Origin of the sequence: Steroidobacter sp. (assembly GCF_036402275.1) — a bacterium.
In the GTDB taxonomy this organism is placed as follows: domain Bacteria; phylum Pseudomonadota; class Gammaproteobacteria; order Steroidobacterales; family Steroidobacteraceae; genus Steroidobacter.
Genome location: NZ_DASWTF010000002.1, coordinates 230,086 through 287,756 on the forward strand (window position 1 = coordinate 230,086; position 57,671 = coordinate 287,756).

The 57,671-nt window shown below is 62.4% G+C and carries 47 protein-coding genes and 1 riboswitch (2 of these 48 only partly in view); of the genes, 20 read left to right on the plus strand and 27 right to left on the minus strand.

Annotated features, from left to right (window positions below; translation table 11 throughout):
- From VGD45_RS01115 to VGD45_RS01135, 5 genes are all read left to right on the plus strand, one after another.
- Window positions 1-778 carry the 3' portion of a S8 family peptidase gene (locus VGD45_RS01115; protein ID WP_331153419.1) on the plus strand. The gene continues 848 nt to the left of window position 1, outside the view, so only the last 778 of its 1,626 coding nucleotides appear in the window; its start codon lies beyond the left edge, outside the window; the stop codon is at window positions 776-778.
- Between the two features lie 14 nt (window positions 779-792).
- Window positions 793-4,938 (plus strand): hybrid sensor histidine kinase/response regulator, encoded by a 4,146-nt coding sequence (locus tag VGD45_RS01120; RefSeq protein ID WP_331153420.1) that lies wholly within the window; start codon window positions 793-795, stop codon window positions 4,936-4,938.
- 166 nt (window positions 4,939-5,104) lie between these two features.
- A complete protein-coding gene (locus tag VGD45_RS01125) occupies window positions 5,105-7,792 on the plus strand; it encodes an MHYT domain-containing protein (protein WP_331153421.1) in 2,688 nt (895 codons plus the stop codon).
- The gene (locus VGD45_RS01130) at window positions 7,789-8,241 is read left to right on the plus strand and encodes a response regulator (RefSeq protein ID WP_331153422.1); all 453 of its coding nucleotides are present in this window, start codon (window positions 7,789-7,791) and stop codon (window positions 8,239-8,241) included. The genes VGD45_RS01125 and VGD45_RS01130 overlap by 4 nt, the downstream gene beginning before the upstream one ends.
- Window positions 8,228-9,115 (plus strand): diguanylate cyclase domain-containing protein, encoded by an 888-nt coding sequence (locus VGD45_RS01135; protein ID WP_331153423.1) that lies wholly within the window; start codon window positions 8,228-8,230, stop codon window positions 9,113-9,115. The genes VGD45_RS01130 and VGD45_RS01135 overlap by 14 nt, the downstream gene beginning before the upstream one ends.
- 1 nt (window position 9,116) lies before the next feature.
- On the opposite strand, the gene VGD45_RS01140 is transcribed toward VGD45_RS01135, so the two are convergent.
- From VGD45_RS01140 to VGD45_RS01165, 6 genes are all read right to left on the minus strand, one after another.
- On the minus strand, window positions 9,117-12,218 hold the full coding sequence (locus tag VGD45_RS01140) for a response regulator (protein ID WP_331153424.1): 3,102 nt from the start codon (window positions 12,216-12,218) through the stop codon (window positions 9,117-9,119).
- Between the two features lie 11 nt (window positions 12,219-12,229).
- The gene (locus VGD45_RS01145; protein ID WP_331153425.1) at window positions 12,230-13,438 is read right to left on the minus strand and encodes a hypothetical protein; all 1,209 of its coding nucleotides are present in this window, start codon (window positions 13,436-13,438) and stop codon (window positions 12,230-12,232) included.
- Window positions 13,435-13,917 carry a hypothetical protein gene (locus VGD45_RS01150; RefSeq protein WP_331153426.1) on the minus strand — a complete coding sequence of 161 codons (483 nt, stop codon included), beginning with the start codon at window positions 13,915-13,917 and terminating at the stop codon, window positions 13,435-13,437. The genes VGD45_RS01145 and VGD45_RS01150 overlap by 4 nt, the downstream gene beginning before the upstream one ends.
- A gap of 8 nt (window positions 13,918-13,925) precedes the next feature.
- A complete protein-coding gene (locus VGD45_RS01155; protein WP_331153427.1) occupies window positions 13,926-14,300 on the minus strand; it encodes a response regulator in 375 nt (124 codons plus the stop codon).
- A gap of 15 nt (window positions 14,301-14,315) precedes the next feature.
- Window positions 14,316-15,500, minus strand: coding sequence for a sensor histidine kinase (locus VGD45_RS01160; RefSeq protein WP_331153428.1), 1,185 nt, complete (start codon window positions 15,498-15,500; stop codon window positions 14,316-14,318).
- 207 nt (window positions 15,501-15,707) lie between these two features.
- A complete protein-coding gene (locus VGD45_RS01165; protein WP_331153429.1) occupies window positions 15,708-16,115 on the minus strand; it encodes a nuclear transport factor 2 family protein in 408 nt (135 codons plus the stop codon).
- A gap of 158 nt (window positions 16,116-16,273) precedes the next feature.
- Here VGD45_RS01165 and VGD45_RS01170 point away from each other — a divergent pair, with 158 nt between their 5' ends.
- Window positions 16,274-16,912, plus strand: coding sequence for a glutathione S-transferase family protein (locus VGD45_RS01170; RefSeq protein WP_331153430.1), 639 nt, complete (start codon window positions 16,274-16,276; stop codon window positions 16,910-16,912).
- Here the strand turns inward: VGD45_RS01170 and VGD45_RS01175 are convergent.
- From VGD45_RS01175 to VGD45_RS01185, 3 genes are all read right to left on the minus strand, one after another.
- Window positions 16,909-18,027, minus strand: coding sequence for a hypothetical protein (locus VGD45_RS01175; RefSeq protein ID WP_331153431.1), 1,119 nt, complete (start codon window positions 18,025-18,027; stop codon window positions 16,909-16,911). The two genes, VGD45_RS01170 and VGD45_RS01175, sit on opposite strands and share 4 nt — an antisense overlap.
- A 98-nt stretch (window positions 18,028-18,125) precedes the next feature.
- Window positions 18,126-19,223: a hypothetical protein gene (locus VGD45_RS01180; RefSeq protein WP_331153432.1), complete on the minus strand. Its 1,098-nt coding sequence runs from the start codon at window positions 19,221-19,223 to the stop codon at window positions 18,126-18,128.
- Window positions 19,220-20,071: a hypothetical protein gene (locus VGD45_RS01185; RefSeq protein WP_331153433.1), complete on the minus strand. Its 852-nt coding sequence runs from the start codon at window positions 20,069-20,071 to the stop codon at window positions 19,220-19,222. Before VGD45_RS01185 ends, VGD45_RS01180 begins: the two co-directional genes overlap by 4 nt.
- Window positions 20,072-20,227: 156 nt before the next feature.
- On the opposite strand from VGD45_RS01185, the gene VGD45_RS01190 reads away from it, so the two are divergent.
- The 7 genes from VGD45_RS01190 to VGD45_RS01220 all read left to right on the plus strand — a co-directional run bounded on the left by VGD45_RS01190 (window position 20,228) and on the right by VGD45_RS01220 (window position 27,867).
- Complete coding sequence (locus VGD45_RS01190; RefSeq protein ID WP_331153434.1) at window positions 20,228-21,688, plus strand: CHRD domain-containing protein; 1,461 nt, start codon at window positions 20,228-20,230, stop codon at window positions 21,686-21,688.
- A gap of 95 nt (window positions 21,689-21,783) precedes the next feature.
- A complete protein-coding gene (locus VGD45_RS01195; protein WP_331153435.1) occupies window positions 21,784-22,557 on the plus strand; it encodes a TorF family putative porin in 774 nt (257 codons plus the stop codon).
- A gap of 67 nt (window positions 22,558-22,624) precedes the next feature.
- Window positions 22,625-23,191 carry an RNA polymerase sigma factor gene (locus VGD45_RS01200; RefSeq protein ID WP_331153436.1) on the plus strand — a complete coding sequence of 189 codons (567 nt, stop codon included), beginning with the start codon at window positions 22,625-22,627 and terminating at the stop codon, window positions 23,189-23,191.
- A 28-nt stretch (window positions 23,192-23,219) separates the two neighbouring features.
- Entirely contained in the window at window positions 23,220-23,846 is a 627-nt protein-coding gene (locus VGD45_RS01205) for a zf-HC2 domain-containing protein (protein ID WP_331153437.1), read from the plus strand.
- Window positions 23,843-25,093: a S8 family peptidase gene (locus VGD45_RS01210; RefSeq protein WP_331153438.1), complete on the plus strand. Its 1,251-nt coding sequence runs from the start codon at window positions 23,843-23,845 to the stop codon at window positions 25,091-25,093. Before VGD45_RS01205 ends, VGD45_RS01210 begins: the two co-directional genes overlap by 4 nt.
- Window positions 25,094-25,202: 109 nt before the next feature.
- Window positions 25,203-26,729: a hypothetical protein gene (locus tag VGD45_RS01215; protein WP_331153439.1), complete on the plus strand. Its 1,527-nt coding sequence runs from the start codon at window positions 25,203-25,205 to the stop codon at window positions 26,727-26,729.
- 58 nt (window positions 26,730-26,787) lie between these two features.
- Window positions 26,788-27,867 carry a retroviral-like aspartic protease family protein gene (locus tag VGD45_RS01220; protein WP_331153440.1) on the plus strand — a complete coding sequence of 360 codons (1,080 nt, stop codon included), beginning with the start codon at window positions 26,788-26,790 and terminating at the stop codon, window positions 27,865-27,867.
- 6 nt (window positions 27,868-27,873) lie between these two features.
- On the opposite strand, the gene VGD45_RS01225 is transcribed toward VGD45_RS01220, so the two are convergent.
- From VGD45_RS01225 to thiC, 7 genes are read right to left on the minus strand one after another with little or no spacing between them, the layout of a single operon-like run.
- Window positions 27,874-29,202 (minus strand): carboxylesterase family protein, encoded by a 1,329-nt coding sequence (locus VGD45_RS01225; RefSeq protein ID WP_331153441.1) that lies wholly within the window; start codon window positions 29,200-29,202, stop codon window positions 27,874-27,876.
- A 7-nt stretch (window positions 29,203-29,209) separates the two neighbouring features.
- The gene (locus VGD45_RS01230; protein WP_331153442.1) at window positions 29,210-29,953 is read right to left on the minus strand and encodes a hydroxymethylpyrimidine/phosphomethylpyrimidine kinase; all 744 of its coding nucleotides are present in this window, start codon (window positions 29,951-29,953) and stop codon (window positions 29,210-29,212) included.
- Complete coding sequence (locus tag VGD45_RS01235) at window positions 29,954-30,577, minus strand: thiamine phosphate synthase (protein WP_331153443.1); 624 nt, start codon at window positions 30,575-30,577, stop codon at window positions 29,954-29,956. It lies immediately after the preceding gene.
- A complete protein-coding gene (locus VGD45_RS01240) occupies window positions 30,574-31,344 on the minus strand; it encodes a thiazole synthase (protein ID WP_331153444.1) in 771 nt (256 codons plus the stop codon). Before VGD45_RS01240 ends, VGD45_RS01235 begins: the two co-directional genes overlap by 4 nt.
- A 1-nt stretch (window position 31,345) precedes the next feature.
- Window positions 31,346-31,543, minus strand: coding sequence for a sulfur carrier protein ThiS (gene thiS / locus VGD45_RS01245; RefSeq protein WP_331153445.1), 198 nt, complete (start codon window positions 31,541-31,543; stop codon window positions 31,346-31,348).
- Entirely contained in the window at window positions 31,527-32,522 is a 996-nt protein-coding gene (gene thiO, locus VGD45_RS01250; RefSeq protein ID WP_331153446.1) for a glycine oxidase ThiO, read from the minus strand. Before thiO ends, thiS begins: the two co-directional genes overlap by 17 nt.
- 5 nt (window positions 32,523-32,527) lie before the next feature.
- Window positions 32,528-34,285, minus strand: a complete 1,758-nt coding sequence (gene thiC / locus VGD45_RS01255) for a phosphomethylpyrimidine synthase ThiC (RefSeq protein ID WP_331153447.1) — start codon at window positions 34,283-34,285, stop codon at window positions 32,528-32,530.
- An 89-nt stretch (window positions 34,286-34,374) separates the two neighbouring features.
- Window positions 34,375-34,492, minus strand: a riboswitch (TPP riboswitch).
- Between the two features lie 238 nt (window positions 34,493-34,730).
- Between thiC and VGD45_RS01260 the strand changes: the two genes are divergently transcribed.
- Window positions 34,731-35,900 (plus strand): HD-GYP domain-containing protein, encoded by a 1,170-nt coding sequence (locus VGD45_RS01260; protein WP_349263176.1) that lies wholly within the window; start codon window positions 34,731-34,733, stop codon window positions 35,898-35,900.
- 7 nt (window positions 35,901-35,907) lie between these two features.
- On the opposite strand, the gene VGD45_RS01265 is transcribed toward VGD45_RS01260, so the two are convergent.
- The 3 genes from VGD45_RS01265 to VGD45_RS01275 all read right to left on the minus strand — a co-directional run bounded on the left by VGD45_RS01265 (window position 35,908) and on the right by VGD45_RS01275 (window position 38,333).
- Window positions 35,908-37,158: an MFS transporter gene (locus VGD45_RS01265; protein WP_414717544.1), complete on the minus strand. Its 1,251-nt coding sequence runs from the start codon at window positions 37,156-37,158 to the stop codon at window positions 35,908-35,910.
- A 105-nt stretch (window positions 37,159-37,263) separates the two neighbouring features.
- Complete coding sequence (locus VGD45_RS01270) at window positions 37,264-37,683, minus strand: secondary thiamine-phosphate synthase enzyme YjbQ (RefSeq protein ID WP_331153450.1); 420 nt, start codon at window positions 37,681-37,683, stop codon at window positions 37,264-37,266.
- A gap of 8 nt (window positions 37,684-37,691) precedes the next feature.
- A complete protein-coding gene (locus tag VGD45_RS01275) occupies window positions 37,692-38,333 on the minus strand; it encodes a TetR/AcrR family transcriptional regulator (protein WP_331153451.1) in 642 nt (213 codons plus the stop codon).
- A 149-nt stretch (window positions 38,334-38,482) separates the two neighbouring features.
- Here VGD45_RS01275 and VGD45_RS01280 point away from each other — a divergent pair, with 149 nt between their 5' ends.
- From VGD45_RS01280 to wrbA, 3 genes are all read left to right on the plus strand, one after another.
- On the plus strand, window positions 38,483-40,087 hold the full coding sequence (locus VGD45_RS01280; RefSeq protein WP_331153452.1) for a carboxyl transferase domain-containing protein: 1,605 nt from the start codon (window positions 38,483-38,485) through the stop codon (window positions 40,085-40,087).
- Between the two features lie 14 nt (window positions 40,088-40,101).
- Window positions 40,102-42,066 (plus strand): acetyl/propionyl/methylcrotonyl-CoA carboxylase subunit alpha, encoded by a 1,965-nt coding sequence (locus VGD45_RS01285; protein WP_331153453.1) that lies wholly within the window; start codon window positions 40,102-40,104, stop codon window positions 42,064-42,066.
- 150 nt (window positions 42,067-42,216) lie between these two features.
- Window positions 42,217-42,819: an NAD(P)H:quinone oxidoreductase gene (gene wrbA / locus VGD45_RS01290; RefSeq protein WP_331153454.1), complete on the plus strand. Its 603-nt coding sequence runs from the start codon at window positions 42,217-42,219 to the stop codon at window positions 42,817-42,819.
- On the opposite strand, the gene chrA is transcribed toward wrbA, so the two are convergent.
- From chrA to VGD45_RS01310, 4 genes are all read right to left on the minus strand, one after another.
- Window positions 42,816-44,222: a chromate efflux transporter gene (chrA, locus tag VGD45_RS01295; protein WP_331153455.1), complete on the minus strand. Its 1,407-nt coding sequence runs from the start codon at window positions 44,220-44,222 to the stop codon at window positions 42,816-42,818. The two genes, wrbA and chrA, sit on opposite strands and share 4 nt — an antisense overlap.
- A 94-nt stretch (window positions 44,223-44,316) precedes the next feature.
- Entirely contained in the window at window positions 44,317-45,690 is a 1,374-nt protein-coding gene (locus VGD45_RS01300) for an efflux transporter outer membrane subunit (RefSeq protein ID WP_331153456.1), read from the minus strand.
- A 5-nt stretch (window positions 45,691-45,695) separates the two neighbouring features.
- Window positions 45,696-47,636, minus strand: coding sequence for a MacB family efflux pump subunit (locus VGD45_RS01305; RefSeq protein WP_331153457.1), 1,941 nt, complete (start codon window positions 47,634-47,636; stop codon window positions 45,696-45,698).
- A 21-nt stretch (window positions 47,637-47,657) separates the two neighbouring features.
- Entirely contained in the window at window positions 47,658-48,842 is a 1,185-nt protein-coding gene (locus tag VGD45_RS01310) for an efflux RND transporter periplasmic adaptor subunit (protein ID WP_331153458.1), read from the minus strand.
- A 132-nt stretch (window positions 48,843-48,974) separates the two neighbouring features.
- On the opposite strand from VGD45_RS01310, the gene VGD45_RS01315 reads away from it, so the two are divergent.
- Window positions 48,975-50,363, plus strand: coding sequence for an ATP-binding protein (locus tag VGD45_RS01315; RefSeq protein ID WP_331153459.1), 1,389 nt, complete (start codon window positions 48,975-48,977; stop codon window positions 50,361-50,363).
- Between the two features lies 1 nt (window position 50,364).
- Window positions 50,365-51,051 carry a response regulator gene (locus VGD45_RS01320; RefSeq protein ID WP_331153460.1) on the plus strand — a complete coding sequence of 229 codons (687 nt, stop codon included), beginning with the start codon at window positions 50,365-50,367 and terminating at the stop codon, window positions 51,049-51,051.
- Here the strand turns inward: VGD45_RS01320 and VGD45_RS01325 are convergent, their stop codons facing one another.
- Both VGD45_RS01325 and VGD45_RS01330 read right to left on the minus strand, forming a co-directional pair.
- Window positions 51,052-51,441 carry an MbcA/ParS/Xre antitoxin family protein gene (locus tag VGD45_RS01325; RefSeq protein ID WP_331153461.1) on the minus strand — a complete coding sequence of 130 codons (390 nt, stop codon included), beginning with the start codon at window positions 51,439-51,441 and terminating at the stop codon, window positions 51,052-51,054. It lies immediately after the preceding gene.
- 37 nt (window positions 51,442-51,478) lie between these two features.
- Window positions 51,479-51,964 (minus strand): hypothetical protein, encoded by a 486-nt coding sequence (locus tag VGD45_RS01330; RefSeq protein ID WP_331153462.1) that lies wholly within the window; start codon window positions 51,962-51,964, stop codon window positions 51,479-51,481.
- A gap of 159 nt (window positions 51,965-52,123) precedes the next feature.
- Here VGD45_RS01330 and VGD45_RS01335 point away from each other — a divergent pair, with 159 nt between their 5' ends.
- Window positions 52,124-54,337, plus strand: coding sequence for a hypothetical protein (locus VGD45_RS01335; RefSeq protein ID WP_331153463.1), 2,214 nt, complete (start codon window positions 52,124-52,126; stop codon window positions 54,335-54,337).
- Window positions 54,338-54,356: 19 nt separating this feature from the next.
- Here the strand turns inward: VGD45_RS01335 and VGD45_RS01340 are convergent, their stop codons facing one another.
- Both VGD45_RS01340 and VGD45_RS01345 read right to left on the minus strand, forming a co-directional pair.
- Window positions 54,357-56,573, minus strand: a complete 2,217-nt coding sequence (locus VGD45_RS01340; protein WP_331153464.1) for a CHASE domain-containing protein — start codon at window positions 56,571-56,573, stop codon at window positions 54,357-54,359.
- Window positions 56,574-56,689: 116 nt separating this feature from the next.
- Window positions 56,690-57,671, minus strand: partial view of an MmgE/PrpD family protein gene (locus VGD45_RS01345; RefSeq protein ID WP_331153465.1) — the 3' portion only. 413 nt of this gene lie beyond the right edge of the window; 982 of the gene's 1,395 nt are visible here — the last part of the coding sequence; the start codon falls outside the window, past its right edge; the stop codon is at window positions 56,690-56,692.

Genomic DNA, 57,671 nt, shown 5'->3' on the forward strand with positions numbered 1-57,671 from the left:
ACCAGGAAAGTATCGGCTCGCAACGTTTTCGTCGGCGGGCCCCACGTACGAGGGCTTCGTGAAGCCGGAAGTCGTCGCCATGGGTGGTCACATCCGCGCATATGCGCCCGATGACGGCACGCTCGCGCAAAGGTTTCCGCAGTGGGTCGATACTCGCTATCCGGATATGACCATGTCGGGAACATCGCAGGCCGCCGCGGTCACGAGCGGTGTGGTCGCGCTGATCCTGCAAGCGAATCCCGGGCTGTCGCCGAACAACGTGAAATGCCGCCTGATGGACGGCGCGCGGCCCGCCGTGAAACGCGACGGCACACTCGCCTACACCGTATTCCAGCAAGGCGCCGGGCTCGTCAATGCGCAGGACGCGATCTACAGCACGGCTACGAATTGCGCCAACCAGGGTCTCAATGTCGTGGCCGATCTCTCGAACCTGCAACACTATGGCGGCCGCGCGAATCGCGACGAGAACGGCAACTACTACATCATGGAAGTGGAACAGCAGCCTGGAGTGTTGACGCAGTTGCTGAGCCCACTGGGCAGCCTGCCGTTGCTGGGTCAGTTGCTGGTGGGGCTGGCCTCGACGCTCGATGGTCTGTTGTGGGACGGTAGCCCGCCGAGCAGTGACGAAGTGACATGGAGCGAAGGATTTACCTGGAGCAATGGCTTCACGTGGAGTAACGGGTTCACCTGGAGCAACCAGTACGCGTGGAGCGAAGGCTTCACCTGGAGCAACAGCACGGCGACCAGTTCCGGTGTCGAGCCGGCTCCGCAGGAATAAACAGTAGCAAAGCCGTGCGTCATCGCGCGCACAGATGGATCGCTGCCCTGCTCGCATGCACGGTGTTCACCACCGCGCATGCGACGCCTCCCATTCCCGAAGTGCGACCGATGTACTTCGAGCATCTGACGATGCGCGACGGTCTGTCGCAGAGCACGGTGATGAGCATCCTGCAGGACTCGCAAGGGTTCCTGTGGCTTGCGACAGAGAGCGGGCTCGATCGCTACGACGGTTACTCGATACGCGAGTATCGCCGTGAGCGAGGGAATGATTACGGGCTCGCGAGCGACTACATCTGGAAGGTTGCCGAAGATGCGAACGGCGATCTGTGGCTCGCCACGCGTGGCGGCGGTGTGGCGCGTTGGGACCGGCGTAACGACCGCTTCCAACAGTTCCGACACAATCCCGGCAATCCCGACTCTCTCGCGGACGACGCCGTACGCACATTGCTCATCGACGCCGCGGGCATGGTCTGGGCCGGCCTCGAACGGCAGGGTCTCGATGTTATCGACCCTCGCACCGGTCGCGCGCGGCATTTCCGCCATGAGCCGGGCAATCCGCGCTCGCTCCCTTCGGACGGAGTGTTTGCTCTCTACTCGGATCGCGCCGGCCGCCTCTGGATCGGCACGGATCACGGACTGAGCCGCTACGAGCCAGCCACCAACGATTTCGTCAACGGCGTCGGGCAAGGTAGCGCGCTCGACGGTGCGCGGGTACGCGCCATCCTGGAGGATCACAAGGGCGCGTTGTGGGTCGGCACGTTCGAGCGCGGCCTGCATCGTCTCGATCCAACGACCGGTCAAGTCACCTCTTTCCGTCAGGATGCCAACAACCCGCGCTCGATCAACGATCGCGTGCGCGCGCTCTTGGAAGACGACGCGCAACGGCTATGGGTCGCGACTTCCGACGGACTCAATCTGTTCGATCGAGCATCAGAAACGTTCGTGCGCTACGGCCGCGACGCCGACAGTCAGCACAGTCTCCGCGACGACGATGTGATGTCGCTGTACCAGGATCGCGGCGGCGTGTTGTGGGTCGGAACGCGAGCCGGTGGCGCAAGTCATTGGAGCCCGAAGAGCTGGACATTGGGCCACTACCGCAGCAGCTTGTTCTCGAACACCGCGGTGAATGCCTTCGCAGACGACGGCGCGGGCACCGTGTGGGTCGGCACCGCCGACGGCCTCGTCGAAATCGACACGCTAAAGCGAACTGAGCGCCGTTATACGCGCGAGTCTCCCGGGCCGCTGCGCCTCGCCGATAACACTGTCATGGCGTTACTGCACGATCGTGGCGGCGCGCTGTGGATCGGCACCATGAGCGGTGGGCTCACGCGCTTCGATCCGAAGCGCCGCTCGCTGCGCTCCTATCGAAGCGTTCCCGACGATCCGACAACTCTGCCCATCGACGGCGTGATGTGCGTGTACGAAGCGCGCGACGGAAATGTATGGGTCGGCACGTACGGCGGCGGGCTCGCACGCATCGACGGCGAGACCGGCAACCTGACTCGCTATCCTCACCACGGCGAGGACGCAACGTCGCTCAGCAACCCGGGCGCGAGCGCCATCGTCGAGGACGCGCGCGGCAATCTTTGGATCGGCACCATCGGCGGCGGTCTCAACCTGCTCGACCCTCGCACCGGCCGCTTTCATCACTATCGCAACGACCGCGACCCGAGCAGCCTGAGCGACGACACGGTTTATGCGCTCCACATCGATCCGACCGGCACCCTGTGGGTGGGCACCGCGGGTGGCGGCCTCGATCGCGTGATCGGCGGCTCGGACCAACCTGACGCCGTGCGCTTTCGCAGAGACGAGCGCCTGTCCAACATGCCCAGTCAGGTCGTGTACGGCATCGAGTCGGATCGTCACGGTCATCTGTGGCTCAGCACGAATAATGGTCTCGTGCGCATCGATCCACGCAGCGGCTCGAACCGGTTGTTCCGCGAGGCGCACGGCCTGCAAGCAGACGAGTTCAACTTCAACGCTCACTATCGAGGCAGCGACGGCACGCTCTATTTCGGCGGCAACGGCGGATTCAACGCGTTTCTTCCGGATGCTGAACCGCCGCCTGCTCCGCCGCCGCGGCTGGCGCTCACGGGTGTGGCAATCCTCAACGAGCACCTGTCGTTCGCACAGTTCCCTCGATCAGGTCGGCCTCTCGCGCTGGAGCACGACGACAAGCTCGTGACCTTCGAGTTCGCGGCGCTGGACTTCATCTCGCCCGCGAACAATCGTTATCGCTTTCGCCTGGAAGGCTTCGATCCCGACTGGGTCGAAGCGGGTTCCGTGCACCGCGCGACTTACACGAACCTGGACGCGGGCGAGTACATCTTCCGAGTGCGCGCGAGCAATGCGGACGGCGTCTGGAGCGAACAGGATCTGACGATTCCCGTCCACGTCGCCGCAGCTCCGTGGAATACGTTGACCGCGCGCCTGATCTACGCGGCGATCGTGCTCCTGATCCTGGGGTATCTGTGGCGATTGCAACAGGTGCGTCGCAATCGCGAGTTGAAGTACAAGCGCAAGCTCGAAGAAGAAGTGCTGTCCCGCACGCGTGAGCTCGAAGAGCGTAATACTCAGCTACAGATCCTGAGCCGCGCCAAGAGTGACTTCGTGGCGCGCATGAATCACGAGCTGCGCACGCCGATGAACGGCGTACTCGGTTTGAGCGAGCTGCTGCTGGATACGCGACTCGATACCGTGCAACGCCGCTTCGCGGACGGCATTCACCGCTCCGCCGATTCGTTGCTCGCCATCGTCGACGACGTGCTCGATTTCTCGAAGCTCGAAGCCGGGCGCCTGCAGCTCGCGCCAGTCGATTGCGATTTAGTATTGCTGGTGGAGCAGACCGCGGAGATGCTCGCAGCTCGCGCGGCCGGAAAGAACATCGAGCTGCTGTGTGAGACTCCGCCGCGCCCATTGCCGCGAGTCCGTGTCGATGTGGTGCGCCTCCGCCAGGTCCTCGTCAATCTCGGCGGCAATGCCGTGAAGTTCACGGATCGCGGTGAAGTCACATTGCGCGTGGGCACACCGACCATCGAAGGCGACCAACTGAACGTGCGCCTCGACGTAGCCGATACCGGCATCGGCATCGCTGCAGAGAATCAAGCGCGGATCTTCGAGGAGTTCGTGCAGGAGGATGCGTCCACCACGCGCCGCTACGGCGGCACGGGCTTGGGCCTGGCGATCGCGCGTCAACTCGTGGATCTGATGGGCGGCAAACTCTCATTGGTGAGCACGCCCGGCACCGGCTCGATCTTCAGCGTCGACCTGTCGCTGCAACTCGCGGATGCGTCCGCGCAGACGCCAACTCCGTTCGCGGAGGTCGGCGGCCTGCGTGTTCTCGTCGCCGACGACAACGCATCCGTGCGGCGCTTCTTAGCGCACACGCTAGATGAGTGGGGTGCGCACGCTACGGATGTGGGTAGCTTCCCGGAGGTACTGCGCGAGCTACGCGCCACTGCTTACAACGCCATTGTCATCGACCATTCGCTGCTCGACGGCACGGCCGTCCAACAATTGCAGGCCGTACTGGCAGAGCGTGCGGTTCGACCGCGCATCATCCGCCTGGCGAGCTTCGTCAATCTCGCCCCCACGCCGCGTAGCGACCTGCTGTGGCTGGATGCGGAAGTCACGAAGCCGGTTCGTCTGCTGCAACTACAACGCACACTGATCGGCGACGCCGGCGCGGATACCACGCACACTGGCGCACATCCGATGCCGACGCAGCCGCTTGCGCCGGGCGTGCGCGTGCTGGTCGTGGAAGATCAGGCGCTCAATCGCGATGTGGCCGAAGGCATGCTGACTTCTCTCGGGGTCGAAGTAGACACAGCTCACGACGGGCAGCATGCCCTCGAGATGCTGGAACGAAGCGCCTACGACGTCGTGTTGATGGACTGCCGCATGCCCGTGATGGATGGCTTCACCGCCACCACCGAGTGGCGGCGGCGCGAAGGCGCAGGCCGCCACATCCCCGTGATCGCATTGACAGCCGACACCACAAGCGCCGCCCGCGAAGCTTGTCTGGTCGCCGGCATGGACGACTACCTCGGCAAGCCTTTCAGCCGTGCAACTTTGCGCGCCGCACTCGCGCGCTGGGTGCCGTCTAGAACACCAATACCTGATGCGGCTGTGCACAGCAGCGCGGAAAGTCGGCTCTGAAAGTTTGTTAAATTTTCAGCTGCTGTAGCGCATCAAATAACAAACATTGCGTCGCGGCGCTGCGGCCTTCCCTTTTGCGTTCTGCGGTTGGCGAATAGAGAATCGCCAGCCGGGGGGTACGGGCCATATCGATTCAGACAAGAACAAGATCAGACAAGGATCCATCATGTCGTCATCTGCTGCGGCGCTGAGCGGGTCATACGATGTATTGCTCGTCGGCCTCTCGGTCGTCATTGCCATATTGGCCGCGTATGCGGCGCTCGATTTCGCCGTCCGGATCAATGCCGCAAGCGGCTCGATGCGGATGGTACGACTGGCGGGCGGCGCCATCTGCATGGGCGTGGGCATCTGGTCGATGCACTACGTCGGCATGCTCGCGTTCCAACTGCCGATTCCGGTGCGCTACGACTGGCCGACGGTGGTGTTGTCGCTGCTCGCCGCAGTGTTTGCTTCGGCCGTCGCATTGTTCGTCGTCAGCCGCAGACAGATGGGGCTGATTCGCGCGACCCTGGGCAGCATCGTGATGGGCGGCGGCATCGCGACCATGCATTACGTCGGCATGGAGGCGATGCGGCTGGCGGCGATCTGCACCTACTCGACCCCGCTGGTGACGCTGTCGGTCATTCTGGCCATCGTCATCTCCTTCGTGGCGCTGTGGATCACATTTCATCTGCGCACCGACCCCAAGGCCTGGAGCCGGAAGAAACTGGTCGCCTCGGTGGTCATGGGCGCGGCCATACCAGTCATGCACTACACGGGCATGGCAGCGGCATCGTTCATTCCGTCCACCACGCACGTCCACGATGTCTCGCATGCCGTCAGTGTCTCGGCGCTGGGGACGGTAGCCATCATCGTCATCACGTTGCTACTGCTCGGCCTGGCGCCGATGGCGAACCTGAAAATCGACTCGCTGTCACACACGCGTCAACTCACCGTCCGTCACTTTTTGTTTCTTGCGGTGCTCGGGCTGGTGGCGATTCTGGGCATCGTGCTGATAGAACAGGAAGGCCGGCAGTTGGCGCAGGACGCACGCGTGGTCAACGAGGCGAATCGGCAGATCATGTTGAGCCGGGAGCTGTCCAAGGACCTGCTGCTGCTCGCACGCAGTCCTCACAGCGCCGAGGCACAGCACCTCGCGAAACGCGCCAGCGATACGGCGGCTCTCTGGAGGCGTTCGCATCAGTCGTTGCAACAGAATCACCCGCTTGCCGCAGCCCCCGGAGTCGGGCGTGGCGCCATCCCGACACGTGACGACGACGACGACGCTGCGCAGATGTTCTCCGCCGCCGATATGACGTACATCGAGATGAGTCGGACAGTGAACCGGGTCACGGAACAGTTGTCCGCGACCGAGTCACAGATCGACATCGCGCCCCTGCTGACCGAACTGCTGAGCGATGAACAGGCCTACATGCGCTCTCTGAGCGGCCTCGCGTCCCGATACGAACGCGACTCCGAAGCGCGCCAGACACGCCGGGATCATTTGTACGTCGCCATGATCCTGTCGCTGCTGGGTCTGTTGCTGTTGCAAGGCCTCCTGGTGCTGCGACCCGCGCTAGCGAAAATTCAACAAGGCATCGGCGAGCTCGAATTGACCACACAGGCCCTGCACCGCCAGGTCTCTTTCGTCGAGCTGCTGCAGTCGGTCGCAGTCGCAGCCAACGAGGCCACTTCGACGGACACAGCGATGCAATTCGCTCTCGACCGGATCTGCGCGCATACCGGTTGGCCCGTGGGGCACGTGTACTTCTGCGCGCCGGGCGGCAGCACGGACCTGATCTCCAGTTCGCTCTGGCATGTGGACGATCCCGAGCGATTCGCCGCCCTCTGCAACGCCACGCAGCGAACCCGCCTGCACGCAGGCATGGGGCTGCCAGGTCGCGTCGTCAAAACTGGCAAGCCCGCGTGGATCCGCGATGTTCGAGAAGACAGCAGTTTCTCCGCCGATGTCGAGGTCGCCACGCTCGATGTGCGGGGCGCGTTTGGTTTTCCAGTGATGGTCCAAGGCAAGGTGGTCGCGGTGCTGGAGTTTTTCTCGCACCGTGTGGAAGAGCCGGATGACGAGCTGCTCAACGTCATGGCGAATGTGGGCGCGCAACTCGGCCAGGTTGTGGAGCGCACTCGTGCTCAAGAAGAGATCGCGCGAAACGCCGAGGACCTGGCGCGTTCGAATGCCGAGCTGGAACAATTTGCGTACGTGGCTTCACACGATCTGCAGGAGCCGCTGCGCATGGTGGCGAGCTTCACGCAGCTGCTGGCGCGTCGTTATCGCGGTCAGCTCGATGCCGAGGCCGACGAATACATCGGTTATGCCGTCGACGGCGCTCAGCGCATGCAGACCCTCATTCTGGATCTCCTCTCGTACGCGCGCTTGTCCACCAAAGGCCAGTCGCCTCAGCCGATCAACACCGCGACGGTCTGCGACGCGGCGCTGGCTCAACTGCGACAGTCCATCAAGGAGCGCAATGCGGTCATCACCGTAGAGCCCCTGCCCACGGTGCTCGGCTACGGCACGCAACTCACTCAGCTGTTCCAGAACCTGATCGGCAACGCGCTCAAATATTGCAACCGTCAGCAGCCGGAAGTGCACGTCAGCGCGGCCGCCACCCCGGATCACTGGATATTCTCGGTGCGTGACAACGGCATCGGCATCGAGCCTCAATATTTCGAGCGCATTTTCCAGATGTTCAAGAGATTACACACGCGTGAGCAGTACTCGGGCACCGGCATCGGCCTCGCGCTCTGTAAAAAAATAGTGTCGCGCCATCGCGGACAGATCTGGGTGGAGTCACAACCGGGCAAAGGGTCCAACTTCCATTTCACCATTCCACGCACCGAGGGTCTGGCCACATGATGACGGGCGCGATCGAAATTCTGCTGGTCGAAGACAACCCGGGCGATGCCCGCCTCACCTTGGAAGCGTTCAAGGAAGGCAAGGTCATCAACAACGTGCACGTGGTGCGCGACGGCGTCGAGGCGCTGGCCTATCTGCGACGCCAGGGTCAATACAGCAATGCCCGACAGCCCGATCTCGTGCTGCTCGACTTGAATCTGCCGCGCAAGGACGGCCGCGAAGTGCTGGCTGAGATCAAAGCGGACGAACACCTGAGACAGATTCCCGTGGTGGTGCTCACGACCTCGACGGCGGAGGAAGACATCGCGAAGGCCTATAGCAGTCACGCCAATTGTTACATCAGCAAGCCGGTGGATCTGGAGCAATTCCTGCGCGTCGCGCATTCCATCGAAAGCTTTTGGCTCAACTTCGTCAAACTGCCCTCGCATGGAGCCGATGATGTTCGATAGGCGGATCCGGCTGCTGCTGGTCGAAGACAATCCGGGCGACGTGCGGCTGTTCGCCGAAACGATCAAGGAAGCTCGTGCATTTCAGTTCGAACTGGAGCACCGAGACACCATCGACAAAGCGCTCGCCTTTCTGTCCGCGAGCTGCCCGGACATGATCGTGCTCGATCTGGGACTGCCGGACGGCGGCGGCGTGGACGCAATTCAGCGAGTGCAGCGAGCCGCTCCCAGCGTGCCCCTCGTCGTGCTCACCGGCCTCGACGATGAAGCCGCGGCCATCGAGGCGCTGCACGCGGGCGCGCAGGACTACCTCATCAAGGGACAAATGAGCACCAGCCTGCTGATCCGCGCGCTGCGCTACGCGTTCGAGCGGCACGGCATGCAAATGGCGTTGCGCAAGGAATCGACGCTCGACGAGCTGACCGGCCTCGCCAATCGGCGCGGCTTTCTGATGCTCGCCGAACAGCACGCCATGCTGGCCAAGCGCACCGGCGAGCGTTTTGTCGTGGTGTTCATCGACATGGACCGTTTGAAGCCCATCAACGACACGCTCGGCCATCAGGCCGGCGACGCCGCCATCGCCGAGATCGCGGACGCCCTGCGAGTCTGCTTCCGGGAGTCGGACATCATCGGCCGTCTCGGTGGAGACGAGTTTGCGTTGCTGCTGCCCGCATCAGACGGTGAAGACTCAATTCGCGAGCGCTTGCACCAGGAGCTTCAACGGCGCAACTTGCAGCCCGACCGCCGTTATTTGCTGAGTGTCAGCGTGGGCATCGTGATATCCGACCCGCACCAGCCGCCGTCGGTGGAAGAAATGCTGGCGCAGGCGGACGCCCTGATGTACGAGGAAAAGCAGAAGGGCCGACCGGCTCGCTGAGTTATTGGCTGTAACGTTCGCGGACTTCTTTGATCGCCCCAATCAGGCTTCGATAGGCCTGCTGCGCCGATGCAGCCTGTTCGGTCGCCGCCTCCAGATTTCCCGCGGCGCCCAGATTCTCCAGTTCCTGAAACATCCGCGCCAGTGCTTCGGAGCCGACCGTCGCCGCGTTGGCCTTCAAGCTATGAGCACTGCGCCTGAAGGCGCTCGCGTCGCGTCCCGTCAGCGCGTTCTGCAAACTATCCAGCAGCTTGGGCGCGCTGTCGATCATGGCTCCGAGCACGACCCCCGCTCCCACCGGGCCGGCAGCCGAAACCAACTGATCGATGACTTCCTGCCGGAACTCGGCTGCGGGCGCGCCGGCTGGTGTTTCAATTGCAGCGGCGGCCGGAGTCGCACCGATATGTACTTGCTGTCGCTGCAAGACTCTCGCGAGCTCCTCCAGTTGCACGGGCTTGCTGATGTAGTCATCCATGCCAGCCGCCAGGCAACGCTCACGATCGCCCGTCAGAGCGTTTGCAGTCATCGCTACGATGCGGGGCTGCCGTTCCTTTGGCAGGGTCACGCGGATCTTGCGAGTCGCATCCAGACCGTCCATCTCTGGCATCAACACGTCCATCAGGATCAAGTCATAAGGCAGCCGAGTCGCCGCGTCCACGGCTTCCACGCCGTTCGAAACCATATCGGCCGTCTGAGACAACCGCTCCAGCAGCAGTTGCGCCAGCCGCTGGTTCACGACGTTGTCCTCCGCCACCAAGATTCGCAATGGCGCCTGCACCGGCGGGCGCGTGATGCTGTATGGAAACGAAAGCGTCTCCATGTGCGAGGCCAGCACTCCCACCAGTGCGTCGTAGAGGTGCGACTGATGCAGCGGCTTGGCCAGCACGCCTTGAACGTACGCGCCGGCGGCGCGTGAGAACTCTTCCACCGCCCCATGGACCGCCAGCAACAGAATCTTGGTGGGCCGGGAACCGCCGAGTGCGTGGATGTCGCTCGCCAGCTTCGCGCCATCCACGGTGAGCGACGAGCAGTCGATCAATGCGACGTCGACCTGTTCGCCGCTGCGAATCAGCTCCAATGCCTCCTTTGCAGAGGACGTATCGACGACGGTCATGCCCCACGAATCGCAGTACTGACGCAAGACCCGGCGCGCGGTCTCATTCTCTTCGACGATGAGAATGTGCCGCCCGGTCAGTCGCGCGGGATCCATGGTGCCCGAGCGCGACGGCGCCAGTTCGGGCGCGGCCGCCTCTATCGGCAGCGTGACGATGAAAGTCGAGCCGACGCCGACGGTGCTCTCCACTTCGATCTCGCCATGCATGGCTTCGGTCAGCCGCTTGCAGATCGCGAGGCCCAATCCGGTGCCGCCATACACGCGCGTGGTCGATGCGTCCACCTGACTGAAGACTTCGAACAGCCGATGGCGACGCTCGGCTGGAATGCCGATGCCGGTATCGCGCACTGCCAATCGAAGTTTGTAACGATCGCCCTGCTCGCGTGCGCCCGAGATTTCCGCGATGACTTCGCCGCGCGCCGTGAACTTCACCGCGTTCGACAACAAGTTGACCAGGATCTGGCGAATGCGCGCCGTGTCGCCGATGAAATAGGTGGGGAGCTCCGGATCGTAGCTGTACGCCAGCTCCAGTCCTTTTTCCTGCGCACGGTTGGCAACGAGATCCAGCGATTCCTCGACGCACACGCGCAGATTGAACGCCTGCCGCTCCAGCTCCAGACGGCCGGCTTCGATCTTGGAGAAGTCCAGAATGTCGTTGATGAGATCCAGCAACACGCCGCCGCTCATCCGCGCCATCTCGACGTATTCGCGCTGTCGCTCGTCGAGCCGAGTATCTTTCAGCAGACCGGTGGCGCCGATGATGGCGTTGAGCGGCGTGCGGATCTCGTGGCTCATGGTCGCCAGAAAGCTGGACTTGGCCGCGCTAGCGGACTCCGCCTGATTCAAGCGTTCGAGTTTCACCGCGAGCCGCACTGCCGCCTGGCGCAGCACGTCGATCTCATCGGAGAACCACGCGTTGGGCTGTTGCTCTCCGAGAAGCGTGCGCGCCTCCGCAAATCTCTGATCTGCCACCACGGGCAGCGCACGCGTCACACGCACTAAGCGTCGCAGTGCCGGTCCCGCGACGAGCACGAGCGCCAACGAGGACAAAATCAGACCGGTGGCGATGGCGACGCCCATCTTGTGCAAGTCTTCGCGGATTTGCGCCTGCGCCACGGTGTCATCGACGACGAACAGCGCGACCGGCCCGCCGCCCTCGCCCACCAGACGGGTGGCAAGCAAATGGATCTGCAGCAGATAACTGCGATCACCGGCGACCTTGGTCACCCGAGTATTGGGAGCGGGCGCCAGGCGCTCTTCCTGCAGTTCGCGGATCATTGGCGCGAGCGTCGGAGCATTGGTGAGCACGCGAACGTAACGGCCCCAAAGTTGCGGCAACCCGTCAGGGTCAGCGGTGGTGCTCGACTGCATCAACGCCACGTCCGCTCCGGCGACGCGTCGGAATGCCTGCAACTGGTCGGCCGCGAGTTGTCCCACGATCATGGTGATTTCCCGACCGTCGCGATCGAACGCAGGCACGAAAGCGTGGAGCACGCACTCCAGAGCGCAGGTCAGTCGCGTCAGGGGCCGATGATTTGCTCGCACGCCGCGAAGAATCACCTCGAACTCTGGAGGCAACGCCGTTCGTGAACCACTGCTAGCCCACCGCGCGATGGGCTTGCCGTCCGCGGTGTAGTACTCGATACGCGTCAACGCGGACAGCAGCCCCGCGGCCGGCGACAGATCGGCCAGGTCAGTCGATTGCAATTCGCGCGTGCTAGTCACTGCCGCCATGTTGGTGGCGAGACGAGTCAATTCATCGCCGGCGCGCTCCAGCAACGCATCGAGCGCCATGCCGAATCGTTCCATCTGCTCCTGGCGATTGCGCTCGTTCTGCCGCTGCAGACTCTGATAGCCGAGATAGCCCAAAACGGCATAGGTCGTGCCGAGCAGGATGATCAGCAGTAATAGCGCCTTCCAGATCAGCCCCACGCGCGGTCGTGCGCGGCTCGATGGTTCGCGGGTCGGCGCTGCCGCGGCAGTGACCATGTCGGCGTCGCTCAGAATTTATAGCCCGCCATGAGCATGAACATCCTCCAGCGTTGCTCACGCACGGGCGGTGGATTCTCCAGCGACTGCAGCGTGGCCGTGCCGTTGATCCAATGGTGTTCAGCCCACACGCCCCAGTGCTCGTCGGGACGCCAGTTGATGCCGACGGTGAAGTCATGGCTCACCTGCGATCTGCGATCGGCGCCCGGATTGGCCGCCGCGAACCGGCGACCGTTGCGGTCGTTGCGATCGCGATAGAAGCTGTCCATGCGCGCCATGACACTCCACCTGGGATCGACGCGATATTCCGCCTGCAAATAGCCGCTGTCGGCCCTGACATCGGTACGCACCACCGGGATCCCTCCGAAAGTGAGCAAGATCTCGTTGCCGATCACCACGTATTCGGCAGTGACGGTGAACCGCTCGGCGTTATAGCGCGCTGAGAACACATCCAGGTCGACATCGAAACGTCCGGCCAGGCTGATCTCTGGAGCCGTCTTCAGACGGAACTGACCCGAGAAATGACTGTAAGCCAGCTGCCAGCGTCCGCCATCGATCGAATCCATGAGCTGCACGTTCCAGGAATCGCCGATGCGCAGATCGAAGGGCGCGCTGAGCATGACCAGCAGGCGCTCGTCGGACTTGCGCACGTCGCGTTCGGCGTTGAGCGTGCCGGTGAACGACCACTCGTGCGCTCCGGTGACCAGACCGGCGTACATCTGCGCGCCAGGCGACGTGAAAATCAGGCTTCGTTGATTCTGATTGTCGCTGTAAACAGTAGGCAGCAGGATGCTCGGCCGCGTGAACACGACGTCACGAGTCTCGTTGTAGAAACCCAGCGCATTCTTCACCTTGCCCGCACGCAGGCCCGCCTGAATGGACTCGTCGGCAACGAGCCGGTAATCGGCCAGGGCGTAATCGATTCGCACGGTTCCGTCATCGCTGATGCCAGCATCACGCACGGCGCCTTGCGCCGAGAACAGCAGCTGCGGCCCTAGCTGGACCGCGGCGTTGATGCCCGCTTCGTAATAGTCGAAGCTGCCTTCGGTGCTGTCGCCAAAGAAATCATTATCGCTGCTCAGCACGAAGCCCTGCGCGGCATAACCATGCACCTGATACTCGATCGCGCCGGCAGCCGCGCTGAAACAGATCGCGGCGAGCGCGGCCGAGAGACGGACGCAGCGGCGAGGCGCTCCGGGCTTGTGCAATCGGTCAGTCATTGGCCTTTCGTCAACATCACAAGCAGGGTGCGCGGTCGCTCATAACGGGATTCGGAGGACTCGCGCTTGCGCACGAAACCGATCGCGCCAGGCGTGGAGCGCACGCGCTCGATCATTTCCTTTTCGGACCCGACCACCGTCGGCGCAAGCCCGGTCCCTGTGAACACCATTCGATCCCAGGCCCGACGCAGCACGTAGGAGTACATGCCCAATCTTTCGCGGTAGAACACATCGCTGAGCGGGTTGTCGTCCGGAAGCACGAACACGCGAACGGGTGTGCCGTCCGGCCACTCGCGCACTCGCATGGTGAAGACGGCGCGCAGCAGGCTGCGATCCAACGCGATCTCCGACAACGAGGGGCTGACGATGACATCGGCCGCGAACGTCTTGTCCTGCGGACTGGCGGCAACGGACACCGACAGCAGCAGCACCGCCAGCCAACGTCGCCACGAGAATGATGTTGTTAAGTTGAAGCGCACTGCCTGCTCTATCCGTGAGGTTGGAGGTGCTGCCCGACCGTCGTCGAAAACGACGCCGGGTTGATGGGCTTGACGATACAGCCGTCGAAATTGGCGGCCAGCGTTTGTCTCTGCTCGTCACTGAGCGAGGCGGCCGTGAATGCAAGGATCGGCACTCTGCGCCAGTCGGGCGTCGTTCGCAGCGTGTTCACCACCTGCGGGCCGTCGATCACGGGCAGATCCAGATCGCACAGGATGAGGTTCGCCTTGTTCTCCAGCGCCAGGCGCACGCCGCTGCCACCGTCGGTGGCGCTACTGGTCGTGTAACCCGACTGTCGCAGCAGATATTCCGCCAGGGCCAGACTCATTTCATTGTCTTCGATGATGAGGATGTGCGCCGACATGATCGTCCCGGTCCGTCATGCCGGCAGCGTGAAGCGCAGCTCCGCGCCACGATCCTTCTCGGCTTCCGCCCAGATCGTGCCGCCGTGGCGCTCGATCAATCGTTTGGCCAAAGCGAGCCCGGTGCCAAGCCCTTCGAACTCCGCTTCCGTGTGCATGCGTTGGAAAAAACCGAACAGCCGACCGGCATATCTCGAGTCAAAGCCCACGCCGTTGTCCTTGATGCAATACACGATGTGATGTCCCTGCCGCCGGCCACTTACTTCGATGCGCGCCTGCTCGACTTTGCGCGTGAATTTGAAGGCGTTCGACAACAGACTCTGCATCACCAGACGCAGCAACTCGTAGTCCGCTTCCACCGGCGGCAGCTCGCCGATTTCGATATCGATGTTCCGGCCCGGCGCGGCGCTGCGCAGCTCTTCGATGACTTTGGCCGTCATCGCGCTCACATCGACGCGCTGACGATGCAGCGGCAGATGCGTGAGCATATCGATGCGCGCGAGCACGTCCGCGCGATTCGCCAGCTTGGACGCCCCGGTGGAAACATGATTCAGCAGATTCATGGCCGGCGGCGGCAACTGCTCGGCGTGATTGCTCACGATCATGGTCGAGATCTGCTCCAGGGTGCGCAACGGCGCTCGAAAGTCATGCGATATCACATTCCCATATTGCTTCAGATCGGCTTTGGCCCGCGCCAGCTCCTCACGCAGCTTGGCCGAGCCCGCTTCGAGCAGCGTGACGAACACGCCGCCCACGTTTCCAGATTCGTCGCGTATCGGCGCGAACGAGAACGTCACGACTGCCTCTTCGGCGCCGCCCTCGCGATCGAACGACACTCGTTGATCCTCGAGCCGTGCGGCCTCGCCACGAGCTGCGCGCTCGAAGCAAGCGTGCATCGCCGGCCATGTTTGCGACCAGCTATATACGAAGTCCATTCCGAGCGCCGCCGAGTGTCCGATCATGGCGAGCTGCGAATAGGCGTCGTTATATATTTGTGTCCGCTCGCTTCCCCAAACCACGCACGCTGGCGCAGGAAGCGCGAGACAAATTCCGAGCGCGGCGCGCAGACTCGACGGCCATCGATCGAGCACCCCGAGCGTGCTGCCGGCCCAGTCCTTGGCGCTGATCAACTCACCCATGACGCCGCCGCCCGAGAGCCATTGCCTCGGGCTGATGTCAGCGCGATCTTCGTGCCGCTTCATAAGGGACCAACACTTTGCTATTGCTGCAGACGACGCAGCATCGATGACGCGGTGTCGGATGATCGGGGATTGGTTGCGGTGTGTCTAGATGCGATCCACCGCTGACGATGTAGCGTCAACGGCGCTAGCCGTGGTTAATACGTATGCTCGAGCGTGCACGAAGACGCGGTGCAGATGTTTTGTTGAATTGTCGACCGAGCGCGCGACTCAGTCGGCGCCCTTCATCGGTGTGATCGAGGTCGCGGCGATTTGCCACTGCCCGCCCTTGCGTGTCCACACATGCAAACTGTAGTGAGCATCGTCACCCTTGGTGCCGTGAGTCATGATCGCGACATCGGGATTGACGAACGTGACTTTGTAGTCGGTCGGCTCATACCGCGCGCCGGCGGGCGCAGGCTCGTTAGCCGCGATCTCCGCCTTCTTTCCTCTGACGCCTTCGGGCGTCACCGACACGACCTGCTCGGAAAGAAGTTTCTGAGTGAGCGACATGTCGCCTTTCATCGTCGACTCGCCCCACTTCTTGTCGAGCGCGATGAGATCTTCGGTGTCGCCGGCGTTGGCGTTTGTGACAAACGCGAGCAGGAGCGACGCGAGAACCAGTGAAGTGCGTTGCATATATTTCTCCCTGCGGCGCCGTCGGCGCCTTCTTATGGTTAAGTCGAAAGGACGCTATGCCCGCCACAGGATCGAGTCAAGCAAACGATGTGCTGCAGCTGCACGCCGGCAGCCAGCCTGTCATACTGTTTCAATCATTACCGCGGAAAGGGATCGCTGTGACCTACACGCTTTATTATTCGCCGGGCGCGGCCAGCATGGCCGTGCACTGGATGTTGATCGAAACGGGTATCCCATTCGAGGCCAGGCTGGTCAGTATCGACGCCGGCGAGCAGAAGTCTCCAGAGTATTTGCGCGTGAACCCGAGCGGCCGCATTCCCGCGCTCATGGTCGATGGAGCAGCGCGCACAGAATCGGCGGCATTGCTGATGCTGCTGGCCGAGCGGCATCCGGAAAAAGGCTTGGCGCCGGCGCCCGGCACTGCTGGCCGTGGCGAGTGGCTGGAGATGATGGTGTATCTGGCGAACACAGTGCTGCCTGCCATGCGTGACTGGTTCTACGCTGGCACGGACGGAGACCCTTCCGGTGCGGAAGCAGTCAAGGCGCTCGCACGACGCAGAATCGAAGGCGCATGGGATCGTTTGGACGCTCAGCTCGCGGATGACCGCAGTCATTTGCTCGGCAACCGGTTGAGCACCGCCGACCTGCTTGCAACCATGCTCTTGCGCTGGTCGCGAAACATGCCGCGCCCAGCGATCCAATGGCAGAACCTCGCGCCTTACATTCGCCGGATGCGAGCCATGCCGTCGTTCATCGAGCTCAACCGCCGTGAGGGACTGACGGATTGGTCGAACTAATCGGCGAGTCCGGGCGGTAACGACTCGTTCGGATAGAAGGTCGCGAAGTCTCGCAGCAGTTCGTGGGCCGTTGCTGTATCCGTGCTGTCCTTGGCGATACGCGCCAGGCGGATCAGCTCCGAGCTCGCGAGCGGGCGGAACTTCGCGTCCGCCTTTAGCTGCCCTCTGGTCACGACGAGCGCTTCACCTTCTCGATTCGCCGCCAGCAGTCGACTGACCAATTCCTGAGCAACCCGTTGAGTAAACTTCGGCGGCTGCCAGGTGAGTGTGCGCATGAATAGAAAACGCAGCTCCGCGAGCTGATCCTCACTCGCGTCCAGATGACGACACAGCGCGTGCCAGGCGTTGTTCATCGATCCTGATCGCCAGTGCGCGTAGATGGTATCGAGGGCTTCCTTTCGCCGCTCGGCTACCGGGTCTCTCTCGGGCAGCTCACGCTGCTCGCCCAAGAAATCCGTTTGCTGCTCGATTTGCGCACGCCGCTCAAAGAGCATGCCGCCGGTGAGCACGATGAGCGCTAGCCACGTATAGATCAGCAAGCCGAAGCGGAGAAAGGCCGGCGTCGGCGTGTTGAGCGCGATCAGGCAGGCCGCTGCAAGCACCGCCGTGACACCGACGATCCATGCGTAGCCGCCGCCCAGCGCCTGGGCCATCTTCACGCATATATATGGGTTCAGAGACTGGCGAGCGCCGCCCGTCCAGCCTTGCACAGCCAGCACGGCGGGCAGACCGATCAGCACGACGATGCCGAGCAAGCTGCCCAGCACCGGGCCGAAGAAGAATGAATTCGCGCCGGTCAGCACAAAGGCGATGACTACCAGGATGAGCGGCAGCAAGGTTCGCCACTCTCCCACCGAGTGCATCACCATCTCCACCGACAGCACGGGGGCCTCTTTCGCGCCCGACGCCAGCTCATCGAGCGTGGCGAACGAATACTTGAACAGCCAGGACAGCAGGATAAAAGCGAGCGGCCACCCGAACAGGCCCACCTTGCTGGCAATGGCAAGCGCGATGCTCAAGACCACGATCGTGATCGCCGCCGACGGCCCGTGCAGTATCTTCAGCAGACGCAACACCTGCTCCAACGAACTCTCCGACGTCCTGGATCCTTTCATCGTCCGGCCAACTCCCCTTTGCAAACCCGATTGTATCGGCTTTGCCGGCGACCGGATCGGCGCGTTTAACAGTCGGGCGCGCGGAGGGCTCCTGACGATCAGAAGAAGCCGTGCAATTGGGCGAAATAGATCCTGCGGTTCTGCAGGTCGTTCTGTGGAATGCCGTCGTAGATGCGCGCGCCGACCCGTAGCTGCACGAACTGAAATGGAAACAGCTCGTAAACCAGGCTGTAGCGGTTCTGCTCGTCCTCGTCCACGTCGGTGTCGGGCTCGAACACCTCGGCGGTGAGCTTCAGGTTCTGGCCTTGTGAGATGAGCCAATTGGCTTCGACGAGCCCGACCCACTGCTTGCGCTCCACGGGGCCGAGAGTTTCGTCGGTGAGATAGTCGGCCTCCGCGAGCCAGGCGATGGGTCCCGTGCGAAGGCCGGCGAATACTCCCTGCATCTGACGATCGCCTGCGTCTGTGTGATTCAGATTGAATCCCGCGCCGACGCGCCAAACGCTCTGCACGTGCTCGGCGCGCAAGCTCACTTGTTTGCCTTCGTCCTCCTCCGGCCCGCTCGCCGTACCATTGGTGACGGCAAGCTGCGCCGACAGCGAGCCCGATTCGTATCCCATCTGCACGCCGCGATCCGGCGTCGCGAAATTGATGCCCGTCACCTGGCGAACGAACGCTCCGTCATCTTCGAGACGCAGGCCATAGGGCAAATAGAACTGTCCGGCCTGCACCTGCCAGCGTTGATCCTGAGTCGTGTAGCGCGCGAATGCTTCCAGATTCGTGCTGCCGCCGGGCGCGATCCGCTGATCGATGTACACGGCCAGGCGATCCGGCACTGGAGTGATCGCGAGGTACGCCCGCGCCTCTTCGATGTCGAACTCGGATCTAGCATCGTTATCCGGCACATCGGTATGAGTCGCGTTCGCGCGTAGATTTCCTCCGAGCGCGAAGAAGCGACTCACCGTGCCCGTCCAGGCATCCGTGCCTGTGCCTTCGATGCGTCGTGCTGGCAGAGCGCCCTGGGCCCACCCATTACCAAAAGCATTGCGCATGCCGCCGCCGGCGGCGTTGAAATGACAGCTGCTGCATTTGAGTCCTTCACGAACCGCGAAGTACGGTTCGGCCTGGACATAGCCCGCGACGATGAACAGCGCGACGAGCGCAGGGATCTTCCAGAACACTGTGCTCGACCTCATCGCGTCATCTCCACCGTGAAGCGCAAAACGAAATCTCCTCCGGGCGTCCCGTCGCCATCGCCGTCGATGGCCCGAGAAGCGAGATCGGCCAGCGCAACCGGCTCGACGCCGCTGATGCGCAACTCATATTCATCGACGGCCAGAGGCGTCGCGCCTGGCGCGATCGCCAGCACCGTGGGTTGTTGCGATCGAATCGACACCTGCAGGGGCATCCGCCGTTCGTTGCCCGACTCGAATTCGCCATCTCCTCCACTGGCGCGCAATGTCACGAGCTCCGACTGCAACAGAGATGTGTCGAGCTCGAGGTTCGAAGCGATGACGATCTCCCGCATCGAGACCGGCGCGACTTGCCCGGTCATGGGCGACACCGCCGTCAATCGCGCAAGTTCGATGCGAGATTTCTGACTGGCTGCTCCGGAACTATTCGGCGCGCCATCGGTGATCCATTGCCTGATGACGTCGATCGTCGATTGCGGCAGTGGCGGCGCATTCAGCGGCATGCGCCCGCCCACCGCGGCCGTCCCTTGTAATTTCTGGATGAGATAACTCGCATCCGGATTGCCCGGCTGCACTCGTCGCAAGGCCGGCACTTCCACGCTAGACGCATTCACCAGCAATGCATACGACGCGCCTTCCTCGAGTCGTAATCCAAGCGGCGCGGCCGCTCCCGCATGGCATCCCGTACAAACCGGCGTGAAGACTTGGGCCTGGATGGACTGGAAAGTGGGTTCCAGCGTGCCGGTATCTTCACCCGCGGGCCGACCGTTCTCGTCCAGCCCCTCTCCGTTCCCTGCGCAAGCGGCGAGTGCACAGCTCATGCACAGCACCGAAAAGTTCGCCAGCCTCATGCATTCACCTTTTGGCCCATCGTCGATTGTCGTTGGCTGGCCGGTGAGTGCCCGCGCACTCGAATCAGGTTCACTGGTGCGTTTTGAACTTCACGACTGCAGATGGGCACTCACGCGCAGAACGACTGGCATCGATGCTCCCGCGGAGAGCGCACCATGCGCATGCAGAGAACAATGAAGCTCGACTGGCGATTCCCTTCGCTCGCGACCACGCTGATTGCGCCATTCATATTGAGTGGCTGTGGCGGCGGCGGTGGCTATGGTGGCGGTGGCGGTCAACAGTACGCCGCCCCGACCGTGTCACTCACCGTCCCCAGCGGTGGCTCGGTCAACAGAACCGTACAACTGACCGCGAACGCCACGGCAGAGCGCGGAGTAAGCAGCGTCGAGTTTCTCGTCGACGGCACGGTGATCGGAACCGATACCACGGCGCCCTACTCTGTCGATTGGAACACCTCGACAGTCTCCGATGGTTCTCATTCCGTAACAGCGCGCGTGACCGATGCAGGAAATGCATCGGCGACTTCCGCCGCCGCCACCGTGACCGTGCTGAATTCACCCGCCATCGACGTCAGAGTCAGCGCGGCCGAGGTCTTCCCAAGAACCAACTCGAATGCGACGGGCACGGGCCAACTCACATTCAACCTGGTGACAGGTGTAGTCACGGGCGGCTTTACACTCACCGGCATCACTGCGACGCTCGCGCATATCCACACTGGCATTGCCGGGACAAACGGTCCCGTAATCGTAGACTTCTTACAGAGCGCCAGCGATCCGAACCGTTGGGATGTGGAAGCCGGGGACGTGTTGAATGCCGACCAGGTGAACGCACTGCTCGCCGGTCAGCTATACGTGAACGTCCACTCCGCCGCTCATCCCGGTGGAGAGATTCGCGGCCAAATCAAACCGCAGGGAATCGTATTGGGCATCGCCGGACTCAGTGGCAACAACGTAGTGCCCGCGGTCTCGAACTCGGCCACGGGTTTCGCCGCGATGACCGTCAACGAAAGCGCGAATACCGCCACCGTGCATGTGCAGACGACCGGAGTGGACGATGCAACCGAAGCACACGTGCACAGCGCGCCTGCCGGTGAGAATGCCGCGGCGCCATTGCTCACATTGATGAAGGATCCGGCACTGGCTTCGCACTGGCTGTTGGAGCAACAAAGCATCACTCAAGCCGAACGCGATGCGTTGGCAAGCGATCGACTCTACGTCGATGTTCACACGCCGGCTTCGCCAGGCGGCGCATTGCGCGGACAGTTGTCGACGGATACGGAGACGCCGGCCGCGGTCACACTGACTCAGCTGCAAACCACCATCTTCACGCCCACGTGCTCGGGTTGTCACACTGGCGGCGGCACCTCGCTGCCCTCTTCCATGAACTTGTCGAACGCGGCCGCGTCGCACGCCGCACTTGTAGGTGTCGCGAGTACAGAGCAGCCGTCGTTACAGCGAGTGACTGCTGGCAACGCGGATGCGAGCTATCTGGTCCGCAAGCTCGAAGGTGGCCCCAGCATCACCGGTGGCCGCATGCCGCTGGGAGGCGCCCCCCTGGATCCGGCGTTGATCGCCAACGTCAGAGCGTGGATTACCGCGGGCGCACCGAACAACTGAGCTCGACCGATTCTATTGTTCTCTTTGGGCCGTTTCAGCGCGTATGCTGTTCGCACCGAGAGCTCCTCGGACGAGCGGCACGCTGACGGCCCGACATGAACAGGCGTCTTTCCAACAGTGCGGCGGACGAGTCGCGGCAAACGCCGCCGTGGGCCTCATGCATTGTTTTCATATTCGGTCTGCTGGCAGTCGACACGTCGCACGCCGATGTGAAATGGAGCGGCTCGCTGGCCTTGACCAGCGACTACGTTCAGCAAGGCCTGTCGCAGACGAGAGGCGAACCCACACTGCAAGGGGGCCTGCGAGCCCAAGTCGACGAGCATTGGACGGTGGGCGCCTGGGCCTCGGGCATCGAGCGCTACGACGGTCCGGGCGCGGACATGGAAATCGACCTGTACGCCGCGCGCGCCTGGAGAATCACCCCCGATTGGATCGCGTCGCTGACGGCCACTCATTATTTCTATCCGGACGACGTGCCGTACGTGAGTTATGACTATGACGAAGTGGCTGCCTCGCTGGGCTACCGCTCCGCGTTGTTCGCAACAGTGGCGTGGTCGCCGAACTACGCCGATGCAAGCTATCGGGGTGTAGCGGCCGACCGATCAGCGCTGTCGTACGAGCTCAGCGCCAATCAAGCCATCGTCGGTGGCTGGTCCGGCAATGTCGGCGTGGGCTACCGGGATCTGAGCGAGCTGTTCGACCAGGAATATTGGTACGGTCACGCCGGGCTGATGCATTCAGCCAAGCGACTCACCTTGCATCTCACCTATACCTATGTGGACCGTGACGCGCGGCGGCTGTTCGGGCACGAACGCGCCACCAATACCTGGTCCGGCACTCTGATCTGGAGATTCGGCGACATCGATTGAACCGTGCGGCTCGCCAAGGGTACTTACCAGCGTGATGACGCGCACCCACAACGATACGAGCCCGAGAGTGGCGTCGGTCCCCAAACCGCCGCTCAACAACAACGAGGCAGAGCTGGCCCTGATCCGGCGCATCAGCCTGCGCGATCGGGGCGCTTTGCGCGAGTTGTATGTGCTGTATCACCGGCGCCTGTCTCGGTTCCTGATGCGGATCACGCAGCGGCAGGACCTGGCCGAGGAAGTCATCAACGACACATTGCTGGTCGTATGGAACAGCGCCGAGCGCTTCAGGGGTGACTCCCGCGTTTCCACCTGGATCGTCGGCATCGCTTACCGGCGCGCGCTGAAGAGCGTGCGTCGGCGTCGATCGTTCGAGCTGATCGAGTTGGAAGCGAACGAGTCCCTGGTCGGCGTCGAGGGGCTGCAAGCCTGCGAAACCCAGGAGTGGATCGAGCAAGCGCTCGAGGAGCTGCCCATCGAGCAGCGCCTGTGCCTGGAGCTGGCGTATGTGCTCGGTCACTCCTGCGAGGAGATCGCGGTCATCACCAGTTGCCCGGTGAACACTGTCAAGACACGCCTGTTCCACGCCCGGCGCAAGCTGAGCGTCCTGTTGCCGCGCCTGGCGGGCAATCCATAGAGATCGAATAGAGAACATCGAGAATCGCATGCACAGACTGCACTCCAATCATGAGCAGTGCTGGGAGTTGATCCCCTGGGTCGTCAACGGTCGCGCGAGTGACGTCGATCAGCGCGAGGTGCTCGCTCACGCGGAAAATTGCAGCGAGTGCCGCGACGAACTCGAACGGCACCGGGCTCTTTACAATCAGATGCGTGGCACGGACGACGTAATCGCCGCGCCAAATGCGTCGTGGCAGAAGCTGCTTGCGCAGCTCGATCAGCAGCCCGCTGCTGAAAAGCCCGCTCGGATCAAACGCCCCTGGCTGGTGGCGGCGATCTGGATCCAGCTGATCGCGATCGCCGCGCTCACGGGCGCGTTGTTTAGATCCGCCGCTCCTCCGCAGCCGGAATACACGACGCTCGCGAGCCCACAGGCGTCAGATCGGCAAGCCGCCGTGCGAGTGGTGTTTGCCCCGAATGCCCAGCTGCAGAATATCAACCAGATGTTACGAGCTGTCGAATGCGACATCGTCGCCGGCCCGAGCGAAGCCGGCGTCTACACGCTGGCGACGCGGGAAGGCCAGGACGTGCGCCGGATCATGGCCACCCTGCGTGAACATTCCGAAGTGTTGTTCGCGGAGCCCAGTCAAATGTCGGCTGGAACCACTCGATGAAACATCTGGCGGCACTGCTGGCGATGCTCGCACTCAGCGCCTGCATGCAGTTCGCGCGCGAGTCCGCCGACGAAGAGCTCATTCGCACCCATCCCGAACGTTTCGTTGTCATCACTCTGCACAACACCGAAGGAATGCCTTCCCCTCGGGCCGGTTCGTCGCCCCGCGATTACGGCTCGGCCATGCAGTACGCGATCGCACCTCGCACTCGAGCAACCGCTCGCGAGCTGGCGACACACTACCGGCTCACACCGGTGCGTGAATGGCCGATCTCACAACTGCGCGTCCACTGCATCGTGTATCGAATCGATCCCGGCGAATCGCAGTCCGACCTGCTCCGTCGGCTGCGCGACGATGCGAGAGTCGAATCCGCTCAACCCTTGAATTCGTTCGGGACACTCAGCGGCTCTTACAACGATCCTTACGCCGGCTTACAGCGCAGTCTTCCCGCGATGGGCATCCCTCAGGCGCATGCTTTATCCCGAGGCAAAGGCGTCACCATCGCCGTGATCGATACCGCTGTCGACGTGACTCACGCCGATCTTGCAGGCAGCAAGATCGCGGTCAGTAACTTCACGGGGCAACGTACTCGCGGAGCCGCGCATGGCACGGCGGTCGCGGGTGTTATCGCCGCGACCGGCGGCAACTCGGTGGGCATCGTAGGCATCGCGCCGGAAGCTCAGGTGCAATCGCTGGCGGCCTGCTGGTCGGAATCGTCCAGTCCCGCGCGCGCCGTTTGTGACAGCTTCACGCTCGCCATTGCCTTGGGAAGCGCGATCGAGATGAAGGCCGATATCGTCAATCTGAGTCTCGGCGGCCCGAGCGATCCGCTCTTGCGCCGGCTCGTCGAGCACGGCCTGGCTCGCAATATGATTTTCGTCGCGGCCCTGCCGACCGAAGGTGTGGCGGCGGGTTTTCCTTCGGAGATTCCAGGCGTCGTGGTCGTCGACGCCGTCGGCCACGCGCACACCGCTCGCGACGTGCTGCTCGCGCCTGGCATCGACGTGCTGACGCTCGTACCACATGACAGTTACGACTTCGTGTCCGGCAGCTCCATGGCGGCGGCGAACGTGTCCGGCGGCATCGCCCTGCTCCTGTCACATCGGTTGAAAGTCAACGAAGTGCGGGATGTGCTGGCCCAGACCGCCCCGAACGGCGACAGCATCAATCTTTGTATTGCTCTCGCCGGCCCGGAAGCCGAGCAACGTTGTGGCGGCGAATCGCGGGCCGTGCATATAACTCGCTGAATTCGCCCGACGCGCGCTCAATATTGCCGAAATTTAGTTGCGAGGAAATTCGCTCTCCTCTTTTGTTCGGGCTGGGACTACTCTATCGGAAGCGCACTAGGGGGACACCATGGCGCTTCCTGGCCTGATCGAGGCGAGAAATACGAGACGCGTGCTCGCGGCCGTTGTGTCGGGCGCGCTTCATCTCGGGATTTTTCTGGCGGTCGTCGTGTTCGGCGGCCGGCAGGACGGCATCGGCTCCAGCGAGCAGCCCGCCTCGCAGATGGTGCTGATCGAGGCTCCCGACGTCGATCGCAGCGACGGCCTCGACCTCGCGCCGCTGGAGCCCAGCTTTACGACGGCGGAGCTCACCGAGGAACTGGGCCAGGACGCCGAGCCACCCGCGCCGATCAGCGAAGAAAGCAGCACCGATCCGGTAGTTGCACAGTCTTCCCCGCCGGAGATCCCGGCCGACTCCACCACGACCGCGAGCCTGCCTGAAACCACACAAACCGCGGCCACGTTCGCCGCCTCACAAGAGGAGCTGGCCGCTCTGCCGGAGCGTCTCGCCCGCTTGATCGAACAACAGGCCGGTAAGCTGGAAAGTCAGCTGGAGTGGCAAGACAACGGTAAGCAATACACGGCCAAGCTGGTCTGGGAACGCGCCAAAGACGGCACGGCGCTGGAGCACGTGATCGCGCAGGTCAGCGCGGCCAGCCATGGCAAGCTGCTGTCGACGCGCATCATGCTGAAACGTCTGGCGTTCTCGCAGTTCACTCAAGTCGTGGATCGCTGGGATCCGATGGTGCAGCTGCATGACGACGTGATCGTCGGCCGCTTTCACAGCAACTCGCAATTCAACGTAATGCACGACTCGCGCGTCGGCCCGAAATTTCTAGGGAAAGTGACGACGGCCGCGCGCACCTTCGAGATGTTCGCCAGCGGCCGCCGGCGACAGGCGGAGATTTTTCCGGGCGGCGTGGAAACACGCACCAGCCGGATCGATCTGCCCGAAGCCCTCCAGCCCTTTGCCTGGGCGCCACGAGAGGCGGAAGCCCGGATCCACGAGCTGACCGACGACACTCGTATCCGGTTTTTTCCCGACGGCAGTTACATGTGGCGCACCAACGGCTCGACTGGCGCGGGCTATCTCAATTCGCCGTCCGAGCATCCGGTGTATTTCATAGCCGGCCAGGGTGTCACGCTGTCGGTGCAAGGCATGGTGGCCGGCAAGATCCTGGTCTACTCGCCGCAGAAGATCGTCATCGAGGACGACATCACCTACGCACGCGACCCGCGTCAGGTGAAGGATTCGCGCGACTATCTCGGCCTGGTCAGCGACAAGTACGTGGAAGTGGCGTCGCCGGGCACGACAGGTCCGGGCGATTTGCACGTCCACGCGGCCATTTTCGCGGGCCGGCGCTTTGTCGTAAGAGACATCGACCACGCCCGCTCCGCCACTTTGAAGATCTACGGCAGTCTTTCGGCGGGCAGCCTGTCGGCCAGCGAGCCGCGCTACGCCACCGAGATCGAATACGACCCGCGCTTCGAAAAGCGGCGGCCGCCGGGGTTCCCCTTCACCAGCCGCTTCGAAGCCGAGGAATGGGACGGCCAATGGGTGGAGTCGGAGGAACGAATGGCGGAGCAAACGTTCTAAGGAAACGAGGAAAAGCGATTCCGGCCGAGGCTTGCGGCGGAATCACAGGGATGGGGGGATGGGGATTCACGCGACTGGCAACGATGTCGAGGGAAACATGACCCCGCGTCTGTTCGTGATTGCGTTGGCGATGCTGCTGTCGGCGTCGGCCAGTCTGGCCAATGATGTCGATTCGAAGCCGATCGTGTCGCCGCCTCAGGCACAGACGGAGGCCGTCGTGCCGCCCCTGCTGGACCAGCCCCTGCTCATGCCGCCGCCGTTGGACGTGGAAGAGTTGGTGGTCGAGGCGCCAGAGCCACGTTACGTCGCACCGACCCTGCGTGACCGGATCGGACGAGTCTGGGCCCCGGTGTATATCAACGGCAAAGGCCCATTCCGCCTGGTGCTCGACACCGGCGCCAACAGCACCGCCGTCGTCCCGTTGCTCGCCAAGCGCCTCGGCGCCGACGAAACTCGCACCGTGAAATTACTCGGCGCCACTGGCTCGGCGGTAGTCCCGATGATCAAGGTGGACAGCATCGAAGTCGGCGATCTGTGGCTGGGTGAACGCCACGTGGCGGTGGTGCCCGACGTGTTCGGTGGCGCCGAAGGCGTGCTCGGCGCGGATGGTCTCAGCGACAAGCGCATCCACATCGATTTCAAGAACGACCAGATCTCGATCCTACGCGCGAACGCACCGTTTCGCGCTCTGGGCTTCAGCCGCGTTCCGGTGAAGCTGCGGCACGGTCACTTGCTGATGTTCGACGTCAAGCTCGCCGGCGTGCGCACCCGTGCGACGCTGGACACCGGCGCGCAGGCCACCATCGGCAACAAGAGCCTGAAAGCCGCGCTCTCCAAGAAATCTCAGGGCGTGACGAACGCCGTCATCGGCGTGACCCTCGACGTCCAACACGGTGAAACACTGTTCGCTCCGGCCGTGGACATCGGCGATGTTTCGATTCGCGGCATGCGGGTGACGTTTGGAGACATGTATATCTTCGACGCGTGGAAAATGAGCGATGAGCCCGCGCTGGTCATCGGCATGGACATCATCGGTCTCCTGGATACGCTGGTCATCGACTACAAACGCCGGGAGTTGCATCTGAAGCCGCGCCGCGCCCCCGACCGGCAGCGGCTCACCGAACGCATGACGAACTGATTGTCGTCAGTCGTGCACTGACTTGTAGCTGAGCACTTCAGGCTCGATCAGCCCCGGTTCGAGAGTTCCAGTCCTCGCGAACGACGACCACACTTCTCGCACCTTGCGACCGCGGCTGTGCACTTCCGTCCAGTCGAGTCCCGCGATCAGATCCGCATCGCGCCAGGTCTGCTCATCGCCGAACAGCAGCGGCAGATCGATGGCGTGAGTCGCGCCGAGCTGATTGGTCTTCGATCCCCAGTGGATGAGATAAGTGAACGCGCGGCCACCGCCCTGCACGTGACGTTTGGCGAAGCGCTGCGCCGCTGCCGCGTACACTTTGCGTGTGATGGTATCTACAATGGCGCGACGGAGGACTCCTCCGATCATCGGTAGCGCCGCCATTTTCTTGGCCGCGTCGATGATGGGAATGAAGAACGATCCCTCCTCCGCGGTCAGTCCGATGAGAACATCGAAGCGAGGCGCGCAACGTGACCATGCCGCATCGATGTCACGTTCTTCTGGCAATGGATGATGACCATATTGAGTGCCGAACGGCATGCTCGCCGGCCAGCCGAAGCCGCTAGCGGCCGACACGACGGAATCCTGCGCAGCGATCACATCTTCCGTCGTTGCGTCGTGCGCCACGCGAGCGGCTATCTTCATCATCGCCTCGGTCATTTTGCGGCGGCCGAGGCTGATCCCCAAGGGCGCGCTCTGGATGATGGCGCGCCGGAACAGATCCTGCGCGCCTTCGGCGATCATCAGGTGCGCAATCGCATCGCCGCCCGCGGACTGGCCGAACAGAGTGACGCAGTCGGGATCGCCGCCGAAAGCAGCGATGTTTGTTTTCACCCAACGCAGGGCCGCGATGATATCCAGCAGTCCCAGGTTGGCGGCACGGCCCTCGGCGCCACCGAGAAAACCGAGCAAGCCCAAACGATAAGTCACCGAGACGACGATGACGCCCTGCTCTTCCACCAGCGCCTTCGGATCGTAGATGGCGGCGTCACCCGCGCCGAACACATACGATCCGCCGTGGATCCACACCATGACAGGCCGTCGGTCGCCCGGCGTCACATCCTCCGGGAGCGTGAGCGACAAACGCAGACAGTCTTCCGTCGTGGCCAGCTGTCGCACGCTCGACTGCATCAGTCCCATGCCGAAGGGATGGTCGGCCTGCGCGCAAGCTGGCGACCATTCGGTGGCGTCGATGTCGGTGGATGAAGGGGGCTCGGCGACCGGCGCCTGGAAACGCCCGGCACGCGCATAGCGAATTCCGGTAGCACGAATTACTCGCCCGTCGCGCCAGCCGAGAAGGCGGCCTGCGGGCGTATCGAACGAAGGCGGCGTCATCCGCGTACTATAACGTCGCGGACAACTCTCTATAAACGTATGCCTTCGCTTGTCGACATGCCGCCTCCATCCCTACCCCCGCGGCGAGCAAAGCGGCAATTGCAGAACTGAGCGCGCAGCCGGTGCCACGCAGGGTTGCGTTCAAACGAGTGGAGCGCAGTAATGATGGCGTCCCAATTCGCGGAGCGAGCACATCGATCGCGTCAATGCCGGATCCGTGGCCGCCTTTGAGCAACACATAGTCGGGGCCAAACTCGAGTAGCGCTTCTGCCTGGTTGGACTGATCTGCCTCGGTGCTCGCGACCTTCACATCCAGCAGCGTCGCTGCCTCACCCAAGTTCGGCGTCACCAACGTGCATCGAGGTAACAGCTGGTCGCGCAGCAGCGTCAGCCCGTCGCTGTCGAGCAGCGCCGTGCCGGAGGAGGACGACAGCACGGGATCCAACACGACCGGGATGCGCCGCCGATCGGGAAGCTCCTCCAGCACCGCACGAACGATCGCGGCGCTGCCGAGCATGCCTATCTTGATCGCGGCGATCTCGTTTGATTGAAGCGCCGTGTTGAGCTGCTGGCGAACGAGGTCGGGAGCGAGCACGCATGCGGCCGCGACTTGACCGTGAGTTTGCGCAGTTACCGCAGTAACCACGCACGACGCACGCGCCCCGAAATCGGTGACGACTTGAACATCTCTGACGAGACCCGCTCCGCCACTCGAATCCGTGCCGGCAATCACGAGCACACGCGATGGCATTCAGCTGTTCTCTCTTTGCACCATCGCTTCCCGCGTGGCGCTGATCCACTGCTGTGCTCTGAGTTCAGGTGCCGGGTTACGCAGAACATCGGAAACGACCGCGGCACTGTCCGCGCCGGCTCTGAAGACATCCGGCAGACGCTCGACCGTCAGTCCTCCGATGGCTACCAGAGGAATGGGAGCGATGCGACGTTTCCACTCGGCAATGCGATCCAGGCCTTGTGGCGCCCAGGGCATCACTTTCAGCGTCGTCGGATAGATCGGCCCGAGTGCGACGTAGTCCGGACTGAAGGTAAGCGCGCGGTCGAGCTCTTCATGACTGTGAGTGCTGATGCCCAGGCGAACGCCTTCGCGCTGCAACGCTGACACATCCGCACTATCAAGGTCGGATTGGCCTAGATGAACGAAGTCGCAGCCTTCGTCGAGCGCGATCTGCCAATAGTCGTTGACGATCAAACACGCCCCCGCCTGCCTGCAAAGCCCCTTCGCCAGCACCACCTGCCGACGCACCTCGGCCGGAGGTTCGTCTTTGATGCGCAATTGAACAAGTCGAACTCCCACGGGCAGCAGACGCGGCAGCCATGTGACGTCGTCCACGATCAGATAAAACGGATCTAGCTTCATGTGAGGAATGCAAGACCGACTTCTGGCGTCGAAGGAACCGCAACATCACTGGGCAGCATCGGCTCGGCCAGGAAGGCCGTGCGGCCAGCATTGACCGCATAACCAAACGCCGCGGCCATGGCAGGCGGATCGCCGGCGCGAGCCACCGCGGTGTTGATCAAAACGCCGTCCATGCCCAACTCCATGGCTCGTGCCGCGTGCGACGGAACACCGATGCCGGCGTCCACTATCATCGGCACTGACGAGAATCGAGCTCGCATCGCTCGCAGCCCCGGAACATTGTTCAAGCCTTGGCCCGAACCGATGGGCGCACCCCAAGGCATCAGGACGCGACAGCCAGCGTCGAGCAGTTTGTCCGCGACCACCAGATCTTCCGTCGTGTACGGAAAGACTTGAAAGCCCTCATCGCAAAGAATCCTGGCCGCCTCGACCAGCCCGAACACATCCGGCTGCAGCATCGACCGATCGCCGATGACTTCCAATTTGATCCAGGTCGTGTCGAACAGCTCGCGGGCCATGTGCGCCGTGGTCACCGCTTCTTTGACGGAATGGCAGCCCGCCGTATTCGGAAGCACACGCACGCCCAGCGAGCTGATGATGGAAAAAAAGCCCTGCCCCGAGCGATCGGTGCTCGACTCACGCCGCAGGGATACCGTGACTACATCGGCGCCGGACGCTTTGACCGCCTCCGTCAGCACCGCCGGCGATGGATATCTCGCCGTTCCCAGCAGTAGTCGCGAGGTCAACCGTGTGTCGTAGACGAGCACGTCAGCCTCCTTGCATGGGCGCGACGACTTCGATGCGGTCGCCTTCGTCGAGTCGTTTGTTACGGCGCTCCGCCTTTGGAACGAAATGGCCGTTGACCGCGGTCGCTACGAAGCTGTCGGTGTAACCCAGCTCGCTCAGCGCCTGATCCAGGTTTGCAGCGGCGATATCGCGAGCATCGCCGTTAAGCGTGATTCTCATAGGCCACCTGAGGACAACGTTCATCTTTCAAGACAGCGTCAGCGGCCATTTGCGCAAAGGCGGGCGCAAGCAGGAAGCCGTGCCGGAAGAAGCCGTTGATATAAATTCGATCCCGCCGCCAGACGATGCGCGGCATATTGTCGGGGAAGGCTGGACGCACTTGGGTGCCCATCTCCAGAACTTCAGATTCGGCGAACGCCGGATGTAACGCGTAAGCCGCGCTCAGCAACTCCAGCATCGAGCGAGCTGTTATTCGACTGGTGTCGTCGCTCTCGATCATGGTGGCGCCCACCATGAACACGCCGTCGGCGCGCGGCACGATGTACGCCGGAATTCTGGGATCGAGCAATCGAACTGGTCGCTGAAGCGCAATCTCCTGCGAGCGCAATAACACCATCTCTCCCTTCACGCCCCGCAGATCTCGCAGCTGATGTCGCGCAGCCAGGCCGGTGCAGTCGATGACGAGATGATCGCCACGCGACTCATCGGTGCATGTGATTCCGAAATGGATGCGCCCGCCGAGCGCGATGACTCTGTCCGCGAGGTATCGGAGCGCAGCGCGGGGATCGATGTGCGCTTCGTCTTTGAAGAACAGTGCTCGCGGGAACCGGTCGGCGAGCGACGGTTCCAACTTTCCGATTGCTGCTCCATCCCACCATTCATAGCGCGTCGTCCGGCGACTGAGTGTCACGAGTTCAGACGAGTGACGGCCCTGCGCCACCACCAGGCTTCCCCGCTGCACTAACGCCGGCGCGCGCTTGCTCCACCATGCAAGGCTTTGCTCGCCGAACTTTGCTACCAACTCAGCGGAGTGATCGCACTCACACCAGGGCGCCAGCATGCCGCCGGCGAACCACGAGCAGCTTTGCGGACCGAACCCCTGCCCCTGCTCGAACACTTCGACGGCGATGCCGCGCTCGGCGAGTTCGACGGCGCACGTCAGACCTGCGATGCCCGCGCCGACAATCGTGACCCTCACGGCGATCAGCTCGCGCTCGGATTGATGTAGATCTCGCCTTGCTCCCTGAACTTTTGCGCCATCTCGGTCATGCCCGATTCGCGCGCGGCAGCCTGCACCTCATGCGAGATGCGCATCGAGCAGAACTTCGGACCGCACATCGAACAGAAGTGCGCGAGCTTGTGCGCCTCGCGAGGCATGGTTTCGTCATGGAAGGCGCAAGCCGTGTCGGGATCCAGCGAGAGGTTGAACTGATCCTCCCAGCGGAAATCGAAGCGTGCGCGCGAGATCGCATCGTCTCGATCACGCGCGCCTGGGTGCCCCTTGGCCAGGTCAGCCGCATGCGCGGCGATCTTGTATGTGATGACGCCGGTTTTGACGTCGTCCCGATTCGGCAGGCCGAGATGTTCTTTCGGCGTGACGTAGCAAAGCATGGCGGTCCCGAACCAGCCGATCATGGCCGCGCCAATTGCCGATGTGATGTGATCGTATCCAGGCGCGATATCGGTCGTGAGCGGGCCGAGCGTATAGAACGGCGCCTCCGAACAGTGCTTGAGCTGTTCGTCCATGTTTTCTTTGATCTTGTGCATGGGCACGTGACCCGGCCCCTCGATCATCACCTGGCAATCGCGGCTCCAGGCGATCTTCGTCAGCTCGCCGAGCGTGCGCAGTTCTGCGAACTGCGCGGCATCGTTCGCGTCCGCGATGGAGCCCGGGCGCAGACCGTCGCCGAGAGAGAAGCTCACGTCGTACGCTCGGCAGATCTCGCAGATTTCCTCGAAATGCTCGTAGAGAAAACTTTCTTTGTGATGCGCGAGACACCACTTGGCCATGATCGAGCCGCCGCGCGACACGATCCCGGTCACCCTGTTCGCTGTCAGCGGGATATATTGCAAGCGAACTCCGGCATGGATCGTAAAGTAATCCACACCCTGCTCAGCCTGCTCGATCAAAGTATCGCGGAAGATTTCCCACGTCAGCGCTTCCGCCACGCCATCCACTTTCTCGAGCGCCTGATAAATCGGCACGGTGCCGATGGGAACCGGCGCGTTCCTCAGAATCCACTCGCGAATGTTATGTATGTTCCGGCCCGTCGACAGATCCATCACGGTGTCCGCGCCCCAACGGATCGCCCACACCATTTTGTCGACCTCTTCCGCCATACTGGACGTCACGGCGGAGTTGCCGATGTTGGCATTGATCTTCACCAGGAAATTGCGGCCGATGATCATCGGCTCGGATTCGGGGTGATTGATGTTCGCGGGGATGATGGCGCGACCCGCCGCGATCTCCGCGCGCACGAATTCCGGCGTCACATACTCCGGCACATTCGCACCCCACGAATTGCCGTCGCGAGCGCCCGCTTGCCCGGTTCGCGCGCGGCCCACGTTTTCTCGAATCGCGACGAACTCCATCTCCGGCGTGATGATGCCCGCGCGCGCATACGCCAACTGCGTCACCGCCGCGCCTGCCTTGGCTCTCAACGGAGCATGCCTAATTGGAAAATCCGCGCTCAGCGCCTCGACGCGGCGCTCGACATCGTTCCTCTCATGAATCCATTTTTCGCGGATTCGCGGCAGACCTTGCTCGATATGAATCTTGACGCGCGGATCCGTGTAAGGCCCTGAAGAATCGTAAACAACCACATCCGGCTCACGCGCCGACGGATGCAACGTGATTGCGCGCATCGGCACCTTGATATCAGGATGCAATACGCCAGTTTCGTGGATCTTGCGGGAAGCAGGCAGCGCGGCCGTGCTGACGGGTACCGCTTTGGCGTTCATCCGATTCTCCCTTGCAATCGTTCATGGGAGATCCAGAGACACGCCGGGGTACGAAGCAACGCATACGCGACGTCGTTGACGACTATGTATCGCTACGCGATTGGCCTTTCCTACGCCAGTATGACCTGGATCAGGTTCAAGGGTCGTCATACCGCGCCAAGCGCCAATGACCTCTCAGCCCCTATAGGGGCTCCCCTAGCGAGTGCGACGTTAACGTTTCCGGGTGACGCGCGTCAATGTTTGCGAGAACCCCTGAATCGCGCGCCATGGATTGCACGCCGAAGTTCCACTTAGGTTGCGCGCTGCCTTCGCTTTGCGACGGACCTCTCAAAATCCGTTGGGGGCCGACCGTAAATTTTCCGGGTGCGGCTGCCGATGCAGAGCAACACACGGCTCACCATCCGACATGCTGAAGAAAATCGCCATATCTGAAGTTCGAACCGGGATGTTCGTGGCTTCGGTCGACGGACCGTGGCTGAAGCACAATTTGTGGAAGACCCGTTTCCTGGTCAAAGACGGAGACATGCTCGCGCGCCTGAAGAGCTCGGGCGTGGAACAGATCTGGATCGATCTTTCCAAGGGCATGGACGTCGCGCCTCCGAAGGACAGCCGCCCTGCTTCAGTCGCGGCGCCAGCGCCCGAGTCCGCGCCGACGCAGAGAAAGCGCGGCGGCTCGATGGCGGACGAGTTGGATAACGCAAGTCAGGTGCTGAAACGTTCCAAAGAAGCGGTGACTTCGCTGTTCAACGAAGCGCGCATGGGGAACGCCGTGAACACCGGCGACTGCGCGCCGCTGGTCAACGACATCGTCGACTCGGTCGATCACAACGCGAACGCGCTGGTCAGCCTGTGCCGTCTGAAGACGGCGGACGAATACACCTATATGCATTCGGTATCGGTGTGCGCATTGATGGTGTCGCTCGGCCGGCAACTCGGCCTCGACGACGACACGGTGCGCGACGCCGGCATGGCCGGTCTGCTGCACGACCTGGGCAAGGCCGTCATGCCCCAAGACATCATCAACAAACCGGGCAAGCTCACCGACGAAGAATTCACCATCATCAAATCGCATCCGGTGCGCGGCTATGAAATGCTGCTCGAGAGCGGCGTCGACAATGAGCGGGTGCTCGACGTGGCCCGCCATCATCACGAGCGCATGGACGGCAAGGGCTATCCGGACTTTCTGCCCGCCGACAAGATTTCGTTGATCGCGCGCATGAGCGCGGTGTGCGACGTGTACGACGCCGTGACGTCAGATCGTCCGTATAAAGCAGGCTGGGATCCGGCCGAGTCGGTCTCGAAAATGGCGTCCTGGGAAGGCCATTTCGATCCGAAGGTGTTGCAGACCTTCATCAAGACCATCGGCATCTATCCGGTCGGCTCGCTGGTGCGCATGGCGTCCGGCAAACTGGGCGTGGTCGTCGAACAAAACGCGGCCAAGCTCACCGCGCCCAAGGTGAAGCTGTTCTTCTCCACCAAGTCGGGCATGCCGTTCGAGCCCAAGCTGATCGATCTGATGGATCCGCTCGTCAACGATCGCATCGTCGCCCGCGAACCGCCGGAGAACTGGAGCTTCGGCTATCTCAACGATCTGTGGGCGAACCACATTACGTGATTTGAACCTAAGCCGCCGCAGCCTCGGCGCGGCGTGCGTCTGGCAACCAGATGGCGAGTAAGCCGAGCAGCGGCAGAAATGCGCTGAGGCGGTAGACCATTTCGATCCCATAAACATCCGCCAGATGCCCGAACGAGGCTGCCGCCAGGCCGCCCACGCCGAACGAAAAGCCGAACATCATTCCTGACACCATGCCGACGCGCGAGGGCATCAACTCTTGCGCGAACACCACGATTGCCGGAAACGCTGAGGCGATGGTCAAGCCGATGAGCACGGTGAGCGCTTCGGTCCATGCCAGGTCGACGAAGGGCAACAGCAGCGTGAATGGGATCGCGCCCAATACCGAAAACCGGATCACGTTCCTGCGGCCGAAGCGATCGCCCCAGTAGCCGCCGGCGAGCGTGCCAACCGCAAGCGCTCCGAGAAACAGGAACAGATGCACCTGCGCCTCGACCACGCTCAGCTGAAAACGCTCGATGAGATAGAACGTGTAGTAGTTGGTCAGGCTCGCCACATACGCGTACTTGGAAAAAATCAACACCAGCAGAATGGTCATGCCCTTGGCGACGTGCCCACGTGGAGCGGCGGCCTGCGACTTGTGCGGCGTGCGCAGTCGCTGCAGGCGAGGCAATCCGTGATGTTTGTACCAGACACCGACGTTCCACAGGATGGCCGTCGATACCAGCGTCAGCAGCGCGAAAGCCACGAGGCTCGACTGCCCCCACTTCACGACGATCAGCGCTGCAAACAACGGTCCGATGGCCTGACCGGCGTTGCCGCCCAGCTGAAACAACGACTGCGCAAGGGAATGACGATTACCTGCCGCCATGCGGGCGACACGGGACGATTCGGGATGAAACACGCTCGAGCCCATGCCGAGCATCATCCCGCCGATCATCAGCCAGCCGAAGCTCGGAGCCATGGCGAACACCGCCAGGCCCGCGGCCGTGAACAACGTTCCGGCCGGCAACGAAAACGGCGCGGGCCGCCGGTCGGCGACATAACCGACCACCGGTTGAAGCAACGACGCGGTGGTCTGATACGCCAGCGAGATCCAGCCCAGCTGCGCGAAGCTCAGCTGGTGACTGTCTTTGACCATGGGATACGTCGCCTGCATCAGCGACTGCATCATGTCGTTCATCAGATGGCAGCAGCTGATCGCCAGAATCACAGCAAATGCGGTGTGATCCCGCGGGGTGGCGGGATCGTGAACCTCGACCGAGGAATTCAAAGAAAGGCTCCGTGCAACCTGCGCCATGAGCCGCGCCGGTTCGAAAGGGACTGAAATCTCATCGGGTAAGTGTATTCAGTCCCGCGCGGGGCGTCTCTGACAACTTCGACACCTTGCGTAGACAGCGATCGATCACTCGCCCAGCAGATGCAGGGCCACTTCGCGCTCGTGCGGGCGCCGACGATGCTCGAACAAATAAATCCCTTGCCACGTGCCTAGCACCGGCTTGCCGTCCATCACGGGAATGGATAACTGAACTTGCGTCAACGCCGTGCGCAGATGGGCGGGCATGTCGTCCGGCCCTTCGTCGTCGTGCGCATAGCGGGCGGGATCTTCGGGCGCGATCTGCTCGAAGAAGGCTTCCAGGTCGGTGCGCACTTCCTTCGCTGCATTCTCCTGTATCAGCAGCGATGCCGAAGTGTGTTTACAAAAGACCGTGAGCAGCCCGGTGGTCACCTGCTGGGCGGCCACCCAGGCGCGGATCTCGCGAGTGACCTCGACCAGGCCACGGCGCGAAGTCCGAACCGAAAGAACGTGAGTGAACTGGCGCATGACGACCCTCAGGCTCTGGCGCCCCGCCCGGCCTTCCTGACAGAGGCATTTGCACCGACGGCGCGTAAACAGAAAGCGACAATGCCCTCGACCAGTTCCTTTCGCCCCTCGCGCTTGGCACGCGGAGCGATGGGCCGGATCAGCGCTTCGGTAAACGCGCCGACGATACAGGCCGCGCCGATATCGACCGACTGCGCCGGAAACTCGCCGGCGTCGATGCCCTCGATGAGCAGCGATTTGAACACTTCGCCGAATCGTTTGCGACCGAGCAGACGAGCTTCGTCGATCTCCTGCTCGGCCGGTTCGGCGATGAAAGCATAGGCCAGGTAGGGACCTTCGAGCGCGCGATTGGCAAAGGACTCCACGCAGCCTCGCAGGCGGGAGGTCACATTGCCCTCGCCCTGCGCTATGTCCTGCAGGATGGCGATTTCGTGATCGATGGCGCTGGTCAGCACTTCGACGAATAGCGCGGCCTTGGACGGAAAGTAACGGTAAATGGCGCCCGCCGAGAGCCCGGCGCTGGCGGCCACCGCGGCGATGGACGCGTGATTGAACCCACCCTCGGCGACCAGGGCGCGCGCGGCCTTCAGGATTCGCTGCCGATTATCGGCCAGCCGCTCCTCCATCAGGAATGATCGCCGGTAGCTCATGGGCCGGATCCTACCCCGGATTCCGTCATGAAGTGAATGCCTATTTTTTTTGTGAATGCCGATTCACTTCTTGGCCCGCCCCTTCTACAATTCGGCTGGCTTTCAGCCAGACAATCGGCCTGAAAGATGCCCGGATCACCAGGGGGCCCATGAACGTCATTCCGTCCAAGCTGCGCACCAACAGCGATGAATACCGCGCCAACAGCGCCGCGTTGCGCGCGCTCGTCGAGGAACTGCGGGAGAAAACGGCCACTGTCGCCCTCGGCGGCACGGAAAGCGCCCGCCAGAAACACACCTCTCGCGGCAAGCTGCTGGTCCGAGATCGCATCGATTTGCTGCTGGATCCCGGCACACCGTTTCTCGAGTTCTCGCCACTGGCCGCGCTCGGTATGTATGGCGGCGATGTCGCCAGCGCCGGCGCGGTTGCCGGCATCGGCCGTATCAACGGTCGCGAATGCGTGATCGTCGGCAACGACGCGACCGTCAAAGGTGGCACCTACTACCCGATCACCATCAAGAAACATCTGCGGGCGCAAGAGATCGCCCGTGAGAACCGCCTGCCCTGCGTGTATCTGGTCGACTCCGGCGGCGCATTCCTGCCCATGCAGGACGAAGTGTTTCCGGACAAGGAACATTTCGGGCGAATCTTCTATAACCAGGCGAACCTGTCGGCACTAGGCATTCCGCAAATTGCCTGCGTGATGGGCTCGTGCACAGCCGGTGGAGCGTATGTGCCGGCGATGAGCGACGAGGCTGTGATCGTGCGCAACCAGGGCACGATCTTCCTGGGCGGCCCGCCGCTAGTGAAAGCGGCGACTGGCGAAGTCGTCAGCGCCGAGGACTTAGGTGGTGGCGACGTGCACACACGCATCTCCGGCGTCGCCGATCACCTGGCCGAGAACGATCATCATGCGCTCGCCATCGTTCGTCGCATCGTAAACAACCTCGGTCCGCGCGAAACCGCATTCCAGCCTCAAGCAGTGGAAGATCCCCTGTATGACCCGGAAGAGCTGTACGGTGTAATCCCTGCGGACACGCGCAAGCCTTTCGACGTGCGCGAAGTCATCGCTCGTATCGTCGACGGTTCACGCTTCGATGAATTCAAAGCACGCTTCGGCAACACGCTGGTCACGGGCTTCGCGCACGTGTACGGCTATAAAGTCGGCATCATCGCCAACAACGGCGTGCTGTTCTCCGAGTCGGCCCAAAAGGCCGCGCACTTCATCGAGCTGTGCTCGCAACGACGTGTGCCGCTGCTGTTTCTGCAAAACATCACCGGCTTCATGGTCGGCCGCAAGTACGAGAACGAAGGCATCGCGCGTCATGGCGCGAAGATGGTGACGGCCGTCGCGACCGCGCAAGTACCGAAATTCACCGTGCTGATCGGCGGCTCTTATGGCGCGGGCAACTATGGCATGTGCGGCCGCGCCTACTCGCCTCGCTTCCTCTGGACCTGGCCGAATTCGAAGATTTCGGTGATGGGTGGCGAGCAGGCGGCCAACGTGCTCGCGACGGTGCGTCGTGACGCGCTCGAAGCGCAAGGCAAGCAATGGAGCGCCGAAGAGGAAGAAGCATTCAAGGCGCCGACACGCGCCCAGTTCGAGACGCAAGGCAGTCCGTACTACGCAACGGCCCGTCTGTGGGATGACGGCATCATCGATCCCTCGCAAACGCGACGCACGCTGGCGCTCGGTCTTGCCGCGGCGGCCAATGCTCCGGTCGGTGAGACACGCTTCGGCGTGTTCCGCATGTAAGGCGAGGACCCAACATGTTTAAAAAGATCCTGATCGCCAATCGCGGCGAGATTGCATGCCGGGTCATCGCCACTTGCCGCAAGCTCGGCATCCGCACGGTGGCCGTTTACTCCGAAGCCGATGCGGGCGCGCGTCATGTACGTCTCGCGGACGAAGCTTATTGCGTCGGCCCTGCGACCTCGCGTGAAAGTTATCTGCGCATCGATCGCATCATCGAGGTTTGCAAACAATCGGGCGCGCAGGCGGTGCACCCCGGTTACGGCTTCCTCTCGGAGAATGAGAGTTTCGCGCAAGCCTGCGAGCAGAACGGCATCGTGTTCATCGGCCCGCCGGTGCACAGCATTCGCGCCATGGGCCTGAAGTCGGCCGCCAAGGCTCTCATGCAGCAAGCCAAGGTTCCGCTCGTTCCTGGATATCACGGTGCGGATCAGGATCCGTCGCTGCTACAACGTGAAGCCGATCGCATCGGTTATCCGGTGCTTATCAAAGCGTCCGCCGGCGGCGGCGGCAAAGGCATGCGTGTCGTCAACGGGCCAGACGAGTTCGCCGCGGCGCTCGCCTCCTGCCAGCGCGAGGCGCGAACCTCCTTCGGTGACGATCATGTGCTCATCGAAAAGTATCTGCTCCAGCCGCGCCACATCGAAATCCAGGTGTTCGCCGACAAGGCGGGACACACGATCAGTCTCAACGAGCGTGACTGCTCGGCGCAGCGCCGCCATCAGAAGGTGGTGGAAGAAGCGCCCGCTCCCAGCGTCGATGCGAAACAACGCGTGGCAATGGGCAGAGCCGCCTGCGACGCCGCGCGCGCTGTAGGTTACGTCGGCGCGGGCACGGTCGAGTTCATCGCCGACTCGGCGGGCAATTTCTATTTCATGGAGATGAATACCCGGCTGCAGGTGGAGCATCCGGTCACTGAGATGATCACCGGACTCGACCTGGTCGAGTGGCAGCTGCGCATCGCGGCCGGCGAGGATCTGCCGCTCACTCAGGAGCAAGTGCCGCTGAACGGCCACGCGATCGAAGTCCGCATCTACGCCGAAGAACCTGAAAAAGGATTTCTGCCCTCCGTCGGCCGGCTCGCCTGTTTCAAGACGCCTGCGCCTTCGGCGCATGTGCGCCTCGACACCGGCGTGGAACAAGGCGACGAGATCACGCCTCACTACGATCCCATGATCGCCAAGCTGATCGTTTGGGATCGCACCCGCGAAGCTGCCATCGAGCGCATGCTCGGCGCGCTGGCGGAGACGCGCATCGTCGGCGTCGGCCATAACGTGAACTTCCTTTCGCGTCTCGTCGATCACGCAGCGTTCCGTGAAGGCCGTGTGGATACCGGCTTGATCGAGCGTGAGCGCGCGGCGCTCATGCCTGCTGCCACGGAATTGCCGCCCGAAGTATTTCAGGTGGCTGCCCTCGCGCAACTTTCCTTTGAGCGTGAGCAAAACCAGTCCGCTTCTCCCTGGAGCGCCACCGACGGCTGGCGCATCAACGGCGCTCAGACCCGCACCTTGCAGTTCGCTGCTGGCGAGCAGACGAAAAACGTTTCTATTCGCTACTCAGGAAACGGATATCTCATCGGCGATCAGCCCGCGAGCGTGCAGCGCCTGTCCGACTCCGATCTGCGCATCGATATCGGCCAACGCCACATCAACGCTGCCGTCGTCAAAGCCGGCGAGCAAATGCATGTCTTCCTCGGCGGCTTCCAACATGTACTCACCTATGTCGATCCTCTGGTCCATGCGGGGGAAACGGAAGAGACCCACGGCGGCCTGACCGCGCCCATGCCCGGCAAGATCATCGCCCTGCTCTCCGAGCCCGGCGCGGAAGTCGCGAAGGGCGCGCCGCTGCTGGTGATGGAAGCCATGAAAATGGAGCTCACCGTGTTTGCACCAGGCAAGGGCAAGGTCGTGAGTTACCTGTGCAATGCCGGCGATCAGGTCAAAGAAGGCGTGCCGTTGGTGGACTTCCTGGCCAGCTCATAACGGAACTCGCCCTCGGAGCTCCGACGGACTGCACAGAAAACAGCAACCTCGCACAAGCATCGTCCTGCCTGTATGAGGCAACCTTCAGGCGAATGTGGAACCAACGCATGGGCACGGCGTTCCACGAAGTTATCGCACTGGAGAGTCAAAATGGCCAAGGTCCTGGTTCTGTACTATTCCTCGTACGGACACATCGAGCAGATGGCGAACGCCGTGGCGGAAGGCGCACGCTCCGCGGGCGCCCAGGTGGACGTGAAGCGCGTCCCTGAAATCGTGCCGGAAGATGTCGCACGCAAGAGCGGCTACAAACTCGATCAGCCCGCGCCCATCGCCACCGTCGAAGAACTGCCGCAGTACGACGCGATCATCTTCGGCACCGGCACGCGCTACGGCAACATGACGGCGCAGATGAAAAGCTTCATCGATCGCACCGGCGCGCTGTGGGCCAGCGGCGCGCTGGTCGGCAAAGTAGGCTCGGTGTTTTCCTCATCGGCCACTCAGCACGGCGGGCAGGAATCGACCATCCTGACTTTCCATCCCGTGCTGCTGCACCTCGGCTTCATCATCGTCGGCCTGCCCTACGCGTTCCAGGGACAGATGGGAGTCAGCGAAGTCATGGGCAACACGCCCTACGGCGCGTCCACAATCGCCGGCGCCGACGGCAGCCGACAACCTTCCAAGGTCGAACTGGACGGCGCGCGCTTCCAAGGCCGCCATGTCGCCGAAATCGCGGCGAAGCTTGCGGCTCGCTAACCGTAACGCAGCCACCAATAGGCTGCGCCAGCGAGCACACAGTAAAGCAGCACCCACACCATGCTGAGCTTGAACCGCGTCAAGCCAATGAACGCGGCCAGGCTCAGCAACACCGCCCCCGGCTCGACCGTCGGCCACTCTGGCGCATCGAGCTGCAGTGGGCCGAGGTTCACGCGATTCACATTGCCAAACAACGTGTGAGTCGCGAACCACACGGACAGATTCAAGATGACGCCGACCACGGCCGCGGTGACACATGACAGCGCCGCGTTCAATGCGTGATTTTGCCGCAGTGACTCCATATAGGGCGCGCCGACAAAGATAAAAAGAAACGAAGGCAGGAAGGTCACCCAAGTCGTCAGTAACGCGCCGAGCGTCGCAGCCACCCACGGATCCAAGGGCGCAGCGAAACGATATGCCGCGAGGAAGCCCACGAACTGCAGCACCATGATCAGCGGCCCCGGCGTGGTTTCCGCCAGCGCCAGGCCATCGATCATTTCGCCCGGCTGCAGCCAGTGCAAATGTTCGACCGCCCGCTGCGCCACGTACGCGAGCACGGCATAAGCGCCACCGAATGTGACCACGGCCGTCTGGCTGAACATCAGCCCTTCACGCACGAGCACATGCTGTGAACCCAGCCATGCGGCGATCACGGCGACAGGAGCAAACCACAACGCCAGGCACGCAAGCGTCATGACGATCGCTCGACGCGCCGATGGCTGAGTGTGAGCAAGCTGACCCTGCTCGTGCATGCGCTCGACCAGATAGTCGCCGTCCTCCGCTGCGTTCGACCCGTCGCCATGCGAGCTCGCGGCGACGTGATTCTTTGCGAACAAGCCGATCAGCGCGGCGCCGAGGACCAGCAATGGAAACGGCACATGAAATAGATAAATCGTGATGAAAGCGGCGGCGGCAATGCCGATCATGAAACGATTCTTCAGCGCGCGGCTGCCGATGCGCATCACGGCCGACACGACGATTGCGAGCACCGCCGCTTTGAGCCCGAAGAACACCACCGTCATCGCCGCCACGCCGGCGTAGCGCACGTACAACCAGCTCAACAGCAGCATGGCCAGGCAGCCGGGCAACACGAACAACGCGCCGGCCGCGATGCCACCCCAGGTTCGATGCAACAGCCAGCCGATGTATGTCGCGAGCTGCTGCGCCTCGGGCCCTGGCAGCAACATGCAATAGTTCAGTGCATGCAGGAACCGCGACTCGCTAATCCACTTACGGTGCTCGACCAGCTCGCGGTGCATGAGCGCGATCTGGCCGGCCGGGCCGCCGAAGCTGAGCCAACCGATGCGCATCCAGACCTTGAATGCTTCGGAAAAGCGAATGGGATGCAGCGGCAGCGACGGCTGGGCAGCGTTATCGATGGGACTCGCGGGAGTGGTGCTCACGCCCCACTGTAGTTGGTGGCCGGCCCGTTCGTAAACAGCCTGGCCATTCTGGTCACAATGGGGCGGTCACAAAAGGGTCACGTGCAGCCGCGTGCTACGTCGCGGACCAGCTGCCGCCCAGCGCCTTGAACAAGGTAATCGAGGCGTTCACCCGGGCGAGCTTGGCCTGCACCAGTGAATCCTCGGCGTTCAACTGCGAGCTCTGGCTTTCCAGGACCGTCAGCAAATCATCTGAGCCCGCTTGATAGCGCGTCGTGGCAAGCCGCAGGGCCAACTGCGCCTGCTCGACGGTTTGCGTCAGCAGCGTGGCCCTGCGCTCGGCCGTGGCGACAGCCTTCAGGCTGTCGTTCACTTCCTTCACGCTCGTGAGCACGGTTTGCAGATAGGTTTCCACGAGCTCGCGACGCGTGGCGTCCGCGAGCTGCACCTGGCCGCTACGTTCTCCGCCGTCGAACAAGACTTGCGCTAGAGATGTTGTCAGAGCAGCCACCGTCGATGATCCGCCGGTCAGCCAATTCGTCACGAGACCCGTGGCGCTCAGTTCCATGCTCGGATAAAGCGCGGCCCGCGCCACGCCGATGTCGGCATTCGCGGCAAGGAGGTCGGCTTCAGCCGCACGAACATCGGGCCGACGCTGCAACAGATCGCCAGGCTGGCCGGCAGCGAGCGCAGGCGGAATCACATCGGCGAGCGACTGCGTGCGAACGTCAAAAGCCTGCGGGACGCGACCGAGCAGCAACGCCAGCGCGCTCTGAGTCTCGGTCAGACTCTGTTGCAGCTCTGGCACTTCTACTTCGATGTTGAGCAAGGCCGTGCGCTGTTGGGCGACATCCAGGCCACTCGCGGCGCCGCTGGAGTAACGAACCTCGATCAGTGACATGAGCGAGCGCGCCGCTTCCAGATTCTTCTGCGCGATCGCCAGTCGATCCTTGAGCGCGAGCGTCTGGAAATAATAAGAAGCAACGTCGGCCTGGAGCACGAGCCTGGTGCTCTCCATGTCGTACTCGCGAGCGGCAACTCGCGCCGCGGCGGCCTGCACGTTGGCTCGATTCGCACCCCAGAGGTCCAACTCGTAACTCACCGAGAGCTGCGAATCATCGGACGAAGCGAGATTGTGATCGCCACCAATCTCCCGCTGACGCGAGCCTGCCACGGACACAGACGCATATGGCAACAGCCTGCTGCTGGCCATCTTCGCAGTCGCCTTCGCCTGCTCGATGCGAGTCACCGCGGCAGCGAGATCGTGATTCGCCGCCAGCGCCTCGGCCATCAACTGTTCCAGCTCTGCGTCTTGAAACAGCTCACGCCACTCGGTCGGCGTGTTGCTGCTGACGGCAACTTTCTGTTCGGCCCAGGACTCCGGCAGGTCGGCATTCGGCCGCTGGTACTGCGGTGTGAGGCTGCAGCCCGCGAGCACGCCCACTACGGCAATCGCTAAAGCGCGTTTCACATAGGTATGCACTTTCATATTCTTTACTCCGATGCCAGAGCGACCACCGGGTCCATGTATGCCGCCTTACGCGCGGGCAGATACCCGAACAGCACGCCAGTCAGCAGCGCCGAGCCGAGCGCAAGCAGCGCAGGCGTCGGTGTGAAGGCGACGTTGGTGCCAAGGGCTCGCGCCACAAATCCAGCAGTGAAGCCCAACGCCACACCGATCAATCCACCGATGCCGCACACCACCAGCGCTTCGGTATTGAACTGCAGCAGGATGTTGCTCGCTCGCGCGCCAGTCGCCATGCGTACGCCGATCTCACGTGTCCGCTCCGTCACGCTGACCAGCATGATGTTCATCACGCCGATGCCACCCACGATCAGCGAGATCGCCGCGACACAGCCGAGCAGCAGCGTCAACGTGTTCTGCGTCGAGGCCGCCGCGGCCATGAACGAGCTGGTGCTGCGAATCTGGAAGTCCTCGAGGTGATGGCGGGCCATCAGCAACTGCCGGATCTCCTCCTGCGTCACCGCGGTCTTCTCGTCGTCCGCGAGCTTCACGTTGATCGAGCCGAGATACTGCTGACCGAACAGGCGATTGAAGCCGGTCGACAGCGGCACGAACGCCGCATCGTCCATGTCGGAGCCGAACGCGTTCGCGCCTTTAGTGTCCAGCACGCCGATGACTTCGAACGGCGTATTCGACACCAGGATGAACTGTCCCACCGGGTTGTCATTGTCCGGGAACAGATTCTTGGCGACGGTCTTGCCGAGCACGATGACAGTGGCGTAGCTGCGAACGTCGTCTTCCGTGATGAACGTGCCGCTGGCCATCGGCCAGTTCTGAGTCGTTTGATAGGCGGGCCAGACGCCAGTGATATTGCTCTGATAGTCGACCGAGCCCATGCGCAGCGTCGCTCGCGTCTTCCGCTCCGGCGACACCGCGACCACGTTATCCAGCGACGCAATCTCCTGAGCATCCGCGGGCACGAGTGTCGCAATGTCACCTGACGGACGAGTGCCCGGCGCTCCTGGGAACACGAGCAGCAGATTGCTGCCCATGGCCGCGATCTGTTTCATCACCGCTTCCTTACTACCGTTGCCGATAGCCAGCATGGTGACGACGGCGGCCACGCCGATCATCACGCCCAGCAATGTCAGCGCGCTACGAAACTTATTCGCACGCAACGAGCGCAGGGCCATCTTCATGGCTTCCTGCAGATCGTCGAGCCAGCCCGCCTTCGCCGCCTGCAACGCGCGCTCGCTGACGGCGCCAGACGCGGTGCGCTTCACTCCGGAGTCGTCGACGATCCGGCCGTCTTTGATGTGCACGACGCGTTCGGCGTTCTCCGCCACGGCCGCATCGTGAGTGATCAAAATAATAGTGCGACCTTCTGAGTGCAGCTGTTTGAGCAACGCCATCACTTCGGCGCCGCTGCGGCTATCGAGCGCGCCCGTAGGCTCGTCCGCCAGAATCACCTCGGCGTCGTTCATCAGCGCGCGCGCAATGGAAACGCGCTGCTGCTGGCCGCCAGACAACTGATTAGGCCGATGATCGGTGCGCTCGCCCAAGCCGAGCTTCGCAAGCAGACTGCGCGCGCGAGCCTTGCGAGCTTCCTGCGGCACGCCTGCATAGATCGCGGGCAGCTCGACGTTCTCCGCCGCCGTCACGGTCGCGAGCAAGTTGTAACGCTGGAACACGAAACCGAACGTGTCCCGCCGCAAGGCGGCCAGCTCATCGGGATCCAGAGTGCCTACATCCACGCCATTGACTTCATAGCGACCCTCGTTGGGACGATCGAGACAGCCCAGGATGTTCATCAATGTCGACTTACCAGATCCTGACTGGCCCATGATGGCCACGAATTCGCCACGCCGGATCTCGAGCGAGGCATGATCCAGCGCGCGGATTTCGCTATCGCCGCTGACGTAGACGCGGCTGGCGTCCACGACCCGGATCAACGGGGCTTCAGTATCCATGGTGTCTTCTCGATTTCTCGTTTAGAGCCGCGGTCCCATCTGCCGCATACGTCCGCCCTGCGCTGCTCCGCCCGCCGGCGGCACGGCGTTCGCAACGATCAGCTGATCTCCGGGTAACAATCCGGAGACGACCTGAGCCATGGAGCGATTGGTGAGTCCGATCTTCACGTCACGTTCGATGACGCCGTCGTCGGTGAGCACCTTCGCCTTGTATGCGTTGCCGCCCGCGTCATGTTGAGCTTGCAGCGCGTTGATCGGCGCCAGCGGCACGTCTTTGGCTTCACCCAGCGTGAAGAACACCTGCACTGTCATTTGTGGCAACAGCTGGCCTTCACGGTTGTCGACGTCGATGAGCACGTTGTAGAGCACCACGTCGTTCTCTACTTCGGGCGTCGGATACACCGCGCGCACCTTGCCTTCCCATTTCCTGTCCGGCATGCCGAGCGTCGTAAAATGCGCCGGCATGCCGACGGTGATGCGACTCACATCGGCTTCGGCGACTTGCGCCCACACCGTCATCACATCCATGTTGGCCACCTGCACGATGACGGGCGCGGACTGCGAAGCGTTCACCGTCTGGCCTTCGAGCGTGGTTTGCGAAACCACGGTGCCATCGAGCGGCGCGTAGATTTTGGTGTAGCCGAGGTTGGCGAGGTCGCCTTCGAGCGTCGCCTCGGACGCTCTGATCTGTGCGCGAGTGGCGCTCACAGTAGCCGCCGCGACTTTGGCCTGCGCGTCGGCCTCATCCACCGTGGTCTGGCTGACCGCATCTGCGGCGCGCATTTCCTGATTGCGCTTCAACTGAGTAGCCGCGAGCGCGGATTCGGCGAGCTGTTGTTCCAACTGCGCCTTGAGATTCTCCAGCGTGGCGCGATCCTTTCGAACGGTGGACTCGTACACGGTGGGATCGATCTCGGCGATCAGATCGCCCTTGGCGACGCGGTCGCCGATATCGACATGAATCTTCATGACGCGGCCCGACACCTGCGTGCCCACATCGACATAATCCTTGGGTTCGATGGAGCCGACGGCGGTGATGCTTTTTTGCAGATCGCCGCGAGTCACGGTGACTGTCTGCAGCCCCGCCTCATCGTCCTGGCCTATGTAATGACAGGCGCCCGCCACCACCGCGGCGGTCAGCACCGCCGGCAGCCCCACCTTGCGCCAGCCGCCCAAGACGCCAGCGCGTGACCCTGTCTGCTTCATGTCCGAACCTCTGCCCGCCTTGATTTCCATGGGGATCAGCTTGGGCGGCAAACGTGGAGGAAAATTGAAGACTTTGTGGAGTCAGCGCCCAAGTCTTGCCCGCCCGGGGTAGACAGGTCTTAATGCCGCCCCATGAGATGGAGTATTTCGACCAAGCTGTTCCTGGTCCTGGTGGCGATCAGCATTGCCACCGTCGCGGCCATGGGCGTGTCCGCGCGCATCAGCTTCACGCGTGGCTTCATCGGCTACCTCAACGAGCAGAGCGCGGCCTACGCCGATTCAGTCGTCGTCCGGTTGGCCGAGGCCTACAAGACCGAGGGCAGCTGGAGATTCCTGCATCACAATCCGCGCGCCTGGTATCGCCTGCTCGACAATCGCAGCCGCCGCGAGCGTGACAGCCCGCCGCAGTTCTCCGAAGTGGACTTCAGCGCCGTGCACTTGCGGCTGACCCTTTTGGACGCAGATAAAGAAGTCGTCATCGGCAATCGCAACATTCCCTCCGACACCCCCATGCGCCCGGTCAACGTCGACGGTCGAACCGTGGGCTGGCTCGCTCTCATCCCCTATCAGCAAGCCACTGCCGCGGCCGATGTGCGTTTTCAGCAGCGGCAGCTGACGCAGAACTGGCTGATCGGCTGGGCCACGGTCATCGTCGCCGCCCTCGCCGCCTGGTGGTTGTCTCGTTTGCTGGTGACGCCGCTCAAGCGCATCACGGCCGCGACTCACAACCTCGCGAGCGGCGATTACAGCGTGCGCATCCCGGTCACATCGAAAGACGAGATCGGCGGCTTGTCGGAAGACTTCAATCGCCTCGCCCAGGCGCTGGCGCATAACGAACAGCTGCGACGTTCGTTCATGGCGGACGTGTCGCACGAGCTGCGCACGCCGCTGTCGGTGCTCAAAGGCGAGCTGGAAGCCATCGAAGACGGCGTCCGGAGCATGACCCCCGCGACTCTCGCTTCGTTGCAATCGGAAGTTACAACGCTCAACAAGCTGGTGAGCGATCTGTACGATCTGTCGCTGTCGGACATCGGTGCGCTGAGCTATCGCATGACCGAGGTCGAGATCGACGAGGTATTGCAGACCACGCTCGCGGCCTTCCAGCAACGCCTCGCCGATCGAGGTTTGAAGGTGCAAACAGATATCACGCCATCCGTGCCCGTCAACGGCGACGAAGGCAGATTGCAGCAGCTGTTCAACAACCTTCTCGAGAACTGCGCGCGTTACACACAAACGGGCGGCACGGTGCGCGTCGGCTGCCGGACTGTGAATGGCGAAGTGCTCGTCGAAATCGAAGACTCCGGGCCAGGCGTCCCGGCCGATATCCTGCCGCGCATCTTCGAACGATTCGTGCGTGCCGAAGCCTCGCGCAATCGTTCGCACGGCGGCGCAGGGCTCGGGCTCGCGATCTGCCAAAATATCGTCGAAGCTCATGGCGGCAAGATCGCCGCCAGCGCCGCACCGCTCGGTGGATTGCTGATTAGCATCCGTTTACCGAGGCTCAGAGATCTGCAGGTGTGATATGAGCGACGGTGCTACACAGGCCAGGATTCTCATCGTCGAGGACGAGCCCAAGCTCGCGCAGCTGCTCGCGGACTATCTCACATCGGCGGGTTATCACACGCAGATCGTCGGTGACGGACGCGAAGTCGTGCCCGTGCTCAAGGCATCGCACTTCGATCTGATGCTGCTCGATTTGATGCTGCCCGGCCGCGACGGCCTCGAAGTCTGCAAGGACGTGCGCGCCTTCAGCAACATCGCGATCGTGATGGTCACCGCGCGTGTCGAAGAAATCGACCGGCTGCTCGGGCTGGAGCTCGGCGCCGACGACTATATCTGCAAGCCCTTCAGCCCTCGCGAAGTCGTGGCGCGAGTGAAAGCGATTCTGCGCCGGACGCCGCAGCAGGCTCAGGCGCAGGTGAATTCCAAGCTCAGCATCGATGAAAACCAGTTCAAGGCGGTGCTGAATGGACAGACACTGGATCTCACGCCCGTCGAATTTCGCCTGCTCAAGGCGTTGTCCGCCTCCCCGGGCCGCGTGTTTTCTCGTCAGCAGTTATTGAACACGCTGTATGAGGATCATCGCGTGGTGACGGACCGCACCGTGGACAGTCACGTGAAAAACCTGCGACGCAAGTTGCAGCAGGCCAATCCGGGCGATGAATTGATCGAATCGATTTACGGCGTCGGCTACCGCTTCACTTTGTGATCAGTGCTCGCGCCTGTGCGGCGGCGGCATGCGCAGCTCATGTTTGCGCACCGACTTGAGATAACGGTGTACCAACTCGGCGTCCTGGGTGACGAGCAGATCGACGGGCCGCCCACCCAGCACATCGTTCGCTGTGCCGAGCCATGCTTTCGCGCGCTCCACGTTGCCAAGCACTTCGATGATCGTTCGAAACAGACCGACGATCTTCAGCGCCTCCTCCCACTCCTGCCGCTGGGGATCCAACAGGCGCGCACCCGATTGCAACTGAGCAATTTCCTCGGGCTGAGCGCCCAGCATCGCGGGCAACTCGGCGGCAAGCTTCAACTGCTCCACCGCGCGAAACAGAGCTTTGGTCAATAAGGCGGGCGACAGCGTGGACTGTTGATACATCGACGACTCGGAATATTCTGAATTCGATGCGGCCCGATCACAGGCCGCGCAACCAGGTCCTCGCCTCGTCCAGGGAATCGAAGGACCGAAGCAGCAAACCCGACGGCGCGCCCGATTGGACGTTGGCGACCGACTGTTTGCCGAAAAATGCGTAAGGGCACTTGCTCGCCGCGGCCTTGAGCCCGGCCCGAGCCGCCCGAGGCATCCAATCCTCGCGGATCCAGACCTGATCGTCGACATGAATGACCGCAAGCGAGCTGTCATCGCCGAGGATCTTGCGTAACCCCTGCTGGCGCAACAGCTGCAACATCTGCTCGTGGACGAAGCGCAGCTGCGCGCTGGTCGCGTACCTCTGCCACGTCACAAAGATGCACGGCACCGCCGCATCCAGCGTCACACGGCAAATGGGATTGTCCTCGAGATTCGAGACCAATCTGGCGCCGTCGCTGGATTCCGTTCGCACCACTTCCGTGAGTTGGCGCAGGGATTCCGTTTCCTGCCCGTCCCGTGAACCCGTCCTCATCGACCCGATCGCCCTCCTCATTCAGGGCGGGATGATAGTTCACCCGGCCCCCGGCCCGCTGCTAACATTTTTCGACGTCGGAGGGAACCCCGGATTCGAGCGCCGCGCTTTGCATGCGATCCCCGGCAAAGACGCTGGGAAAAGCAATGGAGAGCCGCCATGACGCCCCGGAATCTGGCCTTCCGTGTTGTGTCGTCGCTTCTTATTACACTCCTGCTGGCGCCCCCTCCGATCCTAGCCGCCGCGCGCGTGGTGCAGGAGCACGCCAAGGTGACGATTCCCGGCGCGACCGACCAGCGCATTTCCCGAATCGCCTTCAGCGGCAACAGTCTGCTGGCCCTCGCTCATCGCCTGGTCGAGCTCGAACAAGGCACTTTTCGACACTCGGTGGTCTACAGGTTCGAACGGGCCAGCAGCACGGCGCCCTGGCAGTACGCCGGCATCCTGCATGAATCCATGGCCCAGGTCGGAACCACCAATCGCGTCGATCCCGTGACCATCGCCATGGACGGCAACCTGGCCGTGGTCGTGTTCGGCCTGGTGCATATCTTCGAGCGCTCCGGCGCCGAGTGGATTTTGACGGCCAGCTTCGACGGCACGACCGAGGCGCTGGATGTGGAGATCGATCAGGGCAACAACATCGTGCTCAGTGGACGGATGTGCCAGATGCGCTCGTATGCCAGGGACTCGGCCGGCCGATGGCAGACGTTGGCCGATGTCAGCCCCACCAGCGACTGCAGCGTCGTCAGCCAGGACGTGGATATTTCCGGCTTGCGCATGGTGCTCGCCAATCCACTGGCCGGCAGCATCGGGCCCCAGTACACCAGCAATGTGAAAGTGTACGACGGGCTGAGGACCAGCACGCCGACAGCCATCGTCACCAGTCCATTCACACCGAGCAGCTCGTTCGGATATGCGGTGGCGCTCGAAGGCAATACTCTGCTCGCAGCTGACGACGCCGGCGTCCGCGCCTTCAACTACAGCACTGCGACGGGCTGGAACTACACCGCCACGCTCGCGCCCGCGGATCTCTTCATGACGTTGGGCCCGACCAATCTCGATATCGAAGGCGGCCTGATTGCAATTCCACACACCAACGATCCGCAACGGGGTCTGGTGGCCGGTTCTGTGGAAATCCAACGGCGCAATTCCGATGGCACGTTCACCGAGGTGGCGCGCCTGCTCGCGAGCGATGCGGCCCCGAACGATCAGCTCGGTATCGATGCGGCAATCGATGGCAGAACGGTCGCTGCCGCCTCGCGCCTCTCCGTCTATTTCTTCGACCTGCCCACGGATCTCAGTTTGCCGGCGCGTATTCACGATAACTTCAACTCGGGCAGTGCAGCCAATTGGACGCCGCAGGCGGGCAGCAGCTTCAGCGTGGTCACGTCGGGCGTGAGCCGCGTGTATCGACAGTCGAGTGTGGCCGGCAACGCTGCGGCCCTGCGTACGAATCTCGATTGGCGCGATCAATCCATACAAGCGGATATTCGACCGCGCGCGCTTGATGGCAACGATCGCTGGGTCGGTTTGGTGGTGCGCTATCAGGACGCCAATAACTATTACTACGTGACGGCGCGCAGCCGGGGCATTTTGGAACTGAAGAAAATCGTCAACGGCGTGTTTACGTCGCTCAGTGCGGTCGGCATGCCGTTCCAGCTCGGCCGCAACTATCGCATCGGCCTGCAAGCCATCGGCACGCGGATCGCCATCTTCGAGAACGGGCGCAAGATCACCGAAGTGACCGACGACTCGCTCACCCATGGCAGCGCCGGCTTCATGAGCTACAAGATGGCCGCGGACTTCGACAACGTCGTGCTGAGCCCGACGCCTTTGCTGGCGTTGCTGGACGACAACTTCGAACGCCTGCCCGAGGAGCGTTGGACGGAGCTGGGCGAGGGCCAGTGGAGCCTCGTCAATCCCGACGGCAGCGGCTTCAACCATCTCTACGAACAATCCTCCGTCGCCGGCGGCGCCCGCTCGATCACCGGCGTGAAGACGCGCGATCAGACCGTGCAAGTCGAAGCCCGCCCGCTCGCTTTCGGCGCGGGGGCTGGTCGATGGTTCGGCGTTATCGCAAGGTACGTCGATGACAACAATTACTATTACGTCACGCTGCGTAACGACAACTCTCTGTCCCTTCGCAAGCTGGTCAACGGGAGCATCGTCAATCTGCGCACCGTGCCTTTCACACTGACGGTTGGGCAGTGGTATCAGCTTCGGCTCGAGGCGATCGGTACTTCGCTGCGAGTCTATGTTGGCGACGAAATGTTGATGGAAACCACCGACAGCTCCCACCCGGAAGGCCGCTACGGTTTGGCCATGTACAAATCGCACACGGCATTCGACAATTTCCTCGCGACTCAGCAGTAAACTTTAGGCGGAAGGCCGACTAACAAGACGGGAGGCAGAAATAAAACGTCGCGCCCCCGCCCGGCTGGGACTCGGCCCAGACGCGGCCGCCGTGTTTTTCCATCACGGACTTTACGATGGTGAGCCCCAGGCCGGTGCCTTCGAATTCCTTTTCCGAATGCAGGCGCTGGAACGCGCCGAACAGGCGCGGTGAATATCTGGGATCGAAGCCGACGCCGTTGTCACGAACAAAGTAGGTGCGCGCCCCTTCGACCTCAGTCTCCCCCACCCAGATCTCCGGCCTCGACCGAGTCTGCGAAAATTTGATGGCGTTGGAAATGAGATTGCGTAAGGCCAATGTCAGCAGCCCCGGATCCGCACGCACGCAAGCCGCCGGCAAGGAAACATGAATCTGAGTCGGCGGCTGCGGCCCGACCTCCGCGACGACCTGTCGCATCAACTCACCCAACTGCAGCTCCTGCGTCTGCAGCTCGCGTTGCGAGACCGAGGCGAGCTTCAAGAGATGATCGATGATGGCGTCCATGCGCCTGGTAGTCGTCAGGATCGAATCGAGATCGCGTTGAGTCTTGACCGACACCGACTGACCCAGATCTTCCGTCAGCAACGACGCGTATCCCTTGATCGCTCGCAGTGGCGCACGCAAGTCATGCGACACGCTGCGCGTGAACGCCTCCAAATCTCGATACGCCACTTCGAGACGCCGATTCGCAGTTTCCAATTCCTCCGTGCGCTCGCGAACACGCAACTCCAGCGTCGCAGTGAGTTGCCGCACCTCCTCTTCCTGCTGCCGACGCGCAGTGATATCCCGCATCGACGCGAAGAACACGGTCTTCCCACGCCGCAATGTCGAAGCAATCGAGATCGCCACGACGATCTCCGCCCCATCTTTCCGTAGCGCCGGCATTTCCACTCGCTTACCAAGCACAGTGTGCCGTCGAGTATGAAAGGTCTTGACCGCCTCCATATGCGCCTCACGCAAGCGCTCCGGCACGATGACGTCGGCAAGCGGCCGACCCAGCACTTCGCCCGGGCTCCAGCCGAAGGTCTGCACCGCTTGTTTGTTCCATTCCAGGATCCGGTCCTGCTCGTCGATGACGATGAACACCTCCAGCGAATTCTCCAGGATGGTGGCGGCATCCCGTTCCTGTTCCAACAATCGCTGATCCGCGAGCACACGTTCACGCAACGCCTGCCTGCTGCGAGCCATCGCGTACCCAAGCCCGCTCAGCAGCAACGTACCGAGCGTGCCCCCAACCCATACCATCCACACAGGAACCCACTGACTGTCCCTGATCATGGAAGGAGCCGCGGCGAGCCGCAGCGTCCAGCCGTGACCGCCGACCACGATGTAACGAAGCACAAACATCGACTCCGCGACGGCCGCCTCCTCGGGCGGGCGCCGATACATCAATGAAGCGGCCCGCACCTGCCGACCGTCGTAGACTTCGATCTCCACGTCTTTGGGATCGGCATCGAACACGCTTTCCATGAAATCGCCCGCGCGAAACGGGCTATACACATACCCGAGCAGCGCATTGCGCCGATCGGCCGCTGTGGAAACGGGCAAGTCGCGCTGATACACCGGGACATACATGAGAAAGCCCGGCTGCGGCGTCGAGTCGATCTCCTGCACCAGTGTCGTTTTGGCGGAAACGGCCGCGACATTTTCATCGCGTGCGCGCTCCATGGCCGCGCGGCGCACAGCCTCGCTGGCCATATCGAAGCCCAGCGCGTGCTTGTTACGCACATCTTGCGGTTCGAGATAAAGAATGGCGGTCTGCGGGTGATCGCCACGACCGGCCGGATTGCTCCACAATCCCTGCGGTAGGGAACTCAGCTGCCATGACACGAGTTTGTCGACGACCGCTGCAAATCCGAAGCCCTGCACTCCGGTCAACACCTTGGCCAGATTCAAAGGCCGGGAGAAGCGCTGCCACTCCTCTTCGGTGATGGGCCAGGCGTTGTCGACGAAACCGGCACCGCCGCGCAGCACGGCCTCACACGCCAACAGTCGCTCTTCGATGGCGTGCTCGCTGTGAGTTGCGCGCTCCTCCAGAGTGCTGCGAGTGAGCGTCATCGCCGCCTGCTCCATCGACAACACGAAGGCTGCCGTGACGCCGGCTCCAAGCGTAAGAATCCCCAGGGCGACGATGCCAGGGAGCAACCATCCGGTGCGCCGATGTTCTTGCGGATTGTCCAGACTATCGGGCAAGAATTGCCACTCGGGTACGCTCATCGGACGTTTGTTAGCTGTCCTCGAGCCGTGGACACTATCGCCGAGCAGCACGACCTCGCATGGGGAGAAATACGGGTGTTGACTCCCAGCTGGACTTTTTGCAAAAACGCGCCGAGCTAAAGCGAACGCGAGAGCTCGCCAGCATCGGCGATCGATTCCAGGGTCGATATGCGCTCTATCCACCTGTCGACTGTGGATGCATTGGGTTCGGATCGGGCGCGTCGGCAGCAGTCACGAAACTTGTCGATGAGCGCGGCGTCGCAGGCAGGTCGTCCGGGACTGCCGGAGGGCACGTCGATCTCGAGCTGCACTCTTGGACCTCCTCTCAACTCCAACTCGACGGAGCCTCGCAGTACATCCGGCCCTGACGACGCACGCGCGGGATCAGCGGTGTAATGCACACGACTGGCAAGATCGAGCACGGACGAATCACTCAACGCGCGATCGGTGAAGTCATCGAGCGTCACCGTTCCCCGTCGCAACGCCGTCGCGACGGTGAACGGCAGACTGAACTTGGCGTCAATTGCCGTCGCCGGCCGCTGCTTCTGAGCGACGGGCTCGGCGAGCATCAAGTTGAGACGACTGCCGACCAGATCGACGCTGACGATGTCACTCAGCTCGATGCGATGATCGCGAACCAGTTGCGCTGCCGCCTCGATGTACACATGCGTGCCCCGGCAGGACGGGTACGGTTTGAACGAGATCTCATCGATCTCGAAGCGTTCCCCGAGCGCCTGGGTGAGCACTTCCGGCGCATACGCCCCTCGCGCGTACATAGCAAAGAACCCCGCCCGACCTTCGAAGGGACGATCGAATCCACGCACCCCTTTGCGAGCAAGCAACGCTGAAGTCACGGCGATCTGCGCTGGGAAGGCATCGCGCACGGCGCGAATGTCGGAATGCGGGCTGAACTTCAGCTCGGCGCTGCATGTGGCTTGGCCGAGCGTGAGAGAGAACGCATCGATCAATTGCTGCTCGTTGAGCTTGAGCAGCCGACCTACGGCCGCCGTGGCACCAAAAGCCGCGATCATCGGTGGCGGATACCATCCATACTCATCCAGCGGCACGCGTAACGCGAGACTCAGACGGCAAGCGATA

Excerpts from the sequence above, each read along its gene's own strand:
- VGD45_RS01195 (WP_331153435.1), top strand. The coding sequence starts at position 21,784 with ATGAACAGGCGTCTTTCCAACAGTGCGGCGGACGAGTCGCGGCAAACG.
- VGD45_RS01230 (WP_331153442.1), bottom strand. The coding sequence starts at position 29,953 with ATGCCATCGCGTGTGCTCGTGATTGCCGGCACGGATTCGAGTGGCGGA.
- VGD45_RS01305 (WP_331153457.1), bottom strand. The coding sequence starts at position 47,636 with ATGGATACTGAAGCCCCGTTGATCCGGGTCGTGGACGCCAGCCGCGTC.
- VGD45_RS01145 (WP_331153425.1), bottom strand. The coding sequence starts at position 13,438 with ATGACTGACCGATTGCACAAGCCCGGAGCGCCTCGCCGCTGCGTCCGT.
- VGD45_RS01265 (WP_414717544.1), bottom strand. The coding sequence starts at position 37,158 with ATGGCGCAGGTTGCACGGAGCCTTTCTTTGAATTCCTCGGTCGAGGTT.
- VGD45_RS01175 (WP_331153431.1), bottom strand. The coding sequence starts at position 18,027 with ATGAAAGGATCCAGGACGTCGGAGAGTTCGTTGGAGCAGGTGTTGCGT.
- VGD45_RS01135 (WP_331153423.1), top strand. The coding sequence starts at position 8,228 with ATGATGTTCGATAGGCGGATCCGGCTGCTGCTGGTCGAAGACAATCCG.
- VGD45_RS01320 (WP_331153460.1), top strand. The coding sequence starts at position 50,365 with ATGAGCGACGGTGCTACACAGGCCAGGATTCTCATCGTCGAGGACGAG.
- VGD45_RS01260 (WP_349263176.1), top strand. The coding sequence starts at position 34,731 with ATGTTCGTGGCTTCGGTCGACGGACCGTGGCTGAAGCACAATTTGTGG.
- VGD45_RS01310 (WP_331153458.1), bottom strand. The coding sequence starts at position 48,842 with ATGAAGCAGACAGGGTCACGCGCTGGCGTCTTGGGCGGCTGGCGCAAG.
- VGD45_RS01340 (WP_331153464.1), bottom strand. The coding sequence starts at position 56,573 with ATGAGCGTACCCGAGTGGCAATTCTTGCCCGATAGTCTGGACAATCCG.
- VGD45_RS01335 (WP_331153463.1), top strand. The coding sequence starts at position 52,124 with ATGACGCCCCGGAATCTGGCCTTCCGTGTTGTGTCGTCGCTTCTTATT.
- VGD45_RS01215 (WP_331153439.1), top strand. The coding sequence starts at position 25,203 with ATGGCGCTTCCTGGCCTGATCGAGGCGAGAAATACGAGACGCGTGCTC.
- VGD45_RS01190 (WP_331153434.1), top strand. The coding sequence starts at position 20,228 with ATGCGCATGCAGAGAACAATGAAGCTCGACTGGCGATTCCCTTCGCTC.
- VGD45_RS01220 (WP_331153440.1), top strand. The coding sequence starts at position 26,788 with ATGGGGATTCACGCGACTGGCAACGATGTCGAGGGAAACATGACCCCG.
- thiS (WP_331153445.1), bottom strand. The coding sequence starts at position 31,543 with ATGAGAATCACGCTTAACGGCGATGCTCGCGATATCGCCGCTGCAAAC.
- VGD45_RS01155 (WP_331153427.1), bottom strand. The coding sequence starts at position 14,300 with ATGTCGGCGCACATCCTCATCATCGAAGACAATGAAATGAGTCTGGCC.
- wrbA (WP_331153454.1), top strand. The coding sequence starts at position 42,217 with ATGGCCAAGGTCCTGGTTCTGTACTATTCCTCGTACGGACACATCGAG.
- VGD45_RS01325 (WP_331153461.1), bottom strand. The coding sequence starts at position 51,441 with ATGTATCAACAGTCCACGCTGTCGCCCGCCTTATTGACCAAAGCTCTG.
- VGD45_RS01125 (WP_331153421.1), top strand. The coding sequence starts at position 5,105 with ATGTCGTCATCTGCTGCGGCGCTGAGCGGGTCATACGATGTATTGCTC.
- VGD45_RS01225 (WP_331153441.1), bottom strand. The coding sequence starts at position 29,202 with ATGACGCCGCCTTCGTTCGATACGCCCGCAGGCCGCCTTCTCGGCTGG.
- VGD45_RS01140 (WP_331153424.1), bottom strand. The coding sequence starts at position 12,218 with ATGGTCACTGCCGCGGCAGCGCCGACCCGCGAACCATCGAGCCGCGCA.
- VGD45_RS01275 (WP_331153451.1), bottom strand. The coding sequence starts at position 38,333 with ATGAGCTACCGGCGATCATTCCTGATGGAGGAGCGGCTGGCCGATAAT.
- VGD45_RS01235 (WP_331153443.1), bottom strand. The coding sequence starts at position 30,577 with ATGAAGCTAGATCCGTTTTATCTGATCGTGGACGACGTCACATGGCTG.
- VGD45_RS01315 (WP_331153459.1), top strand. The coding sequence starts at position 48,975 with ATGAGATGGAGTATTTCGACCAAGCTGTTCCTGGTCCTGGTGGCGATC.
- VGD45_RS01285 (WP_331153453.1), top strand. The coding sequence starts at position 40,102 with ATGTTTAAAAAGATCCTGATCGCCAATCGCGGCGAGATTGCATGCCGG.
- VGD45_RS01205 (WP_331153437.1), top strand. The coding sequence starts at position 23,220 with ATGCACAGACTGCACTCCAATCATGAGCAGTGCTGGGAGTTGATCCCC.
- VGD45_RS01270 (WP_331153450.1), bottom strand. The coding sequence starts at position 37,683 with ATGCGCCAGTTCACTCACGTTCTTTCGGTTCGGACTTCGCGCCGTGGC.
- VGD45_RS01300 (WP_331153456.1), bottom strand. The coding sequence starts at position 45,690 with ATGAAAGTGCATACCTATGTGAAACGCGCTTTAGCGATTGCCGTAGTG.
- VGD45_RS01185 (WP_331153433.1), bottom strand. The coding sequence starts at position 20,071 with ATGAGGCTGGCGAACTTTTCGGTGCTGTGCATGAGCTGTGCACTCGCC.
- VGD45_RS01165 (WP_331153429.1), bottom strand. The coding sequence starts at position 16,115 with ATGCAACGCACTTCACTGGTTCTCGCGTCGCTCCTGCTCGCGTTTGTC.
- VGD45_RS01160 (WP_331153428.1), bottom strand. The coding sequence starts at position 15,500 with ATGAAGCGGCACGAAGATCGCGCTGACATCAGCCCGAGGCAATGGCTC.
- VGD45_RS01330 (WP_331153462.1), bottom strand. The coding sequence starts at position 51,964 with ATGAGGACGGGTTCACGGGACGGGCAGGAAACGGAATCCCTGCGCCAA.
- thiC (WP_331153447.1), bottom strand. The coding sequence starts at position 34,285 with ATGAACGCCAAAGCGGTACCCGTCAGCACGGCCGCGCTGCCTGCTTCC.
- VGD45_RS01210 (WP_331153438.1), top strand. The coding sequence starts at position 23,843 with ATGAAACATCTGGCGGCACTGCTGGCGATGCTCGCACTCAGCGCCTGC.
- VGD45_RS01180 (WP_331153432.1), bottom strand. The coding sequence starts at position 19,223 with ATGAGGTCGAGCACAGTGTTCTGGAAGATCCCTGCGCTCGTCGCGCTG.
- VGD45_RS01130 (WP_331153422.1), top strand. The coding sequence starts at position 7,789 with ATGATGACGGGCGCGATCGAAATTCTGCTGGTCGAAGACAACCCGGGC.
- VGD45_RS01280 (WP_331153452.1), top strand. The coding sequence starts at position 38,483 with ATGAACGTCATTCCGTCCAAGCTGCGCACCAACAGCGATGAATACCGC.